At 66.4% G+C, this 55,639-nt stretch carries 51 protein-coding genes and 1 tRNA gene (1 of these 52 cut by a window edge); 30 read left to right on the top strand and 22 right to left on the bottom strand.

Features of this window, described 5'->3' with window-relative positions; all coding sequences use genetic code 11:
- Window positions 1-729, bottom strand: the 5' portion of a protein-coding gene (locus tag N5D91_RS12345; protein ID WP_110713877.1) for a LysM peptidoglycan-binding domain-containing protein. The gene continues 405 nt to the left of window position 1, outside the view; only the first 729 of its 1,134 coding nucleotides appear in the window; its start codon is at window positions 727-729; its stop codon lies beyond the left edge, outside the window.
- Between the two features lie 126 nt (window positions 730-855).
- Between N5D91_RS12345 and def the strand changes: the two genes are divergently transcribed.
- The 4 genes from def (at window position 856) to N5D91_RS12325 (ending at window position 5,492) form a co-directional block, all read left to right on the top strand.
- A complete protein-coding gene (gene def / locus N5D91_RS12340) occupies window positions 856-1,368 on the top strand; it encodes a peptide deformylase (protein WP_110713876.1) in 513 nt (170 codons plus the stop codon).
- Between the two features lie 120 nt (window positions 1,369-1,488).
- Window positions 1,489-2,412: a methionyl-tRNA formyltransferase gene (fmt, locus tag N5D91_RS12335; protein WP_180853992.1), complete on the top strand. Its 924-nt coding sequence runs from the start codon at window positions 1,489-1,491 to the stop codon at window positions 2,410-2,412.
- Between the two features lie 3 nt (window positions 2,413-2,415).
- On the top strand, window positions 2,416-3,747 hold the full coding sequence (gene rsmB / locus N5D91_RS12330; protein ID WP_164160820.1) for a 16S rRNA (cytosine(967)-C(5))-methyltransferase RsmB: 1,332 nt from the start codon (window positions 2,416-2,418) through the stop codon (window positions 3,745-3,747).
- A gap of 23 nt (window positions 3,748-3,770) precedes the next feature.
- Window positions 3,771-5,492 carry a glycosyltransferase family 39 protein gene (locus tag N5D91_RS12325; RefSeq protein WP_180853991.1) on the top strand — a complete coding sequence of 574 codons (1,722 nt, stop codon included), beginning with the start codon at window positions 3,771-3,773 and terminating at the stop codon, window positions 5,490-5,492.
- Between the two features lie 18 nt (window positions 5,493-5,510).
- Here N5D91_RS12325 and N5D91_RS12320 read toward each other — a convergent pair whose 3' ends face one another.
- Together N5D91_RS12320 and N5D91_RS12315 are read right to left on the bottom strand one after the other, a co-directional pair.
- Window positions 5,511-6,632, bottom strand: a complete 1,122-nt coding sequence (locus N5D91_RS12320) for a glycosyltransferase family 4 protein (RefSeq protein WP_180853990.1) — start codon at window positions 6,630-6,632, stop codon at window positions 5,511-5,513.
- A 43-nt stretch (window positions 6,633-6,675) separates the two neighbouring features.
- A complete protein-coding gene (locus N5D91_RS12315; protein ID WP_153854617.1) occupies window positions 6,676-7,494 on the bottom strand; it encodes a glycosyltransferase family 2 protein in 819 nt (272 codons plus the stop codon).
- Between N5D91_RS12315 and N5D91_RS12310 the strand changes: the two genes are divergently transcribed.
- Window positions 7,493-8,551 carry a CDP-glycerol glycerophosphotransferase family protein gene (locus N5D91_RS12310; RefSeq protein ID WP_180853989.1) on the top strand — a complete coding sequence of 353 codons (1,059 nt, stop codon included), beginning with the start codon at window positions 7,493-7,495 and terminating at the stop codon, window positions 8,549-8,551. The genes N5D91_RS12315 and N5D91_RS12310 overlap by 2 nt on opposite strands.
- A gap of 119 nt (window positions 8,552-8,670) precedes the next feature.
- On the opposite strand, the gene N5D91_RS12305 is transcribed toward N5D91_RS12310, so the two are convergent.
- The 4 genes from N5D91_RS12305 to N5D91_RS12290 all read right to left on the bottom strand — a co-directional run bounded on the left by N5D91_RS12305 (window position 8,671) and on the right by N5D91_RS12290 (window position 12,926).
- Entirely contained in the window at window positions 8,671-10,209 is a 1,539-nt protein-coding gene (locus N5D91_RS12305) for a PH domain-containing protein (RefSeq protein WP_180853988.1), read from the bottom strand.
- Window positions 10,206-10,706, bottom strand: coding sequence for a PH domain-containing protein (locus N5D91_RS12300; protein WP_180846975.1), 501 nt, complete (start codon window positions 10,704-10,706; stop codon window positions 10,206-10,208). The genes N5D91_RS12305 and N5D91_RS12300 overlap by 4 nt, the downstream gene beginning before the upstream one ends.
- A 75-nt stretch (window positions 10,707-10,781) precedes the next feature.
- The gene (gene ribA / locus N5D91_RS12295) at window positions 10,782-11,918 is read right to left on the bottom strand and encodes a GTP cyclohydrolase II RibA (RefSeq protein ID WP_110713868.1); all 1,137 of its coding nucleotides are present in this window, start codon (window positions 11,916-11,918) and stop codon (window positions 10,782-10,784) included.
- An 87-nt stretch (window positions 11,919-12,005) separates the two neighbouring features.
- A complete protein-coding gene (locus N5D91_RS12290) occupies window positions 12,006-12,926 on the bottom strand; it encodes a lauroyl acyltransferase (protein ID WP_180846977.1) in 921 nt (306 codons plus the stop codon).
- Between the two features lie 61 nt (window positions 12,927-12,987).
- On the opposite strand from N5D91_RS12290, the gene dtd reads away from it, so the two are divergent.
- From dtd to N5D91_RS12270, 4 genes are all read left to right on the top strand, one after another.
- Window positions 12,988-13,428, top strand: a complete 441-nt coding sequence (gene dtd, locus N5D91_RS12285) for a D-aminoacyl-tRNA deacylase (RefSeq protein WP_110713866.1) — start codon at window positions 12,988-12,990, stop codon at window positions 13,426-13,428.
- A gap of 90 nt (window positions 13,429-13,518) precedes the next feature.
- Window positions 13,519-15,372: an RNA polymerase sigma factor RpoD gene (rpoD, locus tag N5D91_RS12280; RefSeq protein WP_088027362.1), complete on the top strand. Its 1,854-nt coding sequence runs from the start codon at window positions 13,519-13,521 to the stop codon at window positions 15,370-15,372.
- Window positions 15,373-15,637: 265 nt separating this feature from the next.
- The gene (locus N5D91_RS12275) at window positions 15,638-15,949 is read left to right on the top strand and encodes a hypothetical protein (protein WP_164162167.1); all 312 of its coding nucleotides are present in this window, start codon (window positions 15,638-15,640) and stop codon (window positions 15,947-15,949) included.
- Between the two features lie 40 nt (window positions 15,950-15,989).
- Window positions 15,990-16,065 (top strand) — tRNA-Ile (locus tag N5D91_RS12270).
- A 108-nt stretch (window positions 16,066-16,173) separates the two neighbouring features.
- On the opposite strand, the gene N5D91_RS12265 is transcribed toward N5D91_RS12270, so the two are convergent.
- Window positions 16,174-16,689 (bottom strand): hypothetical protein, encoded by a 516-nt coding sequence (locus tag N5D91_RS12265; protein WP_153854597.1) that lies wholly within the window; start codon window positions 16,687-16,689, stop codon window positions 16,174-16,176.
- Window positions 16,686-17,507 carry a hypothetical protein gene (locus N5D91_RS12260; protein ID WP_134950789.1) on the bottom strand — a complete coding sequence of 274 codons (822 nt, stop codon included), beginning with the start codon at window positions 17,505-17,507 and terminating at the stop codon, window positions 16,686-16,688. The genes N5D91_RS12265 and N5D91_RS12260 overlap by 4 nt, the downstream gene beginning before the upstream one ends.
- Before the next feature lie 188 nt (window positions 17,508-17,695).
- On the opposite strand from N5D91_RS12260, the gene N5D91_RS12255 reads away from it, so the two are divergent.
- Window positions 17,696-18,343: a hypothetical protein gene (locus tag N5D91_RS12255; protein ID WP_110713860.1), complete on the top strand. Its 648-nt coding sequence runs from the start codon at window positions 17,696-17,698 to the stop codon at window positions 18,341-18,343.
- 23 nt (window positions 18,344-18,366) lie between these two features.
- On the opposite strand, the gene N5D91_RS12250 is transcribed toward N5D91_RS12255, so the two are convergent.
- On the bottom strand, window positions 18,367-19,197 hold the full coding sequence (locus N5D91_RS12250; protein ID WP_180853987.1) for an alpha/beta hydrolase: 831 nt from the start codon (window positions 19,195-19,197) through the stop codon (window positions 18,367-18,369).
- Between the two features lie 200 nt (window positions 19,198-19,397).
- Between N5D91_RS12250 and N5D91_RS12245 the strand changes: the two genes are divergently transcribed.
- Window positions 19,398-20,396 (top strand): helix-turn-helix domain-containing protein, encoded by a 999-nt coding sequence (locus N5D91_RS12245; RefSeq protein WP_219634896.1) that lies wholly within the window; start codon window positions 19,398-19,400, stop codon window positions 20,394-20,396.
- Window positions 20,397-20,399: 3 nt separating this feature from the next.
- Here N5D91_RS12245 and N5D91_RS12240 read toward each other — a convergent pair whose 3' ends face one another.
- Window positions 20,400-20,792: a DoxX family protein gene (locus N5D91_RS12240; RefSeq protein WP_164162163.1), complete on the bottom strand. Its 393-nt coding sequence runs from the start codon at window positions 20,790-20,792 to the stop codon at window positions 20,400-20,402.
- Between the two features lie 118 nt (window positions 20,793-20,910).
- Here N5D91_RS12240 and N5D91_RS12235 point away from each other — a divergent pair, with 118 nt between their 5' ends.
- Together N5D91_RS12235 and N5D91_RS12230 are read left to right on the top strand one after the other, a co-directional pair.
- On the top strand, window positions 20,911-21,330 hold the full coding sequence (locus N5D91_RS12235; protein ID WP_049453980.1) for an H-NS histone family protein: 420 nt from the start codon (window positions 20,911-20,913) through the stop codon (window positions 21,328-21,330).
- 49 nt (window positions 21,331-21,379) lie between these two features.
- Window positions 21,380-21,787: a hypothetical protein gene (locus N5D91_RS12230; RefSeq protein ID WP_110713854.1), complete on the top strand. Its 408-nt coding sequence runs from the start codon at window positions 21,380-21,382 to the stop codon at window positions 21,785-21,787.
- Window positions 21,788-21,808: 21 nt separating this feature from the next.
- Here N5D91_RS12230 and N5D91_RS12225 read toward each other — a convergent pair whose 3' ends face one another.
- Window positions 21,809-22,450 (bottom strand): glutathione S-transferase family protein, encoded by a 642-nt coding sequence (locus N5D91_RS12225; protein WP_110713852.1) that lies wholly within the window; start codon window positions 22,448-22,450, stop codon window positions 21,809-21,811.
- A 127-nt stretch (window positions 22,451-22,577) separates the two neighbouring features.
- Between N5D91_RS12225 and N5D91_RS12220 the strand changes: the two genes are divergently transcribed.
- Window positions 22,578-22,994, top strand: a complete 417-nt coding sequence (locus N5D91_RS12220; RefSeq protein WP_049461991.1) for a hypothetical protein — start codon at window positions 22,578-22,580, stop codon at window positions 22,992-22,994.
- 7 nt (window positions 22,995-23,001) lie between these two features.
- Here the strand turns inward: N5D91_RS12220 and N5D91_RS12215 are convergent, their stop codons facing one another.
- Complete coding sequence (locus tag N5D91_RS12215; protein WP_180853985.1) at window positions 23,002-23,805, bottom strand: helix-turn-helix transcriptional regulator; 804 nt, start codon at window positions 23,803-23,805, stop codon at window positions 23,002-23,004.
- Between the two features lie 65 nt (window positions 23,806-23,870).
- On the opposite strand from N5D91_RS12215, the gene N5D91_RS12210 reads away from it, so the two are divergent.
- Window positions 23,871-24,764, top strand: coding sequence for a DMT family transporter (locus N5D91_RS12210; RefSeq protein WP_110713850.1), 894 nt, complete (start codon window positions 23,871-23,873; stop codon window positions 24,762-24,764).
- 8 nt (window positions 24,765-24,772) lie between these two features.
- On the opposite strand, the gene N5D91_RS12205 is transcribed toward N5D91_RS12210, so the two are convergent.
- Together N5D91_RS12205 and N5D91_RS12200 are read right to left on the bottom strand one after the other, a co-directional pair.
- Complete coding sequence (locus N5D91_RS12205) at window positions 24,773-25,801, bottom strand: hypothetical protein (protein WP_110713849.1); 1,029 nt, start codon at window positions 25,799-25,801, stop codon at window positions 24,773-24,775.
- A gap of 257 nt (window positions 25,802-26,058) precedes the next feature.
- Entirely contained in the window at window positions 26,059-28,893 is a 2,835-nt protein-coding gene (locus N5D91_RS12200; protein WP_180853984.1) for a TonB-dependent receptor, read from the bottom strand.
- Window positions 28,894-29,447: 554 nt separating this feature from the next.
- On the opposite strand from N5D91_RS12200, the gene N5D91_RS12195 reads away from it, so the two are divergent.
- On the top strand, window positions 29,448-29,900 hold the full coding sequence (locus N5D91_RS12195) for a PA2169 family four-helix-bundle protein (protein WP_005419568.1): 453 nt from the start codon (window positions 29,448-29,450) through the stop codon (window positions 29,898-29,900).
- 85 nt (window positions 29,901-29,985) lie between these two features.
- Here N5D91_RS12195 and N5D91_RS12190 read toward each other — a convergent pair whose 3' ends face one another.
- Entirely contained in the window at window positions 29,986-31,395 is a 1,410-nt protein-coding gene (locus N5D91_RS12190) for an MFS transporter (protein WP_180853983.1), read from the bottom strand.
- A gap of 188 nt (window positions 31,396-31,583) precedes the next feature.
- Here N5D91_RS12190 and N5D91_RS12185 point away from each other — a divergent pair, with 188 nt between their 5' ends.
- Window positions 31,584-32,489, top strand: a complete 906-nt coding sequence (locus tag N5D91_RS12185; protein WP_153854590.1) for a LysR family transcriptional regulator — start codon at window positions 31,584-31,586, stop codon at window positions 32,487-32,489.
- Between the two features lie 198 nt (window positions 32,490-32,687).
- On the top strand, window positions 32,688-33,875 hold the full coding sequence (cml, locus tag N5D91_RS12180; RefSeq protein WP_180853982.1) for a CmlA/FloR family chloramphenicol efflux MFS transporter: 1,188 nt from the start codon (window positions 32,688-32,690) through the stop codon (window positions 33,873-33,875).
- A 72-nt stretch (window positions 33,876-33,947) separates the two neighbouring features.
- Here the strand turns inward: cml and N5D91_RS12175 are convergent, their stop codons facing one another.
- Window positions 33,948-37,298: an autotransporter serine protease gene (locus tag N5D91_RS12175; protein WP_180853981.1), complete on the bottom strand. Its 3,351-nt coding sequence runs from the start codon at window positions 37,296-37,298 to the stop codon at window positions 33,948-33,950.
- Between the two features lie 188 nt (window positions 37,299-37,486).
- On the opposite strand from N5D91_RS12175, the gene N5D91_RS12170 reads away from it, so the two are divergent.
- Window positions 37,487-37,687: a hypothetical protein gene (locus N5D91_RS12170; protein WP_049449083.1), complete on the top strand. Its 201-nt coding sequence runs from the start codon at window positions 37,487-37,489 to the stop codon at window positions 37,685-37,687.
- Between the two features lie 122 nt (window positions 37,688-37,809).
- A complete protein-coding gene (locus tag N5D91_RS12165; protein WP_094001326.1) occupies window positions 37,810-38,160 on the top strand; it encodes a VOC family protein in 351 nt (116 codons plus the stop codon).
- A 15-nt stretch (window positions 38,161-38,175) separates the two neighbouring features.
- On the opposite strand, the gene N5D91_RS12160 is transcribed toward N5D91_RS12165, so the two are convergent.
- The gene (locus N5D91_RS12160) at window positions 38,176-38,805 is read right to left on the bottom strand and encodes a TetR/AcrR family transcriptional regulator (protein WP_153854587.1); all 630 of its coding nucleotides are present in this window, start codon (window positions 38,803-38,805) and stop codon (window positions 38,176-38,178) included.
- Between the two features lie 127 nt (window positions 38,806-38,932).
- Between N5D91_RS12160 and N5D91_RS12155 the strand changes: the two genes are divergently transcribed.
- Window positions 38,933-40,405 carry an MFS transporter gene (locus N5D91_RS12155; RefSeq protein ID WP_180853980.1) on the top strand — a complete coding sequence of 491 codons (1,473 nt, stop codon included), beginning with the start codon at window positions 38,933-38,935 and terminating at the stop codon, window positions 40,403-40,405.
- Window positions 40,406-40,415: 10 nt separating this feature from the next.
- Here N5D91_RS12155 and N5D91_RS12150 read toward each other — a convergent pair whose 3' ends face one another.
- A complete protein-coding gene (locus N5D91_RS12150; protein WP_110713835.1) occupies window positions 40,416-40,721 on the bottom strand; it encodes a KGG domain-containing protein in 306 nt (101 codons plus the stop codon).
- Between the two features lie 323 nt (window positions 40,722-41,044).
- Here N5D91_RS12150 and N5D91_RS12145 point away from each other — a divergent pair, with 323 nt between their 5' ends.
- Window positions 41,045-42,529 carry a DUF4434 domain-containing protein gene (locus N5D91_RS12145; RefSeq protein ID WP_180853979.1) on the top strand — a complete coding sequence of 495 codons (1,485 nt, stop codon included), beginning with the start codon at window positions 41,045-41,047 and terminating at the stop codon, window positions 42,527-42,529.
- A 5-nt stretch (window positions 42,530-42,534) separates the two neighbouring features.
- Here the strand turns inward: N5D91_RS12145 and N5D91_RS12140 are convergent, their stop codons facing one another.
- The gene (locus N5D91_RS12140; RefSeq protein WP_049449094.1) at window positions 42,535-42,999 is read right to left on the bottom strand and encodes a MarR family transcriptional regulator; all 465 of its coding nucleotides are present in this window, start codon (window positions 42,997-42,999) and stop codon (window positions 42,535-42,537) included.
- A 50-nt stretch (window positions 43,000-43,049) separates the two neighbouring features.
- Between N5D91_RS12140 and N5D91_RS12135 the strand changes: the two genes are divergently transcribed.
- The 3 genes from N5D91_RS12135 to N5D91_RS12125 all read left to right on the top strand — a co-directional run bounded on the left by N5D91_RS12135 (window position 43,050) and on the right by N5D91_RS12125 (window position 47,695).
- Window positions 43,050-43,961, top strand: a complete 912-nt coding sequence (locus N5D91_RS12135; RefSeq protein ID WP_180853978.1) for a S41 family peptidase — start codon at window positions 43,050-43,052, stop codon at window positions 43,959-43,961.
- A 98-nt stretch (window positions 43,962-44,059) separates the two neighbouring features.
- Complete coding sequence (locus N5D91_RS12130; protein WP_110713829.1) at window positions 44,060-44,953, top strand: NAD(P)-dependent oxidoreductase; 894 nt, start codon at window positions 44,060-44,062, stop codon at window positions 44,951-44,953.
- A gap of 210 nt (window positions 44,954-45,163) precedes the next feature.
- On the top strand, window positions 45,164-47,695 hold the full coding sequence (locus tag N5D91_RS12125) for a methyl-accepting chemotaxis protein (RefSeq protein WP_180853977.1): 2,532 nt from the start codon (window positions 45,164-45,166) through the stop codon (window positions 47,693-47,695).
- 96 nt (window positions 47,696-47,791) lie between these two features.
- Here the strand turns inward: N5D91_RS12125 and N5D91_RS12120 are convergent, their stop codons facing one another.
- Window positions 47,792-48,178 carry a DUF2628 domain-containing protein gene (locus N5D91_RS12120; protein WP_180853976.1) on the bottom strand — a complete coding sequence of 129 codons (387 nt, stop codon included), beginning with the start codon at window positions 48,176-48,178 and terminating at the stop codon, window positions 47,792-47,794.
- Window positions 48,179-48,393: 215 nt separating this feature from the next.
- On the opposite strand from N5D91_RS12120, the gene N5D91_RS12115 reads away from it, so the two are divergent.
- Window positions 48,394-48,564, top strand: coding sequence for a hypothetical protein (locus tag N5D91_RS12115; RefSeq protein WP_180847132.1), 171 nt, complete (start codon window positions 48,394-48,396; stop codon window positions 48,562-48,564).
- 60 nt (window positions 48,565-48,624) lie between these two features.
- Here the strand turns inward: N5D91_RS12115 and N5D91_RS12110 are convergent, their stop codons facing one another.
- Window positions 48,625-50,670: a TonB-dependent receptor gene (locus N5D91_RS12110; RefSeq protein WP_110713824.1), complete on the bottom strand. Its 2,046-nt coding sequence runs from the start codon at window positions 50,668-50,670 to the stop codon at window positions 48,625-48,627.
- A 492-nt stretch (window positions 50,671-51,162) separates the two neighbouring features.
- Here N5D91_RS12110 and mdoH point away from each other — a divergent pair, with 492 nt between their 5' ends.
- Genes mdoH through N5D91_RS12090 form a run of 4 tightly spaced genes read left to right on the top strand, consistent with a single transcriptional unit; the run spans window position 51,163 to window position 55,587 of the window.
- Window positions 51,163-53,088 (top strand): glucans biosynthesis glucosyltransferase MdoH, encoded by a 1,926-nt coding sequence (gene mdoH / locus N5D91_RS12105; RefSeq protein WP_110713822.1) that lies wholly within the window; start codon window positions 51,163-51,165, stop codon window positions 53,086-53,088.
- A 50-nt stretch (window positions 53,089-53,138) separates the two neighbouring features.
- Complete coding sequence (locus N5D91_RS12100; protein ID WP_153854582.1) at window positions 53,139-53,798, top strand: alpha/beta hydrolase; 660 nt, start codon at window positions 53,139-53,141, stop codon at window positions 53,796-53,798.
- A gap of 3 nt (window positions 53,799-53,801) precedes the next feature.
- Window positions 53,802-54,845, top strand: a complete 1,044-nt coding sequence (locus N5D91_RS12095; RefSeq protein ID WP_180847138.1) for a sensor histidine kinase — start codon at window positions 53,802-53,804, stop codon at window positions 54,843-54,845.
- 4 nt (window positions 54,846-54,849) lie between these two features.
- Window positions 54,850-55,587 (top strand): LytTR family DNA-binding domain-containing protein, encoded by a 738-nt coding sequence (locus N5D91_RS12090; protein WP_180853975.1) that lies wholly within the window; start codon window positions 54,850-54,852, stop codon window positions 55,585-55,587.
- Window positions 55,588-55,639 lie beyond the last annotated feature (52 nt).

Below are 55,639 nucleotides of genomic sequence, written 5' to 3'. Positions count from 1 at the left end.
CACCAGGCGGTCGCCGGCGCGCACTTCGCGGCCACCGACGTTCTTGTCCAGCACCAGCGTGGAGGCCTCGACCTTGCCGCCGGCGATCTGGGTGATGGTGCCGGTGGCGACCTGGGCCAGCTCGTAGCCGAGCACGCCACGCCGTGCGTTGGGGGCGTTGTAGGCCTTCCACAGGTTGCCGCTGCCGGGGGTGACGTCGCCATTGGCGGTCAGGTCCTCGGTCGGCTTGGGCTGGGCGTAGCGCACGGTCGGGCGTACCACGGCCCAGCGCTGGCCCACCTGGGCATCGGCCAGGCGCACGTAGACGGTGTCGCCACCGGACACGCGCAGGCGGCTGTCCTCCAGGCCGACCACGTAGGGCAGCTGCTTGACGCTGTCGACCACGCTCAGCTGCTTCAGGAACGGCTCGACCTGGGCCAGCGGAATGGCGTCGATCGGGGCCTCCTGGCGCGGGCCGGGCCGGGCCGCCACGGTCACCCGGTCCAGATAGGCCAGGCTGAGTACGTCACCGGGATAGATCAGGTGCGGATTGGCGATCTGCGGATTGGCCTGCCAGATCTCCGGCCACAGCCACGGCTTCTGCAGGAAACGTGCGGCGATATCCCACAACGTGTCCCCTTTTCGGACCACATAGGTGTCCGGGTGCCCGCCATTCACTTCCACGGCGGTAGCATAGGCAGCCACGGTCAGCATCGCCGCGGCGACGACCGTACGAAAACGAAGCAACATAGGTGTGAAGCCCTGATTCCCCAACAGGTCCGCGCACTATAGTCCAGAAACCGGGGCGCAAGGCAAGCGTTGGAGCTAGAATCTGCGACGTATGCCGGCGTGCCGGCCCCCTATCCGGAAACAGCCATGGCCCTTCTCCCCATTCTCGAGTTCCCCGATCCGCGCCTGCGCACCAAGGCCGCGTTGATCGAAGCCGCCGAAGTCACCACGCCGGCCTTCCAGGAACTGATCGACAACATGTTCCAGACCATGTACGACGCCCCGGGCATTGGCCTGGCCGCCACCCAGGTGGACGTGCACAAGCGCTTCATGGTCATCGATGTCAGCGAAGAAAAGAATGAACCGCATGTGTTCATCAACCCGGAAATCGTCGCCAAGGACGGAGGCCGGGTGTACCAGGAGGGCTGCCTGTCGGTCCCGGGCATCTTCGCCGACGTGACCCGCGCCGACACCATCACCGTGAAGTACCTGGACCGCAATGGCCAGCAGCAGGAGCTGGAAGCCGGCGAAGTGCTGGCCACCTGCATCCAGCACGAGATGGATCACCTGGACGGCAAGCTGTTCATCGACTATCTGTCGCCGCTCAAGCGCGAGATGGTGCGCAAGAAGCTGGCCAAGCAGCGCAAGCACGTGGCGTGATCGCCAATCCGGGCCGCCCTTCGGGTGGCCCGTGCCTGCGCGACGCGCGCGGGCTGTACGGCGCCGGCCGACGGCGCCGTTTTCTTTCCTGCACGAATCCATCCTGCAAGTGGGGTAGCCATGAGGATTGTCTTTGCCGGTACGCCGGAATTCGCGGTGTCATCGCTGCGCGCGGCTGCGCGCCATCACGAGGTCGTGGCCGTCTACACCCAGCCTGATCGCCCGGCCGGGCGCGGCCGTGGCCTGGCGCCGTCGCCGGTCAAGCTCGAAGCCGTGGCCCGCGGCATTCCGGTCTACCAGCCGGAGTCGCTGAAGGGTGAAGCCGCCCAGCAGCAACTGCGCGACCTGCAGCCGGACCTGATGGTGGTGGTGGCCTACGGCCTGATCCTGCCCAAGGCGGTGTTGGCCATTCCGATCCATGGCTGCTGGAACGTGCATGCCTCACTGCTGCCGCGCTGGCGCGGTGCCGCGCCGATCCAGCGTGCGATCCAGGCCGGTGACGCAAAGACCGGTGTGTGCCTGATGCAGATGGAGGCCGGCCTGGATACCGGCCCGGTGCTGCTGCACCAGGAGCTGCCGATCGCCGCCACCGATACCGGTGGCCAGCTGCACGACAAGCTGGCCGAGCAGGGCGCACAGGTGCTCTCCGACGGCCTGGGCCTGCTGCGCGCCGGCATCAAGCCGATCGCGCGACCGCAGCCGGAACAGGGCGTGACCTACGCACACAAGCTGGACAAGGCCGAAGCGAAGCTGGACTGGGCGCAGGATGCGGGCGCGCTGGCGCGCACCGTGCGCGCGTTCAATCCGTGGCCGATCGCCGAGGCGACGCTGGCCGGCGAACGCGTGCGCATCCATGGCGCGGTGGCGCTGGAGGCGGACCACGGCCAGGCACCGGGTACGGTGCTGGCCGCCGGCCGCGATGGCATCGACATCGCCTGTGGCCAGGGCGCTCTGCGCCTGCGCGTGCTGCAGCGTGAAGGCGGCAAGGCGATCACCGCCGCCGACTACCTCAACGCTCGCCGCGACCTGCGCGTGGGAGCGTAAGCGGTGTCGAAGCAGAACGATTTTTCCATCGCCAAGGCGGCGCCGGGCGCGGCGACGCGCATGCTGGCCGCACGCGTGCTGGCCCAGGTGTTCACCCGTGGCCGTTCGTTGAAGGCCGAACTGGCCTGGGCATTGCCGAAGCTGGCCGACAGCCGCGACCGCGCGCTGCTGGAAGCACTGTGTTTCGCTGTCCTGCGTCGCCGCAGTACCTATGACGCTGCCTTGCAGGCATGGATGCAGAAGCCGCTGTCGGCGCGTGACGCCGATCTGCGCACGCTGCTGATGGTCGGCTTCGCCCAGCTGGACGTGCTGGAGCTGCCGGCACACGCGGCGCTGTCGGCCACCGTCGATGCGGCACGCGCGCTGGGTCGCGAGCGCCAGGCGGGCCTGGTCAATGCGATCCTGCGCCGCGCGCAGCGCGAGGGTTTCCCGGAGCAGCCTGCACGCGACGCCTTCCCGGACTGGCTGGCCGATGCGATCGAGCGCGATTGGCCGGCGCAGGCCGAGGCGATCTTCAACGCCAGCCTGCAGCCGGCACCGCTGTGGCTGCGCGCCAACCGCCAGCATGGTGGTCGCGACAAGGTGCTGGCCACGCTGTCCGACGCCGGCATCGGCGCCGAAGCCAGTGCGCTCTGCACCGACGCATTGCGCCTGGCGGCCCCCGTTGCGGTGAACCAGTTGCCTGGCTTCGCAGACGGTGCGCTGTCGGTGCAGGACCTGTCGGCGCAATGCGCGGCCGACGCGCTGGCGCCGGTGGCCGGTGCGCGCGTGCTGGATGCCTGTGCGGCACCGGGCGGCAAGTCGGCGCACCTGCTGGAGCGTGACCCCAGCCTGCGCCTGCTGGCGCTGGATATCGACGCGCGCCGGCTGGCCCGTGCACGCGACACCTACACCCGCACCGGGGTGGGCGAGCATGCACAGACGCTGGTTGCCGATGCCAGTGATCCCGGTTCGTGGTGGGACGGCGTGCCGTTCGACGCGATCCTGCTGGATGCACCGTGTTCAGCCACCGGTGTGATCCGTCGCCAGCCGGACGTGATGTTCCATCGTCGTGCGGAAGACATCGATGCGCTGGTCGGCGTGCAGGCGCGCCTGCTGGAAGCCTGCTGGTCGATGCTGCGGCCGGGTGGCGTGCTGCTGTATGCCACCTGTTCGATCCTGCGTGCCGAGAACATCGATCAGGTGCGCGCGTTCCTGAAGTGGCATCCGGACGCCGTGGCGCAGCCGTTGGGTGACGAGTTCGGCGTGGATTGCGAAGGCGTGGCACGCCAGCGACTGCCGGGTGACAACGATGCTGACGGTTTCTTCTACGCGCGTCTGATAAAAGCAGCCTGACCCCCGCTGCCGTTTCGAGTCCCATGCTGAAAACCCACGCGTCGCGCCAGACGTGGTTGTTCGTGCTGATGGCCCTGCTGGTGCTGGGGACCGGTCTGGGCCTCCGTGATCCGTGGCCCTCGGATGAGCCACGTTTCGCGCTGGTGGCCAAGCAGATGGTCGACAGCGGTTACTGGTTGTTCCCGCATCGCGGCCCCGAACTGTATTCGGACAAGCCGCCGATGCTGATGTGGTGGCAGGCCACGTTGTACAGCCTGGTCGGCCACTGGCGGGTGGCGTTCCTGCTGCCCTCCTTGCTGGCTGCGCTGGGCACGCTGTGGTGCGTGGTCGACCTCGGCCGCCGCCTGTGGACGCGGCAGGTGGGGCTGTACGCGGGCTGGGCACTGCTGTTCGCGCTGCACTTCACCTTCCAGGCGAAGAAGGCGCAGATCGATCCGCTGGTGGTGCTGTTCATCACCCTGGCCAACTACGGCCTGCTGCGCCATCTGCTGCTGGGTCCGGCCTGGCGCTGGTGGTGGCTCGGCTGGTTCTTCGCCGGCATCGGGGTGATCACCAAGGGCGTAGGCGTGCTGGCGCTGATGATGATCGCGCCGGCCGCAATCGCATCCATGCTGCATTGGCCACGGGTGCGCCTGCATGTGCGTGACCTGCGTTTCTGGCTGGCACCGCTCGTCTTCCTGCTGGCGGTGTCGTTGTGGCTGGCGCCGATGCTGCTGGCCGGCCTGGCCACCGGCTCGGAGCCGTACCGCGCCTACATGGACGACATCCTGTTCCGGCAGACTGCGCGGCGCTATACGCAGTCCTGGGACCATCACCAGCCGTGGTGGTATTTCCTGGCGATCATGCCGTCGATGTGGATTCCCGCGTTCCTGCTGCTGCCGTGGGCAGTTCCGGCCTGGTTCCGGCGGCTGCGTCGGCGCGATGCGCGCTACCTGCTGCCGTTGGCCTGGTGGCTGCTGGTCGTGCTGTTCTTCTCCATTCCGCACGGCAAGCGCGACGTCTACATCCTGCCGGCATTGCCGATGTTCTGCCTGGCGTTGGCGCCGTTGCTGCCCGGGCTGCTGAGGCGGCGCGACGTGCAGCGCGTGCTGGGCGCTTTCACCATGGTGCTGGCATTGGCGCTGGGCCTGGTCGGTGCGCTGGCGCTGCTGGGTGATCCCGGTTTCGAAGTGCGCCTCACCCATGGCCGCGGGCTGCTTCCCGGCGCCACCGATGCGCTGGCCTGGGCGGCGCTGGCGATGGCGATCTGGGCGGCCCTGAGCCTAGGGGTGTGCGGGCGCCGGCGTCGGCACGTGGCCCTGGTTTCCAGCCTGGCCGGGGTCTGGGTGCTGTACAGCCTGGTCGGTTATCCGGTGTTGAACGATTCCAGCTCGGCCCGTGGCCTGATGCGTGAAGTCAGCGCACGCATCGGCCCGCAGGCCGAGCTGGGACTGGTGGCATGGAAAGAGCAGAACCTGCTGATGGCCGATCGCCCGGCGGCCACCTTTGGATTCGAAGCGCGTTGGCATGAACAACTGCAGGCGGCCGTGCGCTGGCAGCGGCTGGTTCCCCAGCAGCGCTGGCTGCTGGTGAACGAGGATGCGATGCAGGCCTGCATTGATCGTGCGCGGGCCGAGATGGCGGGCATTTCCAATCGTCGCCGCTGGTGGCTGGTGCCTGCCGACGCGGTTGCAGGCACCTGCCGACCGTCGGCGGCGGAACTCGAGCACGAGCGCCGCCTGCAGGGACCCGGGATCGCCGATTGAGCGTTCGGGCAACGCGGCTCAGGTGCTGGCCAGGGCGGCGTGGTAGCTGGCCAGCGTGGCGTCGGCGAATGTCTGCAGGCCGAACTCCCGCTGTGCATGGCGGCGTGCTGCACCTCCGTGTTCCGGCAGCGCATCGCGCTGTGCGTACAGCGCCTGAACCTGTGCGGCGATGGCGTCGATGTCGCGGGTGGCAACCACCCAGCCATCGACACCTGGTTCGATGTTCTCCGGCAGGCCCGCATAGTCGCTGACCAGCATCGGCTTGCCGCTGGCCATCATTTCGCGGCAGGCGAAGGAGATCGTCTCGACGTCATGGGACAGTACGAAGCCAGCGTCGCCGGCAGCGATCAGGACGCGGGTATCGGCCAGCAGGCCGGTGAAGTGCACCTGTGCGGCGACCTCGCCCAGCGCCTGCACCTGTTCGCGCTGCAGCGCGCTGGGCAGGTGGCCGGCCACGGCCATGTGCACGTGCGGACGCACTGCATCGGGCAGCCGCGCGATGGCCCGGGCCAGGTCGATCCAGCCTTTGTAATCGTCGGTGCCGGCGTTGCTGACCAGCACCAGCGCCTGTGGATCCTGCGTCCATTGCTGGCGCAGTGCGCAACCGGTGCCGGCCGGCTGCGGCGAGTAACGCTCGAGGTCCACGCCGTTGCGGACCACGTCGATCGGGCAGCGACGGTAGGGGCCCTGTTCCAGCAGGCGCTTGGTGTCGGCCGATACTGCGATCACGCGGTCGGTGGCCAGGCGGGCACGGACGGCGTTGCCCAGGGTGTTGGTCGGCTTGCTGTTGTGCTTGGTGAGGATGATCGGCGGGCGGCGCATGCCGAGCAGGCCCTGCATCACGAAGCGGTGGTCACGTGCACCGTTGACGTGGATCAGGTCGATGCCTTCTTCGCGCACCAGCCTGCGCAGCGCGCGCTGTTCGGCCAGCTGCCGGGGCAGCGTTGGCAGGCCGCTGCCGAACGCAATCGGCAGTGTGCGGGCGATGCCTTCATCGGCCATGGTCCGCAGCAGGCGGCTGTCGGCCGGTGCGGCGACATGGAGCGTGTGCTGGCCATGCAGGGCCCGCGCCAGCGAGACGATGTACGTGGTGTGACCGCCACCGTCGCCGTAGTGGAAGTTGGTGTACAGGATTTTCATGGGGGGTCTTCAGGCAACGCCCGCGCAGTGTGACACAGCGTGGTCAAGGCCGGTCCGCAGAAGGCGCCGGGTCGGCCACCGCCTGTCCATTGCCCAGCATCCACAACATGATGGTCTTCTGCCGCACGTAGTTGGCCCGTACATAGGCGTAGACCAGACCGTGCCAGCCATCGCGGAAGCCGCCGCGGAACAGGAATCCGCGCCAGAACCGCCAGGCCGGGGCCAGCACCAGCTTGCCCAGTGTGGCCCGCTTGCCGCGCGCGAACTCGTGCTCGGCCATCATCCGCGCGTACTTCTCGGTCTTGGCCAACTGCTGCTGCAAAGACCGGTACGGGTAGTGGATCAGGTCGCCGGGCAGGGTGCCCACGCTGCCGTCGACGCTGGCGGCCTCGTGGATCTCGCGCTTGCCGCGCCAGCCCCCGCGGCGGCGGTCGAACAGGCGCATCACCCGGTCCGGATAGGCATTGCCATGGCGCAGGAACTTGCCGAAGTACTCCGACAGGCGTGCGAAGCGATAGCCGGCATGGCCGGCGAAGCCGCCGTCACGGACCTGTTCGATGGCCGTGCGCAGCGCCGGGCTGATCCGTTCGTCGGCATCCAGGCACAGCACCCAGTCGTGGCGGGCCTGCTCCACACAGAACGCCTTCTGGCTGCGGAAGCCGTCGAACGGGCGCTGCAGCACGCGGGCACCGGCGGCCTCGGCGATGGCTACGGTGGCATCGGTGGAATACGAGTCCACCACCACGATCTCATCGCAGAAGGCCAGCGAGGCCAGGCAGTCGCCGATGCGCCCGGCTTCGTTGAACGCGATAATGCACGCCGAGATGCGAGGCCGTTCGATGGGAGCGGTCGTGGAGGACATGATGGCCGGGTACCTGTTGTTTGCGACGGAGCGTTATGCGCTGCCTATTCTCGCCCCGTTGGCGCAGGCCTTGCACGCCTCCGGGCAGGAGGTGGCGGCCTGGTTCGAAGGCGGCGCGGCTGGCAGCAGCCTGCCGGGGGTGCCCAACATCGGCCTCAAGCAGGCCCTGGCGATGCGTCCGCGGGCGGTGTTCAGCGCGGCCAACTGGGTGCCGACATTCCTGTCCGGGGCCAAGGTGCAGCTGTTCCATGGCTTCAACGTGGAGAAGCGGGACAGCGCGCGCGGCCACTTCCGGGTGCGCGGCATGTTCGACCTGTACTGCACGCAGGGCCCGGCCACCACCGCGCCGTTCCGGGAGATCGCCGCCTTGCAGGGCCACTTCGCGGTGGCCGAGACCGGCTGGCCGAAGCTGGACCCGCTGTTCCGCGATGACGGTGGCGAGAGTTCCGCGCTGCGCGCACCGGCCGGAGACCGCCCGGTGATCCTGTTCGGCTCGACCTTCACTGAACGGTTGAGTGCGGCCCCACACCTGCATGCGCAGATCGCCGCTGATATCGCCGCCGGCGACCACTACTGGCTGCTGACCCTGCACCCGAAGTGCCCGCCGGAACTGTTCGAACGCTACCGCGCGCTGGCCGGTGCCAATGCCCGCTTCATCGAGCCGGAACAGGTGATGGCCGCGCAGCGTGCCGCCGACGTGCTGGTCTCGGATACCTCGTCGATCGTTTCGGAGTTCATCGTCCAGCACAAGCCGGTGGTGACCTTCCGCAACCGCGTGCCCAAGCCGCACATGATCGACTTCGATGATCCTGCGCAGCTGCCGGCGATGCTGCAGCGCGCGCTGCACCCGGATGCAGCGTTGCAGGCGGAGATCGTGCGCTACGCCGACACCATCCACCCTTACCGCGATGGCCGCTCCAGCGAACGGGTGATCGCGGCCACCGAGGATTTCCTGTCCGGTGAAATGGGTGCGTTGCGGCGCAAGCCGTTCGGCAGCTGGGTGCGCGATCTGCAGATCCGCAAGGACCTGGGGTATTGGGGCCCGTCGCAGCGCTGAAGCCTCGCTGACCTCGCTCGCGGTAGTGCCGGCCGCTGGCCGGCAATCTCGGTAATGTCGGCGGATGCCGGCCAGCGGCCGGCACTACCTGTTTCAAGGCCGGGGTGCGCGGTGCTCCATCACCAGCGCAGCTTGCGCCGAGCCAGTGCCGCGGCCAGCTGCTCCATCACCTGCTGGGCCTGTGCCTGCGGCAGATGGTGCAGGGTCAGCGCCACATCGCCGTGCGCGCCGGCGGTATCAAGCTGCAGGCTGCTGGTGCCGAGCAGCTTGTCCAGCGGCGAGCGCTGCAGGCGCAGTCCCTGCACCTTGTCCAGTTCGGCCCAGCGCCACCAGCGCTTCCACCAGCCGCCCCGCACCGCCACATAGTGGTCGTCCAGATACCAGCCCATGCGTGCCATCTGCCGGTGCGCGACCAGCAGCGCCACCGGCAGCCACGCCAGCACCAGCAGCCCCCACGATCCCCAGCGCCAGCACGCGGCCGCCGCCAGCAGCGGCACCAGCACCAGCGCGCCCAGGCACAGCCGCCACCAGCCGCGCTGCGGAACGGACTGCCACTGCGCCGGTGGCCATTGCAGCTGTGGCAGCAGATGCTGCACCAGCTCCGTGCAGCGCTCGCTCGACGCCAGTGGCGCGAGTTCGCGCAGGGCGCGGTCCTCTTCGCGCGAGGGGCCACCGGCGGCGCTGTCGATACGCAGCTGGCGCAGCCCGAACCAGCGCGGCAGAGTGCCTTCGCGCAGCGTCCAGGCCTGGATGCGACGACGCGCCACGCTGCTGCGGGTGCGGCTGAGCAGGCCGGCCGAAACGGTCAAGCGGCGATCCTGCTCGCTGAGCGTAAAGCCGTGGTAGCGCAGCAGGGTCAGCACCACCGACAGCAGGCGCAGCCCCAGCCAGCCCAGCAGCAGCGCGGCAGCCAAGAGCAGGAAGGCGCCGGTTACGCCGGGATGCAGGTGACTGGCATAGCCGAAGGCCTCGCGGCCACCACGCTGGATGGCATCGTCCATCACCGGCCGCGGCACGGTCTGGAACAGCACGCCGAACGCGGCCAGCGCCAGTGCCCAGCCACGGTTGGAGAGCAGGCCCATGCGCACCACGTCCCAGCTCGACAGGCGCAGCAGCACGTGCTCGCTGTCGACCTCGGCAATGGGCGGCGCATCAACGGCGTCAATGGCCTGTGGCGCCTGTCCACGCTGGCGTACCAATTGCTCCAGCGCCAGCGCCTGGTCCAGCTTCAGCACCCGCATCTCGGCTTCCGGACGCACGCCACCGGCCGATTCCAGGCGCAGTTCGGCCACGCCGAACAGGCGATGCAGCGGGTTCTGCCGTACTTCCACGTTGTGGATGCGCGCGAACGGGATCTCGCGGCGGTTGCGCGCCAGCAGGCCGCTGCGCACGGTGATCGCATCGCTGCCGATGCGGTAGCGGTAGCTGAGGTACTGCAGCACCGACACCAGCACCAGCGCGACGATCGCTGCCAGTGGGATCAGCTGCGCCCACATTGGATCGCGGTCGCCGCGCTGGCCGAATACCAGCAACGCCACCAGCGGCAGGAAGTAGTGGCGCAGCTGCATCAGCAGCACGAACAGCCACGACCACGGATGCAGGCGATGGTCCTCGCCACCGGCAGGCAGCGATGCGGGCAGGGGCGGCGGCAGGCTCACAGGGCGTCGGCGTCCTGGTCGAGCTGGTGCGACAGGGTGTCACGCAGGCGCTCGGCATCGGCCTCGTCCAGGCCGCTGACGGTCACCGCGCTCATGCGGGTACCGGCGGTGTGCACGATCAGCGTGGCCAGCCCGGCACGGCGTTCCAGCGGGCCGCGGCGCAGGTCCAGGTGCTGTACGCGCGAAATGGGGACGCGCGTTTCCAGCTGCCACATCAGGTCGCGGCGCAGGCCCAGCCCTTGGGCATCCAGCCGCCAGCGGGTGCGGGTCAAGCGCCGGCGGCCGAGCCAGGCGCCGAAGACGATGCCGATCAGCAGCCCAAGGGCGGCCGTCCACAGGCCGCCGGGCAGGTCGAAGAACCACGCGGCTGCGGCCAGCGGCAGGCCCGGCACGAACAGGCCGCCGAAGGCACCTTCCAGTGCGGCCAGCCGCGCGGCGCGGCGCGGCAGCGACTGCCAGGCATCGGCGGTCGGAGCAGTAAGGGGAACGTCGGTCACGCGGGCTCCGTCAGGTGGCAGGGCGGGCGGTGGCGGCCGTGGCCGCACCGCGCAGACGGTAGCAGGTCGGCTGCGTTACTGGGCAGCCTGGATCAGCGCGTCCACATCCAGCATGTGGCCTGCGCGATCAGCCTTGGTGCGCAGGTAATGCTCGTTCTCGGCGGTGATCTCGCCGGTGACCGGAATGCAGTCCAGCACCTCGATGCCAGCGTTGCGCAGGCGCTGTGCCTTGGTCGGGTTGTTGCTGAGCAGGGCCACGCGCGAAATGCCCAGGCCACGCAGCATCGCCACCGCACTGCCGTAGCGGCGCTCGTCGGCACCGAAGCCCAGCTGTGCATCGGCATCGATGGTGTCCAGGCCGTCGTGCTGGTAGCCGTAGGCGCGCATCTTGGCGGCAATGCCGGTGCCGCGTCCTTCCTGGTCCAGGTACAGCAGCACACCGCCGCCCAGTTCCTTCAGCTTGCGCAGGCCACGCCGCAGCTGGTCGCCGCAGTCGCACTTCAGCGAACCGAACAGGTCGCCGGTCAGGCACGAGGAGTGCACGCGCACAGGCACCACTGCCGACAGGTCCGGTTCGCCGACGATGATCGCGACCTGGTCGCGCTGGGCCACGCCGCCGCGGAACACCGCGAAGGTGGTCATGCCGACGTCGCGCAGCGGTACCGGCGAACGTGCCACCAGTTCGTAATCGTGGGCCGCATGGGCAGCGCCTTCGGCCAGGTCGCACAGGGCCACTTCGGCAGCACCGTCAAAGGTGCGGTCTTCGGCGTCCAGGCGCACCGCCACCATTGCCGGCAGCAGCAGGCCGAGGCGGGCCAGTTCCACCGCGCCGGCATCGAAGGCGTCACCCGCGCTCCAGCCGTCCGGCATCGGGCCCGGCTCGCGCAGGTAGCCCAGCGAGGGCAGCGCATCGAAGGCAACACCCGCCAGCGGCAGGCGTGCTCCTTCCGGGGCCTCCACGCCGAGCACGCGGGCGCGGGTAGCGGTCAGGAACAGGTAGTGGCGCTCGCGCGCGGCACTGGCGAACGTGGCGAAGCTGCTGGCGGTGGCGCTGTCCAGTGCGATCACCGCCAGGCGCTGGCCCTGGCCATCGTGGAGCAGCACCGGGCGACCGGCGCGCAGTTCGGCCACCGCGCGTTCGCAGCGGATCGCGGCGGGATCGCCGAACAGGGAAGAGGCAGCAGGCATGGCAGGACCGGGGGAGGCGGACATCGCAGTCTCTATGGGGGCGCCGGCGTCGTATTCAACGTGGTGCGGCCGTCGGTCGCAGGTGCCAGGTGGGCCTGAGTGCGGCAGCCGTCAGTGCGGATGCTCTTCGGTCGCGTACGGGTCTTCCTCGCCGCTGCCCGGTGGCCGCAGCGTATAGCGCTTGTAGGTCCACTGGTACTGGGCAGGATCGCGGCGCGCAATGCGCTCGATGCCGGCATTGAGCGCGGTGGCGGCCACCTGCGGGTCCGGGTCGGCCACGGCCGGGTCGGTCGGCTCGATGTGCAGGGCGAATTCCATGTCCGGCCCGATGCGCTCGCACCAGCCGTACAGCACGGTGGCGCCGGTGCGCTCGGCCAGCCGGTTGACCAGGGTCATGGTCAGCGCCTGCACGCCGAAGAACGGCACGAACACGCCGTCGCCGGCCTTGGGCTGCTGGTCGGGCAGGATGCCGGTGGCACCGCCGTCCTTGAGCACCTTGAACAGCTGGCGCACGGCCGGGCCTTCAGCGCGCACCTGCTGTACGTTCTGGCCGCCCCGCACCAGCTGCAGGAAGGCATCGCTGGCTTCGTCCTCCGGCGGCTTGTAGACAATGGCGATCTGCCCGCGCGAGGCCAGCCACTGGTTCAGCAGCTCCCAGTTGCCGAAGTGAGGTGCGGCCACGATCACGCCCTTGCCGCTGGCCAGGGCCGCGTCGTACAGGGCCTCGCCGTGGCGCTGCTTCAGGTGCAGGCGCAGGTTGTCGGCCGGCGCCTGGCTCCACAGGCGCAGGGTCTCGATGGCCTGCAGCGCGGTGGAGCGCAGCAGATCGCGGTGCAGGCGATCGCGTGCGGCGCCGTCCAGCTCCGGGTAGGCCAGTTCCAGGTTGCGCCGGGTGACGCGGCTCTCACGGGCGTTGAGATTGATCCAGGCCCACGCCAGCGCGCGCGCGAATCCCCGCAGTACTGGCCAGGGCAGGCGGGCGAACAGGGTGGTGGCGCGGTAGACCAGCCGGGCTTTGCGTTGCGGATTCATCGGTGCCAGTTTAGCCAAGGCCGCTGCTATCGTGGCCGGCCCCGTTCATTGGAAGCCCACGATGCTCGTCCTGATCCAACGCGTCAGCCAGGCCGCCGTCCATGTCGATGACGAAGCGGTGGGGCAGATTGGCCCGGGCCTGCTGGCCTTGGTCGGCATGGAGCCGGGCGATACCGAGGCCCAGCTGCGGCGCATGGCCGAGCGCCTGCTGGGCTACCGGGTGTTCGCCGACGAGGCCGGGAAGATGAACCGGTCGCTGCGCGACACCGGCGGCGGCCTGCTGCTGGTCAGCCAGTTCACCCTGGCGGCCGATACCCGTTCGGGCATGCGGCCCAGCTTCACCAGCGCTGCAGCGCCGGACGAGGCTGAACGCGGGTTCAATCGATTTGTCGAGATCTGTCGTGAAAATCACGCGCCAGGGGTGGAAACGGGCCGATTTGGTGCCCATATGGTCGTCAGCCTGGTCAATGACGGTCCCGTGACCTTCCTTCTCAGGCCCTGAGCCTGCGGGACCACCGCCCGGCAGGCGGGGCCCCGGGCTGGTATAATGCTACGTTCCCTATTTCTCCCTAGCCGGTGGCGCGAGCACTACATGGCCAACGAACGTCCTGCCCAATCCGAAATCAAGCAACTGATCAGCAAGGGCCTGGAACAGGGCTACCTGACCTACGCCGAAGTCAATGACCATCTGCCGGACGACATGGTCGACCCGGAACAGATCGAAGACATCATCGGCATGATCAACGGCATGGGCATTGATGTCCATGAAGTTGCGCCGGATGTGGAAACCCTGCTTCTCAACGATGGCAACACCGGTAACCGCGAAGTCGATGACACCGCGGCCGAAGAAGCCGCCGCCGCGCTGAGCGCGCTCGACACCGAAGGTGGCCGTACCACCGACCCGGTGCGCATGTACATGCGCGAAATGGGCACGGTCGAGCTGCTGACCCGCGAAGGCGAAATCGCCATTGCCAAGCGCATCGAGGAAGGCCTTTCGCAGGTCCAGGCCGCTCTGGGCCAGTTCCCGGTCTCGGTCGAGTCGCTGCTGACCGACTACGAAGCCCACAAGGAAGGCAAGAAGCGCCTGGCCGAAGTGATCGTTGGCTTCAACGACCTGGCCGACGAAGAGCCGGCGCCGCCGGCGGCTGCTGCCGATGACAGCAGCGATGCCGACGCCGAAGGCGACGAGGACGAGGACGATGATGTCGAGGGTGGCGAGGAAGAAGCCGCACCGACCGGTCCGGACCCGGAGGAAGTCGCTGCGCGCATGCAGGCGCTGAGCGATGCCTTCAACGCCTTCAAGAAGGCGGCGACCAAGGGCGACAAGAAGAACCTGCCGCGCCTGCGCGAAGAGATGTCGGCGGTGTTCGTCACCCTGAAGCTGCCGCTGCCGCTGACCGATGTGCTGACCAAGCAGCTGCGCGACACCATGGCGTCGATCAAGGCCCACGAGCGCCGCGTGCTGAACCTGGCCACCGTCACCGCCCGCATGCCGCGCAAGGACTTCATCCGCTCCTGGGAAGGCAACCAGACCAACCTGGAGTGGGTGGAAGACGCACTGAAGCGCAAGCAGAAGTGGTCGTCGGCCCTGCGCGAAGTGAAGGACCAGATCATCGCCGAACAGCAGGCGACGATCGACATCGAGACGCTGACCCAGCTGGACCTGGAAGAGCTGAAGGAAATCAGCCGTGCCATGGCCTACGGTGAAGCCAAGGCGCGCAAGGCCAAGAAGGAAATGGTCGAGGCCAACCTGCGCCTGGTGATCTCGATCGCCAAGAAGTACACCAACCGCGGCCTGCAGTTCCTCGACCTGATCCAGGAAGGCAACATCGGCCTGATGAAGGCCGTGGACAAGTTCGAGTACCGCCGCGGTTACAAGTTCTCGACCTACGCCACCTGGTGGATCCGCCAGGCGATCACCCGCTCGATCGCCGACCAGGCGCGCACCATCCGTATTCCGGTGCACATGATCGAGACGATCAACAAGTTGAACCGCATTTCCCGCCAGATGCTCCAGCAGTACGGCCGCGAGGCTACGCCGGAGGAGCTGGCCAAGGAAATGGACATGCCGGAAGACAAGATCCGCAAGGTGATGAAGATCGCCAAGGAGCCGATCTCGATGGAAACCCCGATCGGCGACGACGAGGATTCCCATCTGGGCGACTTCATCGAGGACACCAACGTGGAGTCCCCGATCGAGAACACCACCAACATCAATCTGTCTGAAACCGTGCGCGACGTGCTGGCCGGCCTCACCCCGAGGGAAGCCAAGGTGCTGCGCATGCGCTTCGGTATCGACATGAACACCGACCACACGCTGGAAGAGGTCGGCAAGCAGTTCGACGTGACCCGCGAGCGCATCCGCCAGATCGAAGCGAAGGCCTTGCGCAAGCTGCGTCACCCGAGCCGTTCGGAACAGCTGCGCAGCTTCCTGGATATCGATTGATATCCGGCGGCTGTTGAAGCGTTGAGAAAAACCCCGCCTGGTGCGGGGTTTTTCTTTGGTAGTTCCCGGCGATGCCCGTTGGATCCTAACGATGTCGCATCTGCCATTTGAATACTTCTCGCGACGGCCGCACGCTGACCGCGCAGATGCTCAACACATCGCGTAGGCAGGCCGGTCTTCATCGGCGCTGATGCAAGCGCGCAGCAGGTCACGCAGATCACACACGGCCTGCTGCACTGATTCGTCATGCATCTGGAGTAACGCCATGAATGATGTGGAGCACGATCTGCCTGATTCCCTGCAGACTGATTTTCCGTCGCTGATGGATTGGGATGAAGTGATACAGGATGACCGTGAGGATAGGCTGGGATTTGCCCGCCGCACGACGTATGCGCTGCTGACGCTGTCTGGCGCGGAACTGGTCGAGGGCTTCGACGGCGGCAACCAGAAGGCACTGGAAGAGGCCAGAAGGACGGTGGCGTTGTTCCAGGCAGACCTGCGGCGGCAGGCGTGGTTCGCGGAAGCGGCGGAGAAGCGGTTGGAGCGCGTTGCTGAGGTTCTTGCTGCTGCCGGGTAGCCGATCGTGCGCGGCCTCCACTACACTGTGACGCTGCGCAGGGCCTATAGCTCAACGGTTAGAGCAGGGGACTCATAATCCCTTGGTTTCAGGTTCGAATCCTGATGGGCCCACCACATTGACGTCCAGCGAAGTCCAGTGACGACGCCCCAATGGCTTCTGGCTGGTGCATCAGGGGCACCAAGGGCAGCACCTTGCGGCGATGCCCTTCCATTGAAGTGCCCTCAGGATCGCGGAAGATTCTCGATCGGACCCACGCGACCGGGCGGGGGCGGCTGACAGTTGCCGAAGCACCCACCACCACCGGGGAACCAGCCGCCGATCCCGCCACCACCGCCAGTGCTGCCACCACCTCCGCCGCCGCCAGACGGGGGTGTCGAGGCGAAGCTGTCTTCAGTGCCGCCTGACTCTTCTGCCGACTTCCCGCACGGCTTGCTGACGGTGATCATGCTTGAGCCGGTCATCATCATGATTTTTGTCTTGTACATGACGTTGCCGACGAAAGACGTGTTGCGCCATGCATCCGCACCGAAGGTCCTTTCAGCGGTCTCATCCAGTTTCTTGAGGAATGCCTTGTTGGGTGCCTCTGCAGAGGAGGCGCCGGCTTGCTTGGCTGCCGCGATATCTTTCAGGTCGACCGATATCGAGAACGGGAGCATTGGAAGAACGGTGCAGGCCAGAGCAACACCGGTAACGGTGAAAGCTGCGGTGGCCAGGACGAATTTACTTACAGGTTTCATTGCCATCCTTGCGAGTTGTCAACGGGGAACGGGCGGTAATCGGGAACGAACGCGTTGCCGGTTCTTCCCTGGTAAAGCTGGTTGAAAGTAGCGTTCAGACGAAGTGCTTCGGCCTCCCCCTGCATCCGCTCCTCGATAGTGAGTGGCGCAGAGAACATGATTTCCCTGCCAAGCGCGGCGGAAGGGTCTGCGCGCATCTCCAGGACACGCGAAACCGCGTATGCGTTGATGTTTCCCGCTCGACCGGTGGATGCGAAATGTGTCGCAAGCAACTGCAGCGCAAAGTAGTTGCCGTCCACTGCGGACGACATCATCTGGTCCAGGGCCGCTCGATCGGGGAGCCTTCGCGAGTCCAGCATCGTGCGGGCAAGCTTGTCGCCGTTACTGGCGGCCTGTTCCAGCAACGCATCGGGCGCGCTGGAATAGGAAGCCCACTGTGCGGTATTCGGATAGCCGTGTTCGTCCAGCCAGCGTTGCTCTTCGCGGCTACGCCCATCAAATGGATCATCGTCCTTGGGCTCCATGGCATCGCGATTCTGCGGAACACCAGGAAACAGCATGCTCGTGCTGCTTGCAGGCCGTGACGCGGTCGATGCCACTAGGGATGGTGAGGTGGCTGGATCGCTGCGCTGCCCGCCCGCCTGTTCAACATCCGGTGCTGTTTGCGAGGGCTGTGGCGTGGGGCGAAGGAGGAGAAAGGCCGCTACTGCTCCCGTGGCGAGTACGGCAATGATGAGTGCTGCAGCGAATTTCTGCGATGAACTTCGGTTTTCCATGATGCCGGGACAGGTTCCTTGCGTTGAATTCGTATTGCGCATATCTGGATCGCCTGCATACAACGGAGAAGTGGTGCACCCTCCCCCAGTCACCCGTGGTCCGGATTCAGTTTTCGTTTACGTTGCTGTGGTCTGGTCCGTCAGCTGACTTCGAAGATGATCTGCTCGCTGGTGCATTCCGGCACACTTGTCGGGCCCGATGGTGGGTGGCTCGCATGCAGGGATCGACCATGCCCAACATCGATACGTCCGTGGAAGACTTCACCACTGAAATCGAAGACAGCCGGCATCTGTTCGCCTGGTGCCTGGTGCGCTACGGCCAGATTCCCGAAGCGCTGGCAATCGAACACGCACGCCAACGCTATCCCGACCAGGCCCCTGGCTGCGAGTACGAGCACGCACTGATCTTCCACGACGAGCCCTGGCACTGGGCGATGCTGCACGTGTTGGGTGAAGGGTACTGGCACCAGAACCCGGAACTGGCGCAGCCGTCGCTGGCGTACGACACCGAGTCGGATGCGTTGTGCCTGGCTCGCGGTGAGTCGGTTCCCTTGCTGGATGAGGACGAGTATCTCGGTGCGCTTGCCCATGCCCGCCATATGCATGCGTGGACGCTGATCCATCAGGCAGGCATTGCCGAAGAGCAGGCGCAGCAGCAGGCGCTCGAACACTACGCCTACTTTCCGCCGCATCATCGTTGGCGGATGCGCGTCCACGATGCGCGTGCTGCATGGGGCGGCGTGATGGGTGCGCTGCACCTCGATGACTACTGGTCGCAGCCGGAGCTGCACACGCCACCACAGGCCTATTGGCATGCGTCGCGCGCTTTCGTTGCCGCGAATGGAATCCGCCTGCCGGATGGTCCGGGAAGTGCCTGAAGCACTTCCCGGATCCTTCACGATCAGCTCTCCAGGAACGCCAGCAGGTCGGCGTTGATCCGGTCGGCGTGCGTGGTCGGAATGCCGTGCGGTGCACCCTCGTAGGTGATCAGCGTGCCGTTCTTTACCAGCTTCGCGGAAAGGACGCCGGAGTCGGCATACGGCACCACCTGGTCGTCATCGCCGTGGATCACCAGCACCGGAATGGAAATGCCCTTCAGATCTTCGGTGAAATCGGTCTGCGAGAAGGCAACGATGCCGTCGTAGTGCGCCTTGGCCGAGCCTTGCATGCCCTGCCGCCACCAGTTCCAGATCACCGCGTCCGACGGCTTCGCACCGGGGCGGTTGTAGCCGTAGAACGGTCCGGCCGGTACGTCATGGTAGAACTGCGCACGATTGGCGGCCAGCTGTGCCTGGAAATCGTCGAAGACCTCCTTGGGCGTGCCCTGTGGGTTGGCTGCGGTCTTGACCATCAACGGCGGCACCGAGCTGATCAATACCGCCTTGGACACGTTCTTCTCGCCATGGCGCGCGATGTAGCGCACCACCTGGCCGCCGCCGGTGGAATGGCCCACATGCATGGCACCCTGGGTGCCCAGCTTTTCGACCACTGCAGCAACATCGTCGGCATAGTGGTCCATGTCATGCCCGTCCCATACCTGGTTGGAGCGGCCGTGTCCGCGGCGATCGTGCGCGACCACGCGATAGCCCTTGTTGACGAAGAACAGCATCTGCGCGTCCCAATCGTCGGCGGTGAGCGGCCAGCCATGATGGAAATGGATGACCTTGGCGTCGCGCGGACCCCAGTCCTTGTAGAAGATCTCGACGCCGTCTTTGGTGGTAACCGTAGCCATTTCGGGGTTCCTCGCTGTTGGGTTTGGAGAACGTCCTGCGTCGCGGCGGCCTGCATCGGTGCAGGAGCAGGGACGCTGACGGTGAATCTCGCGGGAGTGGCCCCAGGCATGCGATTCCTTCTATGCTGAGGCAGCCATCACTCCGCCCGAATCCATTCTAGGTAGCGCTCTATCAATTGAAATTGGCGGAGGTGACATTCATGCGTATCGAAACTGACAAGCGGATCGAAGTCGCTCTGCTGATCTACCCGGATTGCCAGATGGCGGCCATCCACGGCCTGACCGATTTGTTCCGGATCGCGAATGAATGGGCTGCGTATCCTCACGAGGATGACCGGCGGTGCTTCATCCGGGTGACGCATTGGCAATGGAACCCGCAATCGGGCCGCATGGAATGTTGCTGGGACAGCGATCCCGGCGATGTGAACGCCCCTGGCTTCGTGATCTCGCCGCCGAGCGTGGCGATGCCTGAGCGCATGTCCGCGATGGCAAACGAGGCGCAGTGGCTAAAAACGCTCCATTCAGGCGGCACGATCATGTGCTCCGTCTGCGCGGGTGCTTTCGTGCTTGCCCAGACCGGCCTGCTTGCACGGCGACGGGTCACGACGCACTGGGCGTTCGCGGGCCTGCTTGCCGGCACCTACACCGACGTCCAGGTGACCACCGAGAACGTCGTCATCGATGATGGCGACGTCATTACGTCAGGCGCGATCCTTGCGTGGAATGATCTGGGCCTGTTGATCGTCGATCGCACGATGGGCTCCAGCGTGATGTTGGCAACGGCACGCTTCATGCTCAGTGACGGAATCCGGCAGGACCAGCGGCCACTGCAGGGATTCCTGCCAAAGCTGGATCACGATGACGCAGCGCTGCTGGCTGTCCAGCGATCCATCCTTGCCGAACCCGGATTGCGCCACACGGTCAGTACCCTGGCTGAGCGTGCCCACCTGACCGAAAGAACATTCATCCGGCGATTCCAGAAGGCCACGGGACTCAATCCGGCTGACTACATCCGGCAGGTCAGGATGGCCAAGGCCAGGGACGCGCTGCAGCTCGGCGATATCCCTGTTGCACAACTGGCCTCGACATTGGGATACGACGATGTGAGCGCATTCCGCAAGGCATTCCAGAGCATCGTTGGCATGTCCCCTTCGGCCTACCGGGATCATTTCCGGATCAGGCGGCGCGCACAGCGATGAATTTCACCCGCGCCGCCCCCTGCCATCAATGCTGTACCGCCCAGCCCCAGTGCAGGCCAGCAGCAGGAAGCCACCGGCCAGCCCCAGGTTCTTCAGGAACATGATCTGCTGGGTCTGGTCGGCGAAGTTGTGGTGGAAGATGAAGGCGGTGACCAGGCTGAAACCCACCAGCACGACCGACACCAGCCGGGTCTGGAAGCCCAGCAGGATGCACAGGCCGCTGCCGATCTCGAAGGCGATGGTGGGCCACAGCAGGATGCCGGGTACCCCCATGGCTTCCATGTAGCCCTGGGTACCGTTGAGGTCGCCGAGCTTGCCGATGCCGGATACCAGGAACAGTGCCATCAGCAGTATGCGCGCAAGCAGGTAGGCGAGCGAATGCGGTGAGTTGCTCACGTCGGGTTCCTCGGAGATGGCTGGCGAAGGCGATCGGAGCCCACCGGCAGTGAAGCCCGTGTCTACGTACCGGGCAAGGCGCCTTGACAGCTGGCCGCCCGCAGGAGACCTTTCCACCATGACGATCGATATTGAATCGCTCAGCCTTCGGGAGCTGGGCGCCTTGGTGGTTGCCGCTGAACAGCGGAAACAGCTCATTTCCAGCCGCCGCCCGGCCAGCGCGGTGCGGCGGATGTTGAAGGCCGCCGCGGCGGAGGCCGGTTACACCCTCGAAGAACTCTTCGGTGGCGAAGCCTCGGAAACACCTGCGCCCGCCCGCAAGCCCGCCCGCCGGAAATCCGGCAAAGTCGCGCCCAAGTATCGCGACCCGGAATACAAGCGCCTGACCTGGACCGGTCGCGGACGCATGCCGCGCTGGTTGGCGTCCAAGGTGTCGATGGGCCACAAGGCGACCGATTTCCTGATTCCTGGCTTGGCCAGGCCGACCGCTGGCAAGACCAGCACCATCGGCAAGCGGACCGTCATCAAGAAGGGATGAGGCTGCGGCACTGCTACCCTGCCCGGGTCTTTCAACCAAGGAGCACGGGATGGCACACGAGGGTGGCATGACGATCACGCCGAAAGTCCTGTACACAGCCGCAGGCGCGGCCGTGCTGGTCAGCCTGCTGGCCTGGGCGGTGGAATGGAGCGGGATGGCCTATGTCTGCCCGTACTGCCGCGTGCAGCGCACGGTCATCGGCGTGCTGGGTGTGCTGACGCTGTTCGCGCGACCGGGCGGCCTCATCGTGCCGTGGTTGTCGTACACCGCGGGTGGCTTCGCGTTCATGGTCGCGGCGATGCAGCACTTCAACGGCTGGAAGCGCATTTCCGCCGGAGATTTCAGCTTCAACGCGCAGTGGTATATCGACCCGTGGCTGCTGTCAGGTTGCGCGATGCTGATCCTGGTGGCGCAGCTGATGCTGGTGCAGGCCGCATGTCGGCGTAGTCTGCACTGAAGCCTGCCCAAGGGCGTAGCGTCAGGCGTTCTGGAACACCGCCAGCTGCGCAGCAAACGCACGCTGGTAGGCGGGGCGCTGCGTTGCACGGCCCACATAGGCCACCACCTGCGGGTACTCATCGAGGAGGCCGCTGCTCTTCAGGCGCAGCAGCACCGAAACCATCATCAGGTCGCCGGCGCTGAACTCGCCCTCCAGCCACAACGCCGATCCCAACCAGGCGGACAGCTGCGCCAGCCGCATACGCACACGCTCATCGAGCATCGGCAGGCGCTGCGCATACCAGGGCTGTTCGCGCTCCAGCACCCAGGCCATCGAGCGCTCGACGATGGGCGGCTCCACCGTATTCAATGCAGCGAACACCCACATGATCGCGCGCATGCGTGCATCTGGATCAGCAGGAAGCAGGCCGGCATGCTGCTCGGCCAGGTACAGCACGATCGCGCCGGATTCGAACAGGACCTGGCCGCCGTCCTGCCAGGTGGGGATCTGCCCGAAGGGGTTGCGGGCCAGGTGCGCGGGCTGCTTCAGCTCGGCAAAGCCGAGCAGCTGCACGTTGTAGGGCACGCCCAGCTCCTCCAGCGCCCAGCGCACGCGCATGTCACGGGCCAGGCCCTGGCCGCGGTCCGGGGAAGTAGCGAAGGCGGTGAGGATCGGGCACATCGTGGCACTCCTGCAGGTCGAAGGGCCTGCCTTTCCTGTTCCGACGAACGACGGGGCGGGAAATCGACACCCTTCCCGGGACGGCGGGCGATACACTGCCCCCCACCCACCACTCCTGTGCCTCCTCATGTGGCAGCGCCGCACTTCCCTGGCCGAACTGCAGCAGCAACGCGATGTGCTGCAGGCTGAGATGGATGCGGACGCCCAGCGATGGGTCTCACAGCTTCCGCCGGATGATCTCGTGGCAGCGCTGATGCCGCAGTCGCGCCGGCTTCAGGAGCTCAATCAGCTGATCCTGCGGGCTACACCACCGCGTGAACTGATGAAGCGCCTGAAGGCGCTTGAGCGCCAGCTGCTCGAACCCGGTACACAGAACGCAGGCGTGCGGAGGGGATTGGAAGATGAACTGCGCGATCTGCACCTCTATTTCAGCAATCCCCGCCGTCGCCCATTGACGGCAAAGGTCATTCTCATCCTGTTCGCCTGCGTTCTGGCCGCCTTGTTCCTGCCGAGGCTGCTTGCGGACCTGCTGATCGCTCTCTAGGCCGCCCTCACCCCGCCCGATGCAGCTTCCGGTACTGATCCGGTGTGCACTGCGCGTGCCGCTTGAACATCTCGGCGAAGGCGCTGACGCCGGAATAGCCCAGCTCCTCGGCGATCCGGCTGATCGGCCGGCGGGTGCACAGCGCCTCGGTGGCGCGCACGAACTTCACCCGTCCACGCCAGTCACCGAGCGACATGCCCAGCTCGCTACGTGCCATGCGCTCCAGCTTGCGCACGCTCATGTGGTGGCGCTGCGCGATTTCGGCAACCGATTCGGCCATCGACAGGTGTTTCTCCATGTACGCCATCACCTGCTTCAGTGCATCGCTGCTGGCGATCGGCAGGAAGCTGGGCAGTACGGCCGCATTGACGATCTGGTCGATCACCACGGCGGCCATGCGCCGCTGGGCCGGGGGCTGCGGATCGGTCACGCCCTGCCGTGCCAGTTCGTGCAGCAGCTCGCGCAGCAGCGGGCTGACTTCCAGTGCACGGCAGCGATCAGGCAAGCGGCGTGACAAGGCCGGCGACAGATAGGCCGAGCGGTAGGCCAGCTGCGAGCGGTTGCGCGAGTAGTGGGCCATTCCCGGTGGAATCCAGATCGCGTAGTGCGGCGGGGACACCATCCATTCGCCGTCGATCTTCATCTCCATCACACCCTGCGCGACGAAGTTGAACTGGCCCCACGGATGGCTGTGCGTCCCCCAGTCCGTGGGCTCCATCGCACCCTGCCGGAAGTAGATCGGACCGGGCAGCTGGCGGAAGGTGGGGATTGGCTCCATCGGTTGCCGCAAGCCGGGGTCGGTGTGGCGCATTTTCGGGATGTCCTCGATATGCGCCAAGCGTACGCTGGGCAATCCCCCACGTACACCCGCGTTCCGTGAACTATCTTTTCCCGATCCTCGCCTGCCTGCTGTGGGGCGCGAACACCATCGTCACCAAGCTCGCCTCGGGCTCGGTCGGCCCCATCGACATCGGCTTCTTCCGCTGGCTGGTCGCGGCGGTGGTCCTGCTGCCGTTCGCGCTGCCACGTCTGCGCGAAAACCTGCCGACCGTGCGCGCCAATCTCGGGCGCTTCCTGGTGCTGGGCTGCCTGGGTGGGGTGATGTACCAGTGCCTGGCCTACTATGCGGCGCACTTCACCTCGGCCACCAACATGGGGGTGATCCAGGCGCTGATTCCGTTGATCGCGCTGGCGCTGTCGCGCGTGTTCATGGGCCATCCGGTGCGAGGCACTTCCATTCTTGGCGCGGTGATCTCCACTGCCGGTGTGGTGGCGGTGGTCTCGCAGGGCGACCTGGCGCGGTTGGCAGCGCAGGGCCTGAACCGCGGCGACGCGATCATGCTGATCGGTGCATTGGCATTCGCCGCCTACAACGTGCTGATGCAGCGCTGGAAGATTCCGCTGTCGGTGCTGGAGTCGCTGTTCCTGCAGGCCACCGCTGCATCGCTGATCCTGTTGCCGGTACAGCTGCTGGTCGGCACCGGGGTGAATAACCTCACGGCGGTCGGCTGCATCGGCTTCGCCGCCGTGTGCGCTTCGATCCTGGCGCCGCTGACCTGGATGACCGGACTGTCACGCCTGGGCGCTGCGCGCGTCTCTGGCTTCTTCAACCTGGTGCCGATCGTGACCGCCGCACTGGCTGTACTGCTGCTGGGAGAATCGCTCAGTGGCTGGGTACTGGGCGGTGGCCTGCTGGCGGTGTCCGGCGTGGTGTTCGCCGAGTACAGCGCCAGGCGCGCTGCTGCAGTGCCGAGCGAGCAGCCCGCATAGGGCTTCGGTCATGCGGGATACGTGTCTCCGCTCAGCGCCTGTTCCACCCGCTGTTGCAGCGCGTCTGCATCATGGCCGCGTTTGCCCTGCAGGCTGAGATACAGCGAAAGAGGGTCCACCACATCGCCAATACTGGTGAATGCCGGCGGATAGGCCCAGATCTGCAGCCGTGCGCTCTGGAGGCAGTCCGGACCGGGCAGGGGAAGTGCGCCCAGCAGGCGCCACGCATCGATGTGCAGTGCGCGGGTGCCACCGATCGGGGGCGGTGACGTTTCAGCAAGCGCGTCGAGGCCTGCCGTCGGCGCCGGATGCCCCGCATCGCGGAGTGCCTCGGCGGTCGGGCCCCAGCAGACATCCACTTCCTTCAGGATGGGGGAACGCAGGAACGGCTGTGCCCTGGCCCAGACCTCGTCGCGGTTGCCGGCCAGCTTCAGGAAGCGCTCGCGGCCACCGGTGGAGCGCTCGACCAGGCCGCGACCGACCAGTTCGGCAGACAGGCGCGACGCCGTCATCGAGGTGTAGCCGGCGACGGCACTGATCTCGCGCGGTGACCACCAGCGCGACTGGCCGCTCAGCAGCACATGGATCAGCACGGCCTGCGCCGAAGGCAGCAGCGAGATGGCCTTCTTCTCATGATCGGGGTCGTCGCGGAACTCAATGGCCAGGCTGGGCGCGAACAACTGAGTGTGCGGGACCACGAAGTCGATGTGGTTCTCGACCAGGAAGCGGCGCTGGGTCGGCGTGAGATAGGGCGAGACGTACAGCACCAGTGCATTCGCTGCAGAGCGCAGGCAGCGCACATCCTGGATAACGCGGGTGCTGGATTCGCCCGGTTCGCGGGCCACGGCGAGCATGGCGGGGGTTTCCCCGTAAAGCATCAGCCCGGCGAGGTGGTAACGCGATGCCATGGCGTGTGGAATGGCATGCGATGAAGCAAGTGGATGCACCGCCGAGGCAAGCCCCGGGAGAATCCTGCGCAGGTACCGCTGCGCGTCAGCGACCAGGTCGGTCAGGCCGGTGCGAACTGCCGTCGTCATCTCGTACTTCCCTTGCGGCGGTACGACCGGAACATCGGAACCCGGCCGCACCTTCACATTCAGTGGTGAACCTGGAGACGGACGTGCAGTGTCGGGGCGCGTGGCAATCCATGCGGTCCTGCTCCTCAGCCGTCATGACATCAGTGTTGCCGGGAACCTTGGAGATTCCGTCGAAGAACAATGGAGATTGGGTGGAGGCGGTGTGCATCGTGGCCGGCGGACTCCCCTTCCGCCGGCCACGAGCACGGACATGCCCGTCAGAAGCGCTGCGAGTACTTCACGTACACGGTGCGGCCGATATCGAAGCCACCGTAGTAGGGGAAGGAGCTGGACGGCTTGGAGAACATGATCGGGCCCTGGTGGTTGAACACGTTGTTCGAACCCAGCGCCACGGTGCCATCCCACGGCAGCTTGTAGCTGACCTGGATGTCGTGGAAGGCATTCGAACCGACCTTGCGCAGGGCATCCGGTTCACCGTAGGCGTAGCGGTCGGGCAGGGTGCAAGGACGGTTCGGTACGCAGTTTTCCACCATGCCGGAGTAGTAGCGCACGGTGTACTGCGTGCTGAAGTTGCCGAGCTGCCAGTTCACGCCCAGGTTCGAGCGCAGGCGGGAAATACCCGGCTGGCCGATCCGGCCCATCATGATCGTATCGCCGGCCGAATTCTGGTTCTGCTCGTCGTACTTGGAGACATAGCTGTTCTGCAGGTCAATGGTGAAGCGGCCGAACGAGAACTCGGGCAGGCGGTAGCGGATGCCCAGGTCCCAGCCTTCGGTTTCCATCGAGCCCAGATTGGCCAGGCCGTAGAACATGCTGGTGATGTGGCCATCGCCAGCGCGCTTGACGCTGCCGCAGCGCGACGCGTTGCCGAGCACGTAGCAGTCACGCAGGATACGGTCGACGCTGTCCTGGATGATCATGTTGGTGATCTTGTAGCTGTACCAGTCGAGGTTGATGTCCAGCCCGTCGACCCAGCGCGGGCTCCAGACCACGCCCACGGTCTTGCTCTTGGACTCTTCCGGGCGCAGCTTCGGATCGGAGCCGGTGGTGAACTCGTCAGGCGTGGCGCACGGATAGCTGGCGCAGGGCTTCAGGCTCTGGTTCAGCTGCTGGTAGCCCAGCGGGACGCCGGCAGCGTTGCAGGCAGCGTTGCCGTTGACGCTGTTGGTGGCGCCGATGCCGCACGGGTCGACATAGGTTTCGAAGCTGGTGCCCAGGCCGCCATACAGATCGGAGATGCTCGGTGCGCGGAAGCCTTCGGCGAAGGTGCCGCGGATCATGAGCTCTTCGATCGGACGCCAGGCGAAGCTCGCCTTGGAATTGGTGGTGCTGCCGAAGTTGCTGTAGTCGGAGTAGCGCGTAGCCAGGTTCACGGTCAGTTCCTTGGCGAACGGCAGGTCGCGCAGGATCGGCACGTTCACTTCAGCGAAGAACTCGTTGAGGCTGTAGTCACCGGCGGTGGTGGAGGCGCCCAGTGCAGTGCTCTGGCGCGACTGGGCGAAGGCATCAGGCACGAAGCGGCCTTCTTCCTTGCGGTACTGGTAGCCTAGCGCGACGGACAGGTCACCGGCGGGCAGTTCAATCACCGGGCCGGAGATGTTGGCGAAGTAACTGCGGGTCTTGGTGATGCCGGTATCGTTGAACGTCGGGAACAAGAAGCGCTGCAGTTCGGGATCGGAGAGAGAGCCAGCCCCCGCGACCCCGAACGGCAGCAAAGGATTCCAGGCCAGGCAACCCGAGACCGGCGATGCCGCCGTGCCACACCGGGCCACACCCTTGGCATCGAGGTAGGAGGGCCCCAATGCCTGCCGGGAAGCGATCAGGCTCATGTCGCCACGGCCTGTTTTTGTAACTTCATTGCGGTTGAACAACGCGCCGACTTCCCAGTCGTACGTCTTGGTGCCCAGCTCGAAGTAGCCGGACAGACTCGGTGCAACCCGCAGCGACTTCAGCTTGCTTTCGGTGGTGCGTGGCACCTCCCACAGGCGGCGATTGAACGCGATGCTGTGGTCGACCGGGTTGAACACACTGGCCGCATCCAGCGGCGTTCCGAACTTGGTGGACTGGTACGGGTAACCCGCGATCTGCTGGTCGGTGGTTCGCTCGTTGTAGCCGATGTCGGCGGTGAACTTGATCTGGTCAGTCAGCGCGTAGTCGGTGCTGAGGAACAGCGAGCGACGCTCGATGCCGGTCTGCAGGTGCATCTGCTCATTGCCATTGGCGAACTCGGCCGGCGTGATCGGGTGGTAGTCGTTGGGGTTCTTCGGATCGCCGCCGCGATTGAGCGTCTTGAACACCGCATCACCGGTGTTGCACTTGTACAGGACGGGGTCGCACCACGAACCATTCTGGCTGATGTTGCTCCAGTCCGCGCCCGGGTAGTTGGGGCCGGCGCCGCCGTATCGGGAGAACTCGCGGTCGCGGGCAAACACCGGGTCTGACTTCTGGTACTCCAGTGCGAGGGTGTATCCGCCCCGCTCCCCACGGGCGCCGGTGACCAACGAGAACGTGCTGTCCTTGCCATCGCCCTGGCTGAACTGCCCGTGCTGCATGGACACTTCCAGGCCTTCATAGTTCTTGCGGGTGATGATGTTGACCACGCCAGCGATTGCATCCGAGCCGTACAGCGAGGAGGCGCCGTCCTTCAGCACGTCGATGCGTTCCACCGCGCTCATCGGAATCTGGCTGAGATCCTGCAGGCCGCTGGTGGTGGCGCCGAGTCGCTTGCCGTTGACCAGCACCAGGGTGCGCGTGGCACCCAGATTGCGGATGTTGACGTAGTAGCCGCCAACGTTCTCGCCGGACGCCAACGCGCGCGCACGCGAGATGGTCGGCGCGCCGGTGGAGGTCAGGTTCTGCAGCAGGTCGGCGATGGTGGTGAAGCCCTGCTGTTCGATCATCGCGCGGGTGATGGCGACGATCGGCTGCTGCGTTTCGATATCGACACTGCGGATGGCCGAGCCGGTCACCTGGATCCGATCCAGGTTCTTCGGTGTCTTGTCGCCGTCATTCTGCGCATGCGCAGCCGGCGACCAGGCGGCGGCCAGGGCTGTGCCCACCGCCAGGGAAAGCAGGGTGTACTTGTGGTGCATTTGGCTCTCTCCAAATCCAGTTGAATGGGTTTCCGCATCGCTGCGTGGAAACCGATCTGAAATCCCGCTGTGCGGAATCGGAAGGAACCTAACACTCCGTTTACAACTCGATTACGTTATGGACGCGTTATCGTCGCGCGCCGGATACAACGTTCATGCACAGGCCATGCACGAAACCGCGACGCGCACCAAGGGCGCTCTGCTTCAGTCTGGCTGCATGCTGATGACAGACTCCAGGAGACATCCGATGAATATCCCCGGCAAACCAAAACCCACGTGGAAGCAGTGGCATGTGCTGTTGCTGGTGCTTGCCATCGCACTGCTGGTGACGCTGATCATCGTCATCGCGCCATGGTGAATCGTCGGCGTTCTGCTCAGGTGCCGTGAACGCGGAAATGCGACGGGATGAAGGAGTCAGGGCGCGTTGAGGGTGGTGATGCATGCATCAATTCGTACTCACCCAATCGGCACATTCAAACCTCCACAGTGGTCCCGAAGGCAACGCACTCGCGCTGTCATTCTCCATAGACCATCGAGCACACAGGAGCGATTCCATGAGCACCCAGTCCACCATCGAACACCGCCTCAACGACCTGATCGAGATTGCCCGTGATGGCAAGTCGTTCTATGAAGAAGCGGCGACCAAGGTAAAGGACGCCGAGCTGTCGGCCCTGTTCACCCGCATTGCCGGCGTCAAGGGCCGCATCGTCGCCGCACTGAGCGGCTCGGTTGCTGCCAGCGGTGGCAAGCCGGCCGAGCACGGCACCGTGGTCGGTTCGATGCAGCAGTTCTATGGCAAGGTCCGCGCCGCATTCGGCGACACCAACTATGGTTACGTGGCCGAGCTGGAAGAGTCCGAAGACCGGCTGCTTGGCGCGTTCAAGGACGTGCTGAAGGACAACGAACTGCCGCCGGCCGTGCGCCAGGAAGTCACCCAGTTGCTGCCTGAAGTGCAGGAGTGCCACAACGTGATGCGTGCGCGCAAGCACGCCATGAAGGCGGCCTGACGATCATCGGCGGCCTTCTCCCCGGGGCCGCCACGGTCGGGGCAGCGTGGCTGCCCCGGCCATCTTTGCAACCAGCGCTCCAACATCATCGCTGCGTGGTGCCACGGCCCAGCAGCAACACCGCAAGGCCGGCCAGCAGCGCGGCGATCGCCGACGTCCACAGTGCACTGGCGAATCCATGGCTGTAGATCGCCTGTGCGAAGGTGGCGGCGCGTGCATCGGCGAAGGTTCCGGTAGCGATCGCATCGGCCATGGGCAGTACGTCGCGCGCGGGAACCGCCGCGGACAGTGCGCTGCGGATGCCCAGGCTCAAGGCACTGGACAGCACGGTGAAACCGAGCAGGATGCCGACAAAGCGCGTGGTCGCGCTGATGCCGGAGGCCATGCCGGCCCGCTCGCGTGGTGCCGCGCCGATGATGGCCTTGGACGTCTCGCCATTGAGGATGCCGCCGCCGGCGCCGATCACCACCATTGCCACGAGTGCCAGCCACGGCAGATGCTGCCACGCAGCCAGTCCGGCCACGGCGTTGCCCGCGGCGGTGACCGACAGCCCGATCGCCAGCACCGCCGGACTGGTCAGATGACGACCGAGCCGCCGGCCCACGCTGGGAAACAGCAGCATCGCCGCAGCGAACGGAAGCATGCCAGCACCGGCAGCCAGTACGCTCAGGCCGATGCCGTTCTGCAGATACTGCGGCAGCATCGATGCCATCACCTGTGCGCTGACCGAATAGCCGACCATGGCAATGAGTGCGCCGACGAAACGCGGACTGGCCAGCAGCCCGAGATCGACCATGGGATGTGACCGTGCCCGTTCAACGATGACGAAGGCAACAGCCATGATGATGGCCAGGCCCAGCCCGCTCAGCGCCGGGGCCGATGACCATCCTTCTGCCAGTCCTTCCACCAGGAAGAACACGATGCCGAAGATGGCAACGCTGAACGTGATGATGCCGGGCGGATCGAGCGGGCGGACCACGCTGCTGGACGACTCGGGTATCCAGCGCAGCGTGCCGTAGCCGAGCAGGGCCAGGAACGGCAGGATCGCGATGAACACCGCGCGCCAGCCCCAGAGCGCGGACAACAGGCCGCCGATCAGCGGTGAGAGCACCATCATCACGCCCATGGCTGTGCCCCAGAACGCCCATGCGGTGTCCTTGGCAGCCCCCTCGTGGTACGTGTGGCCGATGATCGACAGCGAGGGTGCCAGCAGAAAGGCAGCACCAATGCCCTGCAGTGCCCGCGCCAGGTAGAGCAGGGTGGCACCGGGCGCCAGTGCACAGAGCAGAGAGGTGAGGGCGAACAGGCTGATGCCGATCAGCAGCACCCGGCGGCGGCCGTAGCGGTCAGCGACAGCGCCGGCGGGCAGCAGCAGTGAGGTGAAGGACAGGATGTAGGCACTGATCACCCACTCGATATCGGCGAATCCGGCGTGCAGGTCACGCGCGATGCTGGGCAATGCGACCGCGACGGCATTGGTCTCCAGCACGGTCATCGTACAGCCCAGCGAGGCCACCAGCAGGACGGCGTCAGGCAGCGTGTGCCGTGCAGGCGAAGGGGGAGGAGAGGGCGGCACCGGTCACTCGCAGGAAGGGGAGGACGGCCATTCCATCAATGATCGGTGTTTATTTCATTCTCGGTGTTTTCTGGTTACGTTAGCTTGAACCTAACGAAATGCCGCCCATGGAACGCCGTCACCTGGAGTACTTCGTCACCCTGGCCGAGGAGCTGCACTTCGGTCGCGCGGCCCTGCGCCTGGGAATTGCTACTCCCACGCTGAGCGTGCAGATTCAGGACATCGAGCGTCGCCTCGGCACGCGCCTGTTCGACCGCGGCCGGCGGGAGGTGCTGCTGACCTCCGCAGGCGAGGTGTTCCTGGTGGAAGCCCGTGATGTGCTGCGCCGGTTCGAACAGGCCGAAACCATGGGCCGGCGCGCCGGGCGGGGGGAGATCGGCAAGATCGAGATTGGCTACGTCGGCTCGGCGCTGTATGCCGGCGCGTTGCAGGATCAGCTCAGCCGGTTCCGCAGCCGCTACCCGGGCGTGGAACTGCAGGTGAGCGAATGGCCGATGGGCGAGCTCCCGCAGCTGCTGCAGGAAGGACGGGTGGATGTGGTGTTCTGCCGGCCTCCGATGGATGTACCCGACAGTTTCGGCGAACACACCCTGGTCGAAGACCAGTTCTGCGTGGCGCTGCCGGAAACCCATCCGCTGGCGCGGGCCAGGGCGCCGGTACAGCCGGCATCTTTGGCCCGGGAGGGCTTCGTCATGCCGGAGCAGCCGGTGGGTGCAATGGAAGTCGGGCGTCGCGGCGGTTTCATTCCACGTATCCGTTCCCAGCCCGGGCATCTCGCGGCGGTGTTGGCCGAGGTATCGGTCGGCGTCGGTTCGGTGGCGATCGTGCCATCGGTGCTGCAACGCACGCTGGTGCTGCCCGGGATGATCTACCTGCCACTGGCCGGTCCCACCATCGTCTCGACCATCGCTGTGCAGTACCGGCGTGGGGAGACCTCGCCCGTGGTGCGACGGCTGATCGAGCAGGTGAAGGAAACGCCGTGCAGGCGCATCGACATGTTGCCCCTGGCCTGAGCTCCGCCCGGCAGCTGGACGATTGCTACACTTGCGCCACCTGCATTCGCATTCGATGGACACCATGAACAACGGGAACGGTCCGCAGACAGTTCGCTGAGCCGCAACAACGATGCAGACGTTGTTGCGGTGATCACCCCTGCGATGCACGCGAGGTGGATGGATCACCGCCGGATTCACTCTGGGCGGAGATTCCCCATGTTCAATCGTCAGGCCCCGCGTTGGGCCCATACCCTGCCATCGGCCATTGCGCTGATGGCGCCGTTCGACCTCCTGGCCTCGCTGGCCATGGATATCTATCTTCCCGTGGTACCAGTGATGCCGCAGGCATTGCAGACATCACCAGCGGTGGTGCAGCTCACGCTGAGCATCTACCTGCTGGTGCTCGGCCTGGGCCAGTTGCTGTTCGGCCCGTTGTCCGATCGCATCGGGCGGCGGCCGGTGCTGCTGCTGGGTGCATTGCTGTTCATCGTCGCGTCGTTTGCGTTGGCGCTGTCCAGCAGTGGCGGCGCATTCCTGGCCTGGCGCACCGTGCAGGCGGTGGGGGCGTCGGCGGCACTGGTGGCGACCTTTGCCACGGTGCGTGATGTGTATGCCGATACACCCGAAGGCGCGTCGCTGTATGGGCTGTTCGCCTCGATGCTGGCCTTCGTGCCGGCGCTGGGGCCGATGCTGGGTGCGCTGGTGGCCACGGCAGCGGGCTGGCGTGCGATCTTCGTGTTGCTGGGTGTGCTTGGCCTGATCGCCTGGCTGCGCGCGCAGCGCCAGTGGCAGGAAACCCGGCCAGCAGGCAGCAGAGAGGCGCGTCCGGCACTGCGGAGGATGCTTGGCAGTGGCGCCTTCTGGACATACACGCTGGGGTTCAGTGCCGCGATGGGGACGTTCTTTGTGTTCTTCTCGATCGCACCGCGCGTGCTGGTCGGGCGCATGCAGTACTCGTCGATCGCGTTCAGCCTGGCATTCGCAACGGTGGCGCTGATGATGATCATCACCTCGCGCATGGCGAACGTCTTCATCGCACGCTGGAATACGCGCGGAACCTTCGTGCGTGGCCTGTGCGTGATGGTGGCAGGTGGGCTGCTGCTGGCACTCGGTACGGCGTTGCCATTCTCATTCGCCACTGTCGTGCTGCCCATGTGGGGCATTGCCGTAGGGCTGGTGATGGTGGTCTCGGTGGCCGCCAACGGCGCGCTGCGAGACTTCGCCGATGTGTCCGGCATGGCGGTGGCGCTGTATTACGCCGTACAGAGCGTGATCGTAGCCGGCTTCGGGACATTGGCTACCGTGCTGCTGCCGGGGGATACGGTGTGGCCGTTGGTGGCCTATGGCCTGCTGCTGCCACTGGCCAGCCTGATCGCTGTCGCGGCGTGGCCATGCCGCGCATAGCCTTGGGCGGTGGATGAAAAAGGGGGCGGCCCTGAGGCCGCCCCAACCCGTCAAGAGAACACGTGCCTGGAACTAGAAGCGCACCGACCAGCGCACATTCGCACTGTGATCGCGGCTCTCGCTGCCGTACTGGCCGCTGTAGCCCAGCTCCAGCTGCTGGCGCGGCGTCAGCCACGCCGCCAGGCCCAGCTCGGCCACTACGGCGTTGTCTGCAATCGGAGCGCCCTCGACCACGAAGGTGGTGCTGCTGTTGGCGAAGGCGAGGTTGCCGACCTGGCTGCGGTCGCCGGAGGCACGGCGATAGCCGACTCCGCCACGCAGGTGCAGCCAGCTGTCCTGCTGGAACGATGCCTTCAGGCCCTTGTCGAAGCGCACGCCCGCCGTGGCGATCGTGGTGCCGGTGTCGTCCACCTTGCCGTGCAGGGCAGCCGCACTGCCGCGTTCGTTGATCTGCTTCAGGTCGACCTCCACGCGTGCGACCTGCAGGTACGGCTCCAGTCCGGCCTCTGGACCACCAAAGCGATAGCCGGCTTCGATGAAGGCCTGGCGGGTATGCGCGTTGTAGCGCGCGCTCAGGCTGTCGCTGAAGCCAGCGAAGTCGACATCACGCGTGCTCTTCACCTTGTGCTTGCTCCAGGCCACGCCACCGCGCAGGCCGAAACCACCCCAGTTGTGGCCCGCATAGGCACCGAAATGGGAGTTGTCGATCTTCGACTTGGCTCGACGCTCCTGCTGCTTCACGTCGGTTCGGCCGGCGCCGGCCAGCACGCCGACCTGCCAGCCGGAGAACTCGCGGTCGATGCCGATCAGCAGGCCGTTACTGTTGGCTTCGGTACGTGCGGTGTTGACGTCGCCGTCCAGCTTGCTGTTGCCACCGATCGCCTGCACCCATGCGCCGGTGGCGTCGGCCGTGTCGGCACCTGGCGCCGCTGTACCGGCACGACGTGACAGTGCGGCGTCGCGTACATAGCGGCTGCCTTCGACCAGCGCCAGCGCGGTGGCCGCATGCAGCTCGCCGCTGAGGCCGTCGAGCACGCTGCCGACCTGCTGCGGGAACAGCTGGGTCAGCGGCTTGGGCAGGCCCTGGTTGATCGCCAACAGGTCGGCAGCGGTCGCCACTGCACGTTGGTTGCGCGTGTTGGCGGCGCTGGCCAGCGAGGCACCGCGCGCCACGTCGATGCGGGTGCCGTTGGCGCCGTAGGCGAGGCTGAACTTCAGGAACGGAGAGAACGCACTGAAGTCGGTGCTGGCGAACTGTCCGTTGACGCCGCCGTCGGCACGGATGAAGTTGAACTGTTCGCCGAGGTAGTAGGTGCCCGGCTCCGGCAGTGCGACCAGGGTGCCGCCGAGGGTGGCGGTGCCGGTCACGCGCAGCTGGTCACTACGCCCGCCCGGCGCGAGCTCGGCCGCATAGATGCCGGTTGCGCCCTGCACGTAGTCGCCGTTGATGGTCAGCGTGCCGATCGAGTTTCCGGGCGCGATGATGCCGTCCACACGGGTGGTGCCCAGCGTACCGACACCCTTCAGCAGGCCGTTGACACCGACCGTGGTGGTGCCGCCAGTCTGCGTGCCGTTGAAGGACACCACGCCACCGTTGACGGTCAGGTTGCTGTCCTTCAGCAGGCCGCTGGCGCTGACCGTGCTTACGCCACCGGTGGTGTTCAGCGCGGTGGAGACCAGGCTGCCGTTGAGCAGGAACTGGCCACCCTGGACCTCGATCGCTGACGTGAGCGTGTTGGCACCGTTCAATTCCAGCGTGCCGTCCTGCAGCATTGCGCCGTTGAAGGTGTTGTTGCCGCTCAGGCGCAGCCAGCCGATGCCGGACTTGGTCAGCTTGCCGGGGCCGCCGATGTCGTTGGTCCAGTCATCCCAGGCGTCGCCTTCCCACACCTTCAGGCCACCGGCCTTCTGGTTCATCACCACGTTGGTGTCCACACGCAGCGAACCGTAGCCTTCGATGGCCTTGCGCAGGTCGACCATGCCCCAGCCGTAGATCTCATCAATGCCCGGATCGCCCAGGTCGCGGGCGGTGGTCAGCAGCACGTCGCGGACCTGTGCGTTGTCCAGATACGGGAAGCGCTCCATCAGCAGGCCAAGAGCGCCCGTGATGTGCGGCGCGGCCATCGACGTGCCGGTCTTGGTGCCATAGACGTAATTGGTGTTCTCGCTATCGATGATCAGCCGCACGTAGGCGGAGGTGTTCTCGATGCGGCCCTGGATATCACCGGAGACGATGGTGCTGAGGATGTCGGTGCCGGGGGCCGAGATGCACCAGTTGGCGGCAACGCCGCAGATGCTGGAACTGCCATCGATCACGTAGTCGGTTTCACCTGCGGCGGCGTTGGGCCGGCGGACATTGGCGACCGCCAGCCAGTACGGTTCCAGTTCGGGCTTCCAGCGCGGCATCGAGGCGGTGATGCCGGCAACCGCGCCGCTGCCGTTGCCGGCCGACCACACCTGGATGAGGGTGGAGCTGGGTGTATCGCCGTTGCTGGCGTAGATGCTGCCGTACACGCCGTAGTCGGCACCGATGCTGGCGTACTGCTGGTCCAGCGCGGCGGCGGTCATGTTGCGGGTGGAAATGCCCCAGCTGTGGTTGATGGCGCGGACACCCTGCGCCTGGATCTGCGCATACATGTCCAGCGTGGCGGCATCATCCGGATCGGTGCGGTACACCGCGCGCGGCCGATAGAAATTGTCGGGGTCCAGGCGCCACTCGTAGTAGGTGTCACCGAACACGCGGGCGGCTGTGAGATCCGCACCAAAGGCCACGCCATGCATGCCGGTGCCATTGCGGTTGGCGCCGATGGTGCCAAGCACATGTGTTCCGTGATCGGCATAGCTGAAGCCATAGGGCTGGCCGGCGGCGATCAGGCGTGCCGCCAGTGAGGCCGGAACGCCGGCGCCGAGTCCGTAGTAGTTGTAGCCGGGCTGTTCGCCGCGGGTCTGCCCGCAGGCACCGGTACCTGCGACGACACCCGGCGTCGCGCAGTCGGCACCGATGGTGATGCTGGAGGTATTGCGTCCTGCAAACTCCGGATGCGCCAGCGCGGAGCCCGAGTCGAACAGCGCAAGGCGTACACCCTTGCCGGTCAGACCGCGTGCATAGGCGTAGTCGGCGCCCATCGCACCCAGGCCCCAATCGGCGTTGAATTCATCGCTGCGCCAGCTGGCCGGATCGCCTGGGTTGCCGAGAACGGCGGTGCTACTGGCGGCAGGTGCAGTGGCCGTGGCTGCAGGCGCCGTGCTGGAAGCGGGCTGCGCCCACGCAGCCTGTAGCTGGCGCTGCTGCTGCCAGGCATCGAGTGATTCGCTGGCCATGGTCGGGAGTGCGGTGACCAGCAACAGCGAGCTGGCGACGGCAAGCGCCAGCGGGCGGTGCGACAGGGAGCGGGACGAACGGCCGTACAGCGGGTGATTCATCGGACAACTTCCTTGATTGACGGACATCAAAGGCCGTTAACCCCGCAGCGCGCCGATCACCCCCAGTGGTGTGAAGAAAATTTAATGAACGAGTTAAGGTTTCGTGACATGGGCATTCACTTCGTCTCCCGGCGGTCCCGCTACCGTGACCCAGCCTGGGCTCACCAGGCGTATCAGGGAGTGATGCAATGCGCGTTTTCAGGAAAGTGATCGCAGGCGCTGTGTTCGCGCTGGCATGTACCGGTTCGGTGGCGGTGGCAGGGCCGGTCGAGCCCTGCGACAAGCCGTGCTGGCGGGCTTACCAGATGTGCCTGGCCAGTGGTGCCGATGCCGGTGAATGCCAGCAGGCGTACAACACCTGCGTGGTCGATCTGTGCATGGGCGTGTGAGTCGCGCCGTTTGAGCGTTGCGTTCCGTGGAGCCCCGTCATCGACGGGGCTCTTCTGTTTCAATCGAGGATGCCGTCAGCGATACGGTAGTCTCGGCATGTCTTCATGGGCAGAGGAGTGCCATGGCCGTCAAACGTGTTGTCGCCAACATTGCCACGGCGGAGCCGCAACGGGCTGCTGCCTTCTACGGCGAGCTGCTCGGCATGCCGGTGGTGATGGACCACGGCTGGATCGTCACTCATGGCGGGCAGGGCAGCGCGCTGGCGCAGGTCAGCTTCGCCAGCGAAGGGGGTTCGGGCACCGCAGTGCCGGACCTGTCGATCGAAGTGGACAATCTGCAGGAGGTGCTGGACCGCCTGCGCGCGGCAGGCGTTGCGCTGGAGTACGGCCCGGTCGACGAACCCTGGGGCGTGCGCCGCTTCTTCGTCCGCGATCCGTTCGGCCGGTTGTTGAACATCCTCGCCCATTCCTGAGCAGCGGCGAGGACTTCAGCGGCGCGTGCCGCCTCGCTTCGGGGCTGGCGACACGCCGACCATGCGCAGGCAATCGTCCACCACCGCGCCGATGAAGGCATCGGCATCCTGCGCTGGTGCGGCGATCAGGTCGTCGGTGGCGCCGTGCACGCCGGCATAGATCAGTGAGGCGGTGACCTGCGGCGCGGGCAGCTGCCAGAGGCCATCGGTGATGCCGGCGTCGAGGATGGCCAACAGTTGCTGCTGGATTGCGTTGCGTTCGGCGTTGCCACGCTGGTGGTGGTGATGGTTGGCGTACACCACATCGTGCAGCGCATGGGTGCGCACGTAGAGCTCGATGTTGGCGCGGATCCAGGCACGCAGGCGCGCCACGCCATCGCTGGCAGGGTACTGCTGCACGGCGCGGTCGACGTCTTGCATGAAACGCTGGGTATAGCGCTGCGCCAGTGCCTGCAGGATCTCGGTGCGTGAGGCGAAATAGGTATAGAAGGTGCCCTTGGCCACGTCGGCCGCAGCAACGATGTCGCTGATGGTGGTGGCGTCCACGCCCTGCGACAGGAACAGCGCCTGCGCGGCATCCATCAGTTCTTCCTGGCGGGTTTCCGCGGGCTTGGTGCGAGGCCTGGCAACAGCTGGGGTCTGCATGGTGGGCAAGGTCCGGGTGCGACGGCCGCCATTCTAGCTGCCCTTCGGCATTGACTGACCGCCAGTCATTGACCGACGGTCAGTCAATGGCTACGATGCGCGGACATCCTCCCCCCGGGATCCGCACATGCAGCGCTTCCAACGTCCGGCCCTGGTGCTGGCCGCCTACCTCGGCACGTTCCTCGCCTCGCTGGACATCAGCATCGTCAACGTCGCACTGCCGACCCTGCAGCAGGCGTTGAATACCGACATGGCCGGCCTGCAGTGGGTGATCAATGCGTATGCGATCGCGTTGTCGGCGCTGATGCTGTCGGCGGGGCCGCTCGGGGACCGTTACGGCCATCGGCGGATGTGGTTGCTCAGCGTCGCCACCTTCACTCTTGGCTCGTTGCTCTGTGCCTGTGCCGGCAATCTTGCGACGCTGGTGGCTGGACGCGCGGTGCAGGGCATCGCGGGCGCGCTGCTGATTCCCAGCGCGATGCCGATTCTCAGTCATGCATTCCCTGATCCGCGCCAGCGCGCGCGGGCGATCGGTGGCTGGTCGGCGTTCAGTGCGTTGGCCCTGGTGCTTGGGCCGTTGCTGGGCGGGGTGCTGGTACAGCGCGCTGGGTGGCCGAGCATCTTCCTGATCAACCTGCCACTGGGCCTGCTGGCGCTCATGCTCGGTGCCTGGGGGATTCCCGAGCGGCGGCATCCAGAGCATGCCGCGCTGGATCCTGCCGGGCAGCTGCTCAGCATGGTCGCGCTGGGTGCGCTGAGTTACGGCCTGATCGCGATCGGCGAGCACGGCCTGCTGGCGCCACTGACCCTGTCGGCCATGGGCATCGCGGGCGCTGGCCTGATCCTGTTCGGCATCGTCGAACGCCGGGTGGCACGCCCACTGCTGCCGTTGGACCTGTTTGCCGATCGCCGTTTCGGCATGCTCAATCTGGCATCGTTCGTGCTGGGCTTCACCGCCTACGCGAGCCTGTTCTTCCTGTCACTGTTCTTCCAGCAGGCGCAGGGGCACAGCGCAGCACTGGCAGGCGCACAGTTGGCACCGCAGTTCCTGTTGATGGGTGTGGTCTCGTTGCTGTTCGGGCGCTTGGTCGTGCGCGTGGGGCTGCAGGCTGCGCTGGTCTCGGGCTATGCGTTGGCCGGCGTGGCGCTCTGTGCGATGGCCGCGTTCGAGCCGCTGACCTCGCGCGGATATGCCAGCGGCTTGCTGATGCTGCTCGGCATTGGAATGGGGCTGGCGGTTCCCGCGACCGGCATGGCGGTCATGGCCAGCGTGCCGGCCGAGCGCGCAGGTATCGCTTCAGCCACCATGAACGCATTGCGCCAGGCCGGCATGAGCCTGGGCATCGCGCTGCTGGGCAGCCTGATGAGCCTGCGTGCCGTGTGGCATTTCGCTGCATCCGCGCAGGCCGCAGGGCAGCCGGGGTTGGCCGCACACGCGCGCGAACTGATCCTGCAGCCTACCCCGCTGCAGGCGGCACCACCACTGCTGGCGTGGTATCGCAGTGCGATGGCCAGCGGCTTCGGCTGGGCCATGGCCGTGGCCGGCGCGCTGACCCTGCTTGCAGCCTTCGGCCTGCATCGGCAGCGCGCACCGGCCTGACGCGCAGCATTCAGCCCTGCTGGCGTTGCCGGCCCTCTGCGGTGCGTTCGATCTCCTGAGGCTGTTGTTGCTGCTGGCGCGCATTGGCGTGGCGAGCGTGTCCACCTTCACGACCGATCGCGGCCATGTGCTGGCGGTTGCGGCTGATCGCCTCGCCGCCCTTGCGGCCAGCGACACGTGCTTCGGCTGGACTGAATTCATGCGCGTTGCCAGAGGCATGTGCGGCACGCCCGCCCTTGGCAGCGATGGCGCGCTGCTTTTCCTGGTCCATTGATGCGAAACCCCGGTTGGAGCTGCGCGGGTTCTGCTCAGTCATGTGAAATCTCCTGCGGTGTGGGCGCCGCCTTCGTAGACGACGGCACCCATGCTTGGCCATCGCACGCTAAGTCCAGGTCGCCATCTTCGCCATGGCTTTCACGCGCCCTGCGCACGGGGCTGAAGACGCAGCCATTCAGGCGGGCGCCGCCTTCGCTGCCGCGATCTCGCTCAACTGCGGCAGCAGGGCCGCAGGAACACAGTGAGGATGGAGTGTTGCGTAGAAGCACACGCGCATCCACCGATGATCATGATGGGGCCACCGCCCCTGTTAATAGGATGCGCAACAACGCCACTCGCCTGGCCACGACAGGGACGTAGAACATGAACAGGATTGGATTGATCGCATTGCTGGCCTGTACCGCCCCCGTCCATGCGGCCAGTCCCCTGTTGTCCGGCAGCTTTGTCCACGTCGGCTATTCGGCTACCGACGAACAACTACCGGCCACGCAGTTGCCGCTGTTCCTGGATGAACTGCAGGACCTGGGCAACGACACCCTCATCCTCGGTCAGGTGCGTGCCACGCGTGCGGGTGTGGGGTGCGCCAGCGGTGTGCAGGATTTCGAATGGATCGCCGGTTTCCCCGGCAAGCTGGGCACCGTCCTCGATGCGGCGGCCGCGCGCGGCATGAAGGTCGTGGTCGGTACCACCTACAGTTCGGGACAGTGCGGCACCTTCTGGCAAGGCCAGAACGCAACGGCCGTGGCGCAGGACGCCGCGCAGTCGCTGGCCCAGCTTGGCCAGCAGTACGGATCGCATCCGGCCTTCGCCGGCTGGTACATCTCCGACGAGCCGGCACAGGTACCGGCTGACCGTGCGCCCTTCTATCGTGCGATCGTGACCGCGCTGAAGGGCAGTACCCCGTCCAGGCCGGTGATGGTCGCCCCCTACCTGGCGTCATCCAGCGTGGATCCGGCAAGTGTCGCGCGTGCGGCGGCGCAGTTCCGCACGGCTACCGGGGTGGATGTGCAGATCTGGCAGGACGGCATCGGCGCCGCCTCGCATGCGCGCTTGTTCCAGTGGGATCGCCCGGGTCATTCCACCGAGGCGTATTACGAGGCGCTGTCGGCGGCGTTGGGTGCCAGCGGCCTGTGGGCCGATATCGAACTGTTCAACCATGGCAGTCCGTTGTTCCTGGAGACCGGCAACGGGTTGTCCGGCGCCTACCGCTCCGCTTCGGTGCAGCGCATCAACCAGCAGTTGTGGAGTGCGCGTTCGGCCGGCAAGCGCGTTGCCTGGCTCAACCAGTACCACATGTCCGAGGTGGTCGGTCCCGGCCAGGGCTATGCCGAATCGCCGCGGATGATGAACACCTATCGCGGGCTGTATGGGCTCGGCGCGTCCTACCTCGTCGATCCGGTGCAGACCGCGTACAGCTACAGCGTGGCACCGGATGCGAACTATCCGGACAGCAGTGGCCACGAGCTGTTCGATCGTCGGGTGGGGGACCCGCGCAATCCGATGGATGCCGGCTGGGTGGGCGTGCACGGCAACGTCAGCATCACCATCGACCTCGGCCAGCGTCGGCGGGTGGACTGGATCGGCCTGCACACGATGACTCGCCCCGGATGGGGCATCGTCACGCCGACGTCGGTGGAGGTGATGTGCACTGAGCCGGGTACTGCAGCAACCAGCATCGGCATGTTGTCAGCGCCGTTCACCCAGGCCGGACTCAGTGGATCGACCGAGGAGGAATACGTGCTGGGCAACGCGGCGCCCCTGGCTGCGCAGTGCCGTACACTGGAGCTGCGGCTGGCCAATGGCAACTGGACCTTCCTCAGCGAGATCGAGATCGCGGCCGAGCAGTAGCGATGTCAGCGTTGGCGTGCGTCGTGCAGCCGCTGTGCGAATGGCCGCTGTTCAAGCGCCTGCAGTGCGTCGCGCAGCACCTGCTCCAGTGACTGCCCGAGATCGGTATCCAGGCTGCGCGCCGCGCGCGCCGTAGCCTGCCACTGTGCCTGCAGCGCCGGCAGGACCTGCAGCGCCTGCGGGCTGAGCTGCAGGATGCGCTCGCGGCTGTCCTCGCCGATGGCGGTATGCAGCCAGCCGTCGTGCACCATCGCTGAAACCGTCTGGCTGAGCGCCGAATGGCTGAGCCCGCAGGCCAGTGCCAGGTCCTTGATGCGGCAGGGGCCCTGCGCCATCAACGTGCGCAGCACCGGGGTGTAGCGCGGCCGGTAGTCCAGCTGCAGGTCGCGATAGGCCTGTTCGACCGCCGGATCGAGCTGATCAAGCAGGGCGCGCAGCAGGGTGCCCAGGGTGGCGTGTTGGAGATCCATGGGCGCGATGATATATAAGCGCTTACATATCATCAACGTGGGGTGCGGTCATGGCGGTTTCGTGGATGCTGGGCGCGGTGCTGGCGGCGTCCTGCCCGGCCCAGGACGCGGTGCTGCAGGCGGCGGCCACGGCGATACAGGCGCACTACCTGGACGTGGCCGAGGGCGCGCGCATTGCCGGGGCCGTGCGCGGCTGGTCCAGCCAGCAGCGCTATGTGGACAGCTGCGCGGACCCGAAGGTCTTCAGTGCGCGCCTGAACCAGGACCTGGACGTGTTCGACGGCCACTTCCATGTGGAACGGGTGGATGCCCGCGCCGGGCAGGACGATTGGCTGATGACCTGGCGCGCGGATGCGCGTGGCAATGCTGCGGGCGTGCGCGAAGTGCGGGTGCTGGAGGGCAACATCGGTTACCTGCGCCTGAGCACCTTCTATCCGCTGGATCTGGCCCGGCCCAAGCTGGCGGCGGCGTTCAGCCTGCTGGCCGACACCGATGGCCTGGTGCTGGACCTGCGCCAGAACGGGGGCGGTGATGATGGCAGCGCGGACCTGCTGGTGCGCACGCTGCTGGAGCCAGGCGTCACCGCAGTGCAGGCGCTTGAGCAGCGTGGCAGGCGTACCCCCGTACTGCTGCCGCCAGCGAGCCTGCCTTTGTACCTGAAGCCGCTGGTGGTGCTGATCGACCGCCGTACCGGTTCGGCCGCCGAGTTCGTGGCGTACTCGCTGCAGGCGCTGGGACGAGCGCAGATCGTCGGCAGTCGCAGCGGCGGCGCCGCGCATATGTTCGATGATCCTGTGCTGCTGCCGGATGGCTATCAGATCAGCATTCCGGACCGGCAGCCGATCAATCTGCGCACCGGCGGCAACTGGGAGAAGCGCGGCGTCATGCCTGATACGCCGGGAGGTGATGATCCGTTGTTCATCGCACGGCAGCTGCTGGCCCCGATGAAGTCGTCAGGATGAACGCATATCTGCAACGCCTTCCTATCGCGGATGCGCGGCTGCATGCCTAGAATCGAAGCATCCCGGTAGTTCCCGGGCGCTTCGAGTGAATGGACTCAATGAAGATTCTGTTGACCGGCAGTTCCGGGCGGATCGGGCGGGCGATCTTCGGCGCGTTGGCGGCGGCCCATGAAGTGGTGGGGCTGGATCGCAGCCCGTTCGCCACGACGCGCATCATTGCCGATGTCACTGATCGTCAGGCGGTCACGCGGGCGGTGCAGGGTGTCGACGCGGTCATCCATACCGCAGCGTTGCATGCCCCGCACGTCGGGCTGGTGCCGGATGCGGTGTTCCAGCAGATCAATGTGGACGCCACCGCGCACCTGCTGCAGGCGGCACGCGAGGCCGGTGCACGGCGCTTCGTGCTGACCAGCACCACCGCCCTCTACGGTCACGCGGTGGTGGCCGGCGGCTGCCGCTGGATCGACGAGGACACCGAGCCTCTGCCGCGCACCATCTACCATCGCACCAAGCTGCAGGCCGAGGCTCTGGCCGAAGCCGCAACCGCGCCCGGTTTCAGTGTGCGCGTGCTGCGCATGGGCCGCTGCTTCCCGGAACCGCCCGAGCGCATGGCGATGTTCCGCCTGCACCGTGGCATCGACGCGCGGGACGTGGCCAGCGCACATGCCGCGCTGCTGCACGATGAGGGCGCTGCCTTCGCCCGCTACATTGCCTGCGCACCGACGCCGTTCCGGCGCGAGGATTGCCTGGAACTGGCGACCCAACCACGCGGGGTGCTGGCCCGCCGCGCCCCGCAGTTGCTGGCCGAGTTCGAGCGCCGTGGCTGGCCGCTGCCGCTGAGCATCGACCGCGTCTACGACAGTGCGCTCATGCGCAGCGAACTCGGCTGGCAGCCGCGCTTCGGTCCGGACGACGTGCTCCAGCAGTACGCCGCTGGCAGCATCGAAGTGCTGCCGCGGGCGGAATGGATCAAGGACCGCGTGGCCGAATAGGGCGGCCGCGGGGCGGGTTCCTGACCCGACCCTGAGCAGGTTCAGGAATGTGCAGGCCGGCCGCCTCAACCTCGTTGGCAGGCGGCCGCTAACCCGGTGCGCTTCCAGTGCCGGGCATGCCCCGGCGGCCGGTGGCCTGCGCGATGGATCGCGCGCCTGCGCGGTGCCCTCGCGGCGCCGGTCGTCCTGAACTGCCTTGCGGACCTTTCCATGCCTCCTTCCCGCTCCGCCGCTGCCCGCCGCCCGGGCAGCATTGCCCACAAGCTGATGCTGGGCACCGCTGTGATCGCACTGCTGTGCTTCGGCCTGACCGCGTTCCTGATCTACCGCCAGGCCAGTGCCAGCCTGATCAACGCCTCGCGCCAGACCCTGTCCAGCGAAGCCACCGCCGAAGCGCGCCAGGTCTCGGCTGACCTGGGCACCGCTTTCGCCAGCAACGATGCCATGGTCGAAACCGTGCTCGCCCAGCGTGCGCGCGGTGACGTGCCCGATCGCGCCAGCCTGGCGGCAGTACTCGGCGAACAGCTGCGTACCCACCCGGAGTGGCTGGGCAAGAGCACCATGTGGGAGGCCGATGCCTTCGACGGCAAGGATGCCGCGTTCGTCAACACTGAAGCGCACGACGCCACCGGTCGCTACATGAGCTACTGGGCCTGGCACGACGGCAAGCCGCAGCAGTCGCAGATGACCGACTACACCGAGACCGCCAGCGGTTCCGGTGACTGGTACATGGTGCCCAGTCGCGACCAGCTGCCCAAAGTCAGCGAGCCCTATGCCTATGACATCGCCGGCCAGCAGGTGCTGATGAGCACGCTGAGCACGCCCATTGTCGAGAATGGCAGGTTCCTCGGCGTGTTCACCGTCGATTTCTCGCTGGCGGCGCTGCAGAAGCACCTGGCCACGTTGAAGCCGATGGGGGCTGGCAGCGTCGAACTGCTGTCGCCGAAGGGCGTGGTGCTGGCCTCGGCCAATGCCGCTGAGATCGGCAAGCCGCGCAGCGACGCGCTGACCCGCAGCATGCTGGCCGACATCGCTGCCGACCGTCCGTTCGAGGCTTTCAGCCCCGATGCGGCCGGCAACGTGCGCGTGTACGTGCCGCTGCGCGTGGGCGACGCCCCGCAGCGCTTCGCGCTGGGCGTGGTGATGCCGCATTCGGTGATCGTCGCAGAGGCACGTCAGTTGCTGTGGCTGACCCTGCTGGTCGGCGTGGTGGCAGCATTGACCCTCAGTGCGGGTGTCTATGTTCTGCTGCGCCGGTTGGCAATCCGTCCGTTGGCCGAAGCGGTGCGCGTGGCCGGTGATGTCGCCGCCGGCAAGCTGGACAGCACCCTGCCGGCACGCAGCAATGACGAAGTGGGGCGCCTGCTGGACGCGATGCAGGGCATGCGCGGCCAGCTGCAGGCGGTGATGGCGGCGCAGGCGGAAATGGCGCGCCGCCACGATGCCGGCGAGCTCAGTTACCGCATGGACGCCGCGGCGTTCCCGGGCGAGTACGGCCGCATGGTGGCCGACAGCAACCAGCTGGTGGCCTCCAGCAACGCGGTCACCCAGCGCCTGGTTGAAGTGATGCAGCGCTACGCCGTTGGCGACCTCAGTCAGGACATGGAAGCGCTGCCGGGCGAGAAGGCGGTGTTCACCGCCGCGATGGCCACCACCAAGCGGAACCTGGCCGCGATCAATGAACAGATCCAGCAGCTGGCTGCTGCGGCCGCTGCCGGTGACTTCGCGGTGCGTGGCGATGCCCTGTGCTTCGACCACGACTTCCGCCGCATGGTGGAAACCCTCAATACCATGATGCAGGTGAGCGACCACAATCTGGCCGAGCTGTCGACACTGCTGCGCGCGATCGCCGCAGGCGACCTCAGCGCGCGCATGCAGGGCGACTTCCACGGCGTGTTCGCGGTGATGCGCGACGATGCCAACAGCACCGTGCAGCAGCTGACCCGGATCGTCGGCCAGATCCAGCAGTCGGCGGCCAGCATCCGCCTGGCCGCCGGTGAAATTGCCGCGGGCAACAGCGACCTGTCGCGGCGTACCGAGCAGCAGGCCGCCAACCTGGAAGAAACGGCGGCCTCGATGGAGGAATTGACCTCCACCGTGCGCCAGAACGCCGACCACGCGCTGCAGGCCAATACCCTGGCCGGTTCCGCGGCCGGCGTTGCCAGCGAAGGCGGGCAGGTGGTCAGCCAGGTGGTGCAGACGATGGAGCAGATCGAAGCCTCCTCGCAGCGCATTGCCGAGATCATTTCGGTGATCGATGGGATCGCCTTCCAGACCAACATCCTGGCGCTGAATGCGGCGGTGGAAGCGGCGCGTGCCGGCGAGCAGGGCCGTGGCTTCGCCGTGGTCGCCAGCGAAGTGCGTGCGCTGGCACAGCGATCGGCGGGTGCGGCCAAGGAGATCAAGGAGCTGATCGACGCCTCGGTGGCGCAGGTCGGTGCCGGTGCGCAGCTGGTGCACGGCGCGGGCCGCACCATGCAGGAAATCGTCGGCCAGGTCGGCCGGGTCAACGAGATCATGGCCGAGATCTCGGCGGCGTCGCGCGAGCAGTCGGCGGGCATCGAGCAGGTCAACCAGACCGTGGTGCAGATGGACGAGACCACCCAGCAGAACGCCGCGCTGGTGGAAGAAGCCAGCGCCGCCGCGCGGGCGATGGAAGAACAGGCCGAGCAGCTGGCGGTGGCGGTCTCGCGTTTCCGCCTGCAGGCCGAGCCGGTCGCCGTGGCACGCCACGCGGCCTGAGTTCCGGCATGCGCAAAAGAAGACGCCCGGCCAAAGCCGGGCGTCGTCGTTTCTGCTCGCCGGCGTGCCGGAATCAGGTCCGGCAGCTGCAATGGCTCAGAACATCCCTTCGAAGGGGTTCCAGCTGGCCCTGCCCTTCACCTGTTCCAGGTAGTAGCTGTAGTTGGTGCTGGAGGCGACCAGGAAGTTCATGGCGATGAACAGCGCACGGGCGACGATGTCCGGCAGGAACAGGGTGACGAGGGTCAGCACGATGTTGATGCCGAGCACGACCAGCGCCTTGCGCCACATGCCCAGGATGAGCAGGTAGATGAAGCCGAAGAAGAAGGCGAAGAAATTGATGTTGACCTTCAGCCGGTCGCCGAAGGACAACGCCTTCCAAGCCTGCTTGAAACCCGGCTCCTTGGGCGCGCCGTGCTGCTGGAAGAAGTTGAAGCGGAACTGCCACTTCGGGCTGAAGCGGGAGAGGTCGACTGTGTTCATTGACGTATACGTCCTTGTAGGAAAACGGTTCCATGATAGATGTCGCGAATTCAGGAAACTACCCTCCGGCGTCAAAAATGTGACGTTCTTTGCCGTGTGAAGCTGCGGCTGTGCGCCGCACCGTCACCCATCCGCCTTGTTTTTAGGATAGGGTGCGCAGTTCCGCTGCCGCCCCAGCTGAATCCGTGCGGCGGCGGGATGTCCATGGAGGTTGCATGACCACACCTGCTACACCGGAAAACGCACCGGGACCGGTGCTCCTGCCGACACCTGAAGTGGTGCAGGCACAACAACTGCTCGCACGCCAGCAACTGGCGGTGGCAATGGACCGTGCGCGCACGGCTGCCACGCAGGATGCGGCCCAGGCCGCCCTGGAAAGCGAGTGATCCGCAACACCGCCGATCGCGCTGGCCTGTCGCCAGCGCGATCGCGGCGCGCGCCGCCGGTCAGAACCGCGCGGTCATGCTCAGGAAATAGCTGCGTCCGGCCACGAAGTAGTCGGTGGAGCCTTCGGCATACAGCTTCTTGTCGGCCAGGTTGCTGACGCCGCCGCGCAGGGTCAGCACCTCGTTGACGTTCCACGCTGCGGTCAGGTCATACAGGGTGTAGGCCTTGAGGAAGGTCGTCGCCGTGCCGGTCTGCTTGCCGGTGTACTGCGCCGACAGGCTGCTGGAGAACACCGTACCGGGCGTCCAGTCCAGCGACGAGTAGCCGGAGAATTCCGGTGTATCGATCAGGTTCCTGCCGGTGGTCAGGTTCTTGGCCTCCTTCATCCAGGTGGCCGAGGTACGCCAGCGCCAGTGCTCACCGAAGCGGAAGTTGAGGTTGCCTTCCATGCCGCTGGTGCGCGCCCGCTGCACGTTGCTCATGCGCGTCCACCAGATGCCGTTGAACTGGCCCAGTGGGGCGTACTCGATCTTGTTCCTGAAGTCGGTATGGAAGTAGGTCAGGCCGGCATCCACCAGATCGTTGTCGAAGCTGATGCCGATCTCACGGTTGGTGCTGGTTTCCGGATCCAGGTCCGGGTTGCCGGCCATGTAGCAGCCGCCACGGGTATAGCCCAGCGGAATCAGCGAGGTGCAGCCACGACCACCGGACTGGGTGGCGGCGGTGGCCGAATTCTCGGTCAGGCTGGGCGCGCGGAAGCCTTTGGAAACGCCGCCTCGGATCGTCCACTGCTCGGCCGGATGCCAGACCAGGTAGGCACGCGGGCTGACGTGGCTGCCGAACTTCTCATGGTGGTCCAGGCGTGCGCCCAGGGTCAGCGCCAGGGTGCGGTGCAGCTTCAGTTCGTCCTCGACGAACAGCGCCCAGGTGTCCACTTCCAGGTTGGAGCCGCTGACGGCATTGCCGGCATAGTCGATCGGCGCACGGCCGATGGTATCGGTGTTGGTCAGTTCCTGGCGCTTCCACTGGCCGCCCACGGCAAACTGGTGTTCAACCCCCAGGGTGAACGGCGTGGTCAGGCTGCCTTCGATGATCGTATCGGTGGCCTCGGAGCGGCCGGTGGCACCGATGTCGTTCTTGTACTCGGTCCAGTAGGCGCTGAGCTTCGAGTTGCCGAAGCTCCACTTGCCATCGTGATTGAGGGCCAGCGAGCTGCGCTTGAGTTCACTGGCGCCCCAGGCGCCTTCGTCCTGTTTTTCCAACGAGGCATCGATGAAGGCCTGCTGCACGCCATGACCAGCTTCCAGCGACAGCTCCTGGGCGTCGCTGAGCTTCCATTGCAGCAAGGCGTCAACATTGCGGTCCTTCTCGCCGGCGTAGGCATTGCCGTAGACGCCGCCGTTGGACCGGTCCGAGTCGCGGCGCATGCTGTTGGCGCCGATACGCAGGCCGAAGCGTTCACCAAGCGGGCCGGAGAACGTCGCGCCGATCTGCTGGGTATCGCCGCGCTTGCCATCGCCCGGGCGGGTATAGCTGTGGGTGGCGCTGCCATTCCAGTCATCGCCGATGCGCTTGGTGATGATGTTGATCACGCCGCCCATGGCGTCGGAGCCGTACAGCGACGACATCGGTCCGCGTACCACCTCGATGCGTTCGATCTGGTCGGGCGAGATCCAGTTCAGATCCTGGCGGCCGAGGTCGGGGCGGTAATTGGTCGAGGCCGAGCTGCCCATGCGCTTGCCGTCCACCAGCACCAGCGTGTAGTTGGAGGGCATGCCGCGCAGCTTGATCTTGGACTGCTCGCCCGCCGCGCTGAGGCCGCCGGTTACGCCCGGCACGCGGCTGAGCAGGGTGGCCAGGTCGTGCACCGGCTGGCGCTCGATGTCCTCGCGGCTGATCACGCTGATGCTGGCCGGGGCATCCTTGATCCATTGCTGGTTGCCCGAGGCGGTGACCACCACGGTATCCAGGTCCTTGGTGGAGGCATCTGCGCTGGCTTCGGCGGCGGCCAGGCCGGGCAGGGCCAGCAGGCAGGCGGTGGCCAGGGCGGTGGCCAGGTGGGTGCGCGGCAGGCGCGGGGAACGGGAACGGGACGGCAGGGACATGACGGCTTCCATCGGAGAGAGTAGGGACCCGGTGGAAACGGCAGGCGCAGGCGGACCGCAGGCAGCCCCTTCCATGGGTCGTCGGCGCGCGGTGTGGACCGGCGCAGCTGGGTGGGTCTCAGCCGTGCGGAAGACGGCAACCTGCCTGGTTAATGAAATGATAACCGTTCGCGTTTGTTGCGATCCAGTACCCCCGGTGACAAAGCGACAACCTGCCGCACCGTCACGGCACGCCTGCTGTTTGCTGAATGGGGATAAATGCGGGCGTAGACCTTCGCACGCGGCTTACATCCGGCGCCCTAGACTGAGCCGCATTTTCGATTCCGCCCCGTTGGAGATCGTGTGGGTTCCGGTAGTGACAGACATCGACTGTGCGGCCAAGCGCCGGCACAGCCAGGACAAGTGCGGGCGCCGGGAAGGCGCGCCGGGAACCTTCGTGCATGCAGCCCGGCCGGGACGGCCGGCCATGCCGACCGTGGGGAGTAAGCGGTGATGGGGGGTCAAACCATCCACGCGGAAGCGGATGCACCCCGGCTCGACGCCGGCTGGGCGCTGCTGCCGGCCGAGTCGCCGCTGCAGATGCCCGAGCAGACCCTGCGCGAAGGCGAGCTCAAGGTCCGCCGCCACCGCACCTCGCCGCGCCTGATCGGCCTGCGCCGGCTGTATATCTTCGGTGGCACCCTGGGCATGACCGCCATCGCCACCCGCATGATGTGGCGAGTGCTGTCGGCCAATGGCATCAGCGTGCTCGAAGCGTGCCTGCTGGTGCTGTTCGTCGGCCTGTTCGCCTGGATCGCACTGTCCTTCGCCAGTGCCCTGGCCGGCTTCCTGACCGCCGTGTTCGATCGTGGCTACCGCCTCGGCATCGATCCGGACAAACCGCTGCCGACCGTGCACAGCCGCACCGCGCTGCTGATGCCGACCTACAACGAAGACCCGCGGCGCCTGCTGGCGGGCCTGCAGGCCATCTACGAATCAGTGGCCGCCACCGGCCAGCTGGAGCGCTTCGACTTCTTCGTGCTCAGCGACACCCGCCGCGAGGACATCGCACGCGCCGAGGAACAGGTGTTCGCCGAGCTGCGCGAGCGTGTGCCGGATGGCCGAACGCGCCTGTTCTACCGTCGCCGCGGCGACAACAGCGGACGCAAGGCAGGCAACATCGCCGACTGGGTCCGCCGCTTCGGCGGTGCCTACCCGCAGATGCTGATCCTCGATGCCGACAGCCTGATGACCGGCGACAGCATCGTACGCCTGGTGGCTGGCATGGAGCACAACGCCGATGTCGGTCTGATCCAGACCCTGCCGTCGGTGATCGGCGGCCGCACCCTGTTCGCCCGCATGCAGCAGTTCGGTGGCCGCGTGTACGGCCCGGTGATCGCGCGCGGCGTGGCCTGGTGGCATGGTGCCGAGAGCAATTACTGGGGCCACAACGCGATCATCCGCACCCGCGCTTTCGCCGACCACGCCGGCCTGCCGGCGCTGCCGGGACGCAAGCCCTTCGGCGGCCACGTGCTCAGCCATGATTTCGTTGAGGCAGCGCTGATGCGCCGTGGTGGCTGGGCTGCGCACATGGTGCCGTACCTGGGCGGCAGCTACGAGGAAGGCCCGCCGACCCTTACCGACCTGCTGGTGCGCGACCGCCGCTGGTGCCAGGGCAACCTGCAGCACGGCAAGGTGGTCGGCAGCCGCGGGCTGCACTGGATCAGCCGCACGCACATGCTGATCGGCATCGGCCACTATTTCACCGCGCCGATGTGGGCGATGCTGATGCTGATCGGCATCGCCATCCCGCTGTTCCAGGAGGGCATCGATTTCAACGCCCTGCTGCACCTGTCGCCCAGCGTGTACTGGCGCGCCCAGGACGAAGAGCAGGTGGTGCGCCTGTTCGCGGCCACCATGGCGGTGCTGCTGTTGCCCAAGGTGCTGGGCTACCTGGCGATGCTGCTGGACCCGGTCGACCGCCGTGGCTGTGGCGGTGCGATCCGCGCCTTCGTGTCGATGCTGGTGGAAACGGTGCTGGCCGCACTGATGGCGCCGGTGGTGATGTACGTGCAGTCGCGCGGCGTCGCCGAGGTGCTGTCCGGGCGCGACTCGGGCTGGGACGCGCAGCAGCGTGACGATGGCGGCATCTCGTGGCTGGCGCTGATCCGCGGCTATGGCGGCCTGGGTGTCTTCGGTGCCTTCATGGGCGTGCTGGCCTGGGCGGTTTCGCCGTCGCTGGCCGCGTGGATGGCACCGGTGGTGATCGGCATGGTGCTGGCGGTGCCGGTGGTGGCGCTGACCTCTTCACGCGGCCCGGGTGCCTTCCTGCATCGCCTTGGCCTGCTCGATATTCCCGAAGAGAACATTCCGCCACCGGTGCTTGTGCGTGCGGCACAACTGCGCCGGGAAGCGGCCGAGCAGCCGCCGCTGTACTGATCCCCCTGCGCCAGCGGCATAATGCGGCTCGAACTTGAAGGAGCCGCATCATGCTGCAAACGGTGGAACAGGAAACCGGCGCCTCGCCGCAATGGTCGGTGATCTGGCTGCACGGCCTCGGGGCCGATGGCCATGACTTCGCGCCGATCGTGCCGGAACTGGTGCGCCCGCACTGGCCGGCCCTGCGCTTCGTGTTCCCGCATGCGCCGGTGCGGCCGATCACGATCAACAACGGTGTGCCGATGCGCGGCTGGTACGACATCGTCGGCATGGATTTCCGTTCGCGCGCCGACATGGTGGGCGTGCAGGAATCGGTGGTGCAGCTGGACGCGCTGATCGCGCGCGAGATCGAGCGCGGCATCGCGCCCGGGAAGATCTTCCTGGCAGGCTTTTCGCAGGGGGGCGCGATCATTCTTACCGCCGCGCTGTCGCGCACCGCGCCGCTGGCCGGCCTGATCGCGCTGTCCACCTACCTGCCCGAAGCTGAAAGCGCCAAGCGCATTGAGGGGGCCGTGCAGGTGCCGGTGTTCATGGCCCATGGCAGCAGCGATCCGGTGATTCCGCAGGCGGTGGCCGTACACAGCGCACAGGCTCTGCAGGCGCTGGGCCTGGAAGTGGAATGGCACAGCTACCCGATGGCCCACCAGGTTTGCGCCGAAGAGATCCAGGCGCTGGGTGACTGGTTGCAGGAACGGCTGGGCGCTGCCTGAGCCATGGCCCCGGCCAGCACACCGCCGTGGATGCCGGAACTGTGCCGCCTGCCGCGGCTGGCGGCGATGCTCGGCCTGGCCGAGCTGGTGGTGGTGGTGCTGGCGCTTGCGCCCGACGGTAGCCGTCACTGGACCTTCGGCGAACTGCTGTCGGCCAGTGGCTTCGCGTTGTGGCTGGCGCTGGCGGTGACCGCCAGCCTGTGCCTGCTGCGGCAGACGCTGTCGAGGCTGCCGCAGCTGCTGGGGGCCGTCGCGGCGATCACGCTGGCGACCCTGATCGCGGTGATCTGCGCCGGCATCGTGCATGCGCTGTACGCGGTGCTGGGGGACAACTTTGCCCGGGGAATCAGCTTCTGGCGCTTTACCCTGGGCAGCGCGGCCACCACTGCGCTGATCACCGCGCTGGCCCTGCGCTATTTCTACGTGAGTGACCGCTGGGCCGCACAGGTGCAGGCCAATGCCCGGGCGCAGGCCGACGCCCTGCAGGCGCGGATCCGCCCGCATTTCCTGTTCAACAGCATGAACCTGATCGCCAGCCTGCTGCATCGCGACCCGGCGGTGGCCGAACGTGCGGTGCTCGATCTGTCCGATCTGTTCCGTGCAGCCCTTGGGGCAGGCGAGGGTGATTCCACCCTGCGTGACGAATGCGAGCTGGCCGAGCGCTATCTGTCGATCGAATCCCTGCGCCTTGGAGAACGCCTGCAGGTGCGCTGGCAACGCGATGAACCGCTGCCGTGGGACCTGCCATTGCCGAGGCTGGTACTGCAGCCACTGGTGGAAAACGCGGTGCTGCACGGCATCTCGCGCTTGCCCGAAGGCGGCACCATCGAGCTGCAGGTGCTGCGTGCGGGCAACGAGCTGCAGATCCGCGTGCGCAATCCCGCGCCCGATCCACAGGCCCCGGGATTGGCGCTGGCACGTGGTGCCGGCCATGCCCAGCACAGCATCGGCCATCGGCTGGCCTGGCGCTTCGGCAGCGCCGCGCGGATGACGGCTGGCTGGAGCGAGGGCTACTATGCCTGCCAGGTGACAGTGCCGATCCAGTGAGGGGATGATCGTGAGGGTAGTCATCGCTGATGACGAACCGCTGGCACGTGAGCGCCTGCGCAGCCTGCTGGCCGCGCAGGACGGCGTGGATGTGGTGGCCGAGGCCGGCAACGGCGAGCAGGCCCTGCACGCGTGCGCGGAGCTGCAACCGGACCTGGTCCTGTTGGATATCGCGATGCCCGGGCTGGACGGCCTGGAAGCCGCCCGCCATCTGGCCAGCTTCGAGCCGCGGCCGGCCGTGGTGTTCTGCACCGCCTACGATGCGCATGCGCTGTCGGCGTTCGAGGCCGCAGCGATCGATTACCTGATGAAGCCGGTACGCGCAGAGCGGCTGGCGGCGGCGATCGCACGCGCGCGCACGTTCCTGGCCGGCCGCGACGGCCAGCCGCAGGATCACAGCGGGCAGCAGGCACGCAGCGTGCTGTGCGCACGCCTGCGCGGCAGCCTGCGGTTGATTCCGCTGGACGATATCCACTACCTGCAGGCCGAGGAAAAGTACGTGGTGGTGCACCACGCACGCGGCGAGGACCTGATCGAGGAATCATTGAAGTCGCTGGAGGAAGAGTTCGCCAGCCGTTTCATCCGCATCCATCGCAACTGCCTGGTGGCGCGTCACGAGCTGGTGGAACTGCGCCGCGGCTCGGGCGGGCAGGTGCAGGCGGTGCTGCGGCATGGCAAGCAGCCGCTGGAAGTCAGCCGCCGCTGCGTGGCGACGCTGAAGCAGGAACTGCGGCATCTGTGAGTGTTCCGCGCGGCCTGCGGCCGCGACTGCTTACGAGCAACGTCCGAAGCAA

Source organism: Stenotrophomonas sp. GD03794, assembly GCF_029842145.1.
Lineage (GTDB): Bacteria > Pseudomonadota > Gammaproteobacteria > Xanthomonadales > Xanthomonadaceae > Stenotrophomonas > Stenotrophomonas riyadhensis.
The sequence above is the reverse complement of the archived record's forward strand: the minus strand, read 5'-3'. Positions and strand labels throughout refer to the sequence as shown.

Excerpts from the sequence above, each read along its gene's own strand:
- def (WP_110713876.1), top strand. The coding sequence starts at position 856 with ATGGCCCTTCTCCCCATTCTCGAGTTCCCCGATCCGCGCCTGCGCACC.
- fmt (WP_180853992.1), top strand. The coding sequence starts at position 1,489 with ATGAGGATTGTCTTTGCCGGTACGCCGGAATTCGCGGTGTCATCGCTG.
- N5D91_RS12325 (WP_180853991.1), top strand. The coding sequence starts at position 3,771 with ATGCTGAAAACCCACGCGTCGCGCCAGACGTGGTTGTTCGTGCTGATG.
- N5D91_RS12320 (WP_180853990.1), bottom strand. The coding sequence starts at position 6,632 with ATGAAAATCCTGTACACCAACTTCCACTACGGCGACGGTGGCGGTCAC.
- N5D91_RS12310 (WP_180853989.1), top strand. The coding sequence starts at position 7,493 with ATGATGGCCGGGTACCTGTTGTTTGCGACGGAGCGTTATGCGCTGCCT.
- N5D91_RS12315 (WP_153854617.1), bottom strand. The coding sequence starts at position 7,494 with ATGTCCTCCACGACCGCTCCCATCGAACGGCCTCGCATCTCGGCGTGC.
- ribA (WP_110713868.1), bottom strand. The coding sequence starts at position 11,918 with ATGTCCGCCTCCCCCGGTCCTGCCATGCCTGCTGCCTCTTCCCTGTTC.
- N5D91_RS12290 (WP_180846977.1), bottom strand. The coding sequence starts at position 12,926 with ATGAATCCGCAACGCAAAGCCCGGCTGGTCTACCGCGCCACCACCCTG.
- dtd (WP_110713866.1), top strand. The coding sequence starts at position 12,988 with ATGCTCGTCCTGATCCAACGCGTCAGCCAGGCCGCCGTCCATGTCGAT.
- rpoD (WP_088027362.1), top strand. The coding sequence starts at position 13,519 with ATGGCCAACGAACGTCCTGCCCAATCCGAAATCAAGCAACTGATCAGC.
- N5D91_RS12275 (WP_164162167.1), top strand. The coding sequence starts at position 15,638 with ATGAATGATGTGGAGCACGATCTGCCTGATTCCCTGCAGACTGATTTT.
- N5D91_RS12265 (WP_153854597.1), bottom strand. The coding sequence starts at position 16,689 with ATGAAACCTGTAAGTAAATTCGTCCTGGCCACCGCAGCTTTCACCGTT.
- N5D91_RS12260 (WP_134950789.1), bottom strand. The coding sequence starts at position 17,507 with ATGCGCAATACGAATTCAACGCAAGGAACCTGTCCCGGCATCATGGAA.
- N5D91_RS12255 (WP_110713860.1), top strand. The coding sequence starts at position 17,696 with ATGCCCAACATCGATACGTCCGTGGAAGACTTCACCACTGAAATCGAA.
- N5D91_RS12250 (WP_180853987.1), bottom strand. The coding sequence starts at position 19,197 with ATGGCTACGGTTACCACCAAAGACGGCGTCGAGATCTTCTACAAGGAC.
- N5D91_RS12245 (WP_219634896.1), top strand. The coding sequence starts at position 19,398 with ATGCGTATCGAAACTGACAAGCGGATCGAAGTCGCTCTGCTGATCTAC.
- N5D91_RS12235 (WP_049453980.1), top strand. The coding sequence starts at position 20,911 with ATGACGATCGATATTGAATCGCTCAGCCTTCGGGAGCTGGGCGCCTTG.
- N5D91_RS12230 (WP_110713854.1), top strand. The coding sequence starts at position 21,380 with ATGGCACACGAGGGTGGCATGACGATCACGCCGAAAGTCCTGTACACA.
- N5D91_RS12225 (WP_110713852.1), bottom strand. The coding sequence starts at position 22,450 with ATGTGCCCGATCCTCACCGCCTTCGCTACTTCCCCGGACCGCGGCCAG.
- N5D91_RS12220 (WP_049461991.1), top strand. The coding sequence starts at position 22,578 with ATGTGGCAGCGCCGCACTTCCCTGGCCGAACTGCAGCAGCAACGCGAT.
- N5D91_RS12215 (WP_180853985.1), bottom strand. The coding sequence starts at position 23,805 with ATGCGCCACACCGACCCCGGCTTGCGGCAACCGATGGAGCCAATCCCC.
- N5D91_RS12205 (WP_110713849.1), bottom strand. The coding sequence starts at position 25,801 with ATGACGACGGCAGTTCGCACCGGCCTGACCGACCTGGTCGCTGACGCG.
- N5D91_RS12200 (WP_180853984.1), bottom strand. The coding sequence starts at position 28,893 with ATGCACCACAAGTACACCCTGCTTTCCCTGGCGGTGGGCACAGCCCTG.
- N5D91_RS12195 (WP_005419568.1), top strand. The coding sequence starts at position 29,448 with ATGAGCACCCAGTCCACCATCGAACACCGCCTCAACGACCTGATCGAG.
- N5D91_RS12190 (WP_180853983.1), bottom strand. The coding sequence starts at position 31,395 with ATGACCGTGCTGGAGACCAATGCCGTCGCGGTCGCATTGCCCAGCATC.
- N5D91_RS12185 (WP_153854590.1), top strand. The coding sequence starts at position 31,584 with ATGGAACGCCGTCACCTGGAGTACTTCGTCACCCTGGCCGAGGAGCTG.
- cml (WP_180853982.1), top strand. The coding sequence starts at position 32,688 with ATGTTCAATCGTCAGGCCCCGCGTTGGGCCCATACCCTGCCATCGGCC.
- N5D91_RS12175 (WP_180853981.1), bottom strand. The coding sequence starts at position 37,298 with ATGAATCACCCGCTGTACGGCCGTTCGTCCCGCTCCCTGTCGCACCGC.
- N5D91_RS12170 (WP_049449083.1), top strand. The coding sequence starts at position 37,487 with ATGCGCGTTTTCAGGAAAGTGATCGCAGGCGCTGTGTTCGCGCTGGCA.
- N5D91_RS12165 (WP_094001326.1), top strand. The coding sequence starts at position 37,810 with ATGGCCGTCAAACGTGTTGTCGCCAACATTGCCACGGCGGAGCCGCAA.
- N5D91_RS12160 (WP_153854587.1), bottom strand. The coding sequence starts at position 38,805 with ATGCAGACCCCAGCTGTTGCCAGGCCTCGCACCAAGCCCGCGGAAACC.
- N5D91_RS12155 (WP_180853980.1), top strand. The coding sequence starts at position 38,933 with ATGCAGCGCTTCCAACGTCCGGCCCTGGTGCTGGCCGCCTACCTCGGC.
- N5D91_RS12150 (WP_110713835.1), bottom strand. The coding sequence starts at position 40,721 with ATGACTGAGCAGAACCCGCGCAGCTCCAACCGGGGTTTCGCATCAATG.
- N5D91_RS12145 (WP_180853979.1), top strand. The coding sequence starts at position 41,045 with ATGAACAGGATTGGATTGATCGCATTGCTGGCCTGTACCGCCCCCGTC.
- N5D91_RS12140 (WP_049449094.1), bottom strand. The coding sequence starts at position 42,999 with ATGGATCTCCAACACGCCACCCTGGGCACCCTGCTGCGCGCCCTGCTT.
- N5D91_RS12135 (WP_180853978.1), top strand. The coding sequence starts at position 43,050 with ATGGCGGTTTCGTGGATGCTGGGCGCGGTGCTGGCGGCGTCCTGCCCG.
- N5D91_RS12130 (WP_110713829.1), top strand. The coding sequence starts at position 44,060 with ATGAAGATTCTGTTGACCGGCAGTTCCGGGCGGATCGGGCGGGCGATC.
- N5D91_RS12125 (WP_180853977.1), top strand. The coding sequence starts at position 45,164 with ATGCCTCCTTCCCGCTCCGCCGCTGCCCGCCGCCCGGGCAGCATTGCC.
- N5D91_RS12120 (WP_180853976.1), bottom strand. The coding sequence starts at position 48,178 with ATGAACACAGTCGACCTCTCCCGCTTCAGCCCGAAGTGGCAGTTCCGC.
- N5D91_RS12115 (WP_180847132.1), top strand. The coding sequence starts at position 48,394 with ATGACCACACCTGCTACACCGGAAAACGCACCGGGACCGGTGCTCCTG.
- N5D91_RS12110 (WP_110713824.1), bottom strand. The coding sequence starts at position 50,670 with ATGTCCCTGCCGTCCCGTTCCCGTTCCCCGCGCCTGCCGCGCACCCAC.
- mdoH (WP_110713822.1), top strand. The coding sequence starts at position 51,163 with ATGGGGGGTCAAACCATCCACGCGGAAGCGGATGCACCCCGGCTCGAC.
- N5D91_RS12100 (WP_153854582.1), top strand. The coding sequence starts at position 53,139 with ATGCTGCAAACGGTGGAACAGGAAACCGGCGCCTCGCCGCAATGGTCG.
- N5D91_RS12095 (WP_180847138.1), top strand. The coding sequence starts at position 53,802 with ATGGCCCCGGCCAGCACACCGCCGTGGATGCCGGAACTGTGCCGCCTG.
- N5D91_RS12090 (WP_180853975.1), top strand. The coding sequence starts at position 54,850 with ATGATCGTGAGGGTAGTCATCGCTGATGACGAACCGCTGGCACGTGAG.